Raw genomic sequence first — 57,671 nt, forward strand, 5'->3', positions numbered from 1 at the left:
GCACTGGCGACGGCAGAGACATTCGTGACCGTCACCTTTGCCCCCGGCACAACCGGACCCGAGAAATCCGCCAGTGCCTGCAGGGCTTCCTGAGCGTTGCTGATCCTGTAAGGCTTCAGGCTTTCCAGGCTCTCGATATGCAGGAAGTTGCCGTTTTCCGGCAGCGTCTCATCGTATTCATCCCGGAACCAGCGCCGCCCGTGAGTGATTACTTTGTCCACCGCGTCTTTGGGAGGCGGCAGGCCGGGCACCATGTAATCCATTGCGAAGCCATCGTAAAACGACTGGATATCCGCTGGATCTGTAATGCCCCTGCAGTCGATCTCAAACGTATTGCTGATACTGAAATAGGTAAAGCCGGTGACCTGGGTGTTGGGCCCACAGATACTTTCCACCATCTGGCAGGTGTCGATGGGGTCCTGCATGATCTGGCAGCCTTCGAACACGATCTTCGATTGCACGGTGACGCCGGACTTTTCCAGCTCCTGGCGCACCATTTTTGTACTGGGGCTGCCGCTACCGATCAGCAGAAAGCCGGGCCCCGAGTGTACGTCGATAACCAGCGTATCGATCCGGCTGTACTTGCTCAGTGCCGAGGCAAGTTGAGCGAGCGATTCCACCCCAACCAGTTTTGCGTTGGGGTAATAGGCGCGGGCCAGAATCGGGGCAAACTCGCTGATCCCGGCATCGCTGCCGTCGTACAGCATCAAGGTTTTGATCGATGGCCCTTTGGCGGCGGAAGATCCGCCGCCGCTGGCCGCCTTGGTGTCTGCCACCGGGGTCTGTGTCAGCGTATCTGCATTGAGCAGCCGCCCCACATCGGTGACGGGATGTCTTGGAGGCATCGGGAATTCCTCCTTATTCCGCCGGTTCTGCTTCGTACAGGCGGTTGAGGTCGACAATGGTCTCCAGGCGGTCCTCGAGCTTCGCTTCGGCGATCGCCGCCTGTACCAGCCGTTCGCGATCGTTGGCCAGGGTTTCCTTGTTCGCGGCTGCGCGCTGGATGGACATCGCGTACTCGTCCAGCGCATCGGCCTGGCCGAGCAGGGCTTCGACAATAACGCTGTCGGTGCGCATGGTGATGCGCGAATCATTCAGCAGCACGCCGTCCACCGGGTTGCTGGCATCCTCCTGGTGCAATGGCCCGGTCTTGAACCGGTAGTAACTGGTGGGGGTCGGAACGGGGAACTCTCCGTTGCCGTCGAGCGTCGCCGGCGCGATCTCGATGCGGGTACCGTGGTCGACCAGGTTAACCCGCTCCAGGGTGGGCACCATCACGTCTTCCCGGTCGGCAATAAAGCCGGCCATTTTCAGTATGGCGCGCGCCACTTGCGGGATCTTCTGCTCGACAACGAATTCCTGCAGAAAACCCAGCAGCCCGGAAATCGGCACTTCCCGCCAGGAGTCGCGGCGGCCATTGGTAAAGGCCACCCGTACATCCTTCAGGTGCAGTTTGGTGATGTATTCCTGGTTGAGTTCGCGGAAGACGAAATTGAGTACGCGACGCATATTGGCGTTGCTGATGGTGCGCTCGATAATGGTTTCCGATCCGGCCTCCTCTTCGCGCTCGGAGCTGCTGGTCACCGACATCTCGCGCTTGCTCGAAGCCTCCGCGGCATGCTCCTTGACGGATTCGGCGGCCTGCTTGGCAAACTGCTCGCGTCCACTGGAATACTCGCCGCTACCGCCGCCGGAGACACTGGCGCTGCCGAAGCCCCAGCTCGCGGAAACTTCAGCTTCCACGTGCCACTCCTCGGTCTTGGATTTGGTTTGCTTGTCGGTGGTCTCGTTCTGGATCTTGTCGGCGAAGCGCTCGCGCGCAGACTGCTCGTGGGAGTCGATGATGCTGGAAGATTCCTGCCGGCTTTCCTTGGTGCTCTGCCAGGTGCGCATGGAGATGTGTGTGGTCTCGCCGGGCAGCAGGGTGAAAGTCTTCACGGTTTTGCCCATGCCGTAATCACCGAGGAAGGAGCTGACGCCGTAGCGCTCCACCAGGAATATCTTCGGTTTCTCCGAGGACTCGATCGGGTGCGGGGTATAGGTCAGGTTGCCCGCCCAGCCCACTGACGGCACCATCACAATACCGGCATCAATGTTTTCCTTGAAGATATTCGGATCGACGGCTTCATTTAACGCGGCGATTGTCTCCATCTTCTGGCTGGCACCTGCGGGGGAATTCGCCTTGCTTAGCGGCGCACGCGCGGGCTTCACATCTGCCGGCATCCGGCTAACCCGGGTGCTGATACGCTGAATACTCTCACTGAGGAAGTTCTGCACCTTGGTGTCATTGGGCAACAGGTTTTTCTTCACTTTCGGATCAATGCCGAGAGAGTCCTTGTAGGAAGTGCCAGCCGACCTGGCCAGTGCGGTGAAATCCTTGTTGCCGAGGCCCAGATCCAACTCCATGATCCGTCGGCCGGTATGCGCACCGGGCAATGGAACCTGGTAATTAATTTTGGCCGGTTGCCCCGCCTCACTGAATTGAATTGCCTTGGGTTCGTTAGTAGGGTCTGGCATCGCTAAATTCCTTTTTATTTGGATAACGGTGTTTGTAATTTCCGGCTTCAAATTCCTTGTTAAAAGCCAGTCTGGATCGGGCCTGCACTCTGCATTTAAATTTTGAGAGCAACCAAATAGAAGCCCGAGAGAGAACCAAAGGATCTATCGGGACTATCTCCAGGGCGCGGCGAGAATATCAGTGGAAGATTTTTTATCGCAACAGGCAGAAAATGCTTATTGCGACAGCAAAAATCTCAATCGCTAAAAATTAATTGACGGTCTTTGGCAACTACTTGAAATAGAAGCCAAATATAAAAATATGCGGATTGAAAACACGCGGTTACGCACGCTTACAAGTCATTACAGAAAACTGGCTGCCGGTGACGACTATCGCTAATAGAATTCGCAGGAAAATGGGATCAGGAATATTCGCAGAGAGATTGACGTGACAGATCTTTGCGATCCGTCAAACAATCAATGCGGACTGATCCGAAGAAATCGCGGAACTCCCGGTATTGTGAAGTGTACCCCGTGAACAGGGCACGAGCCGAAGTACCCGCGCCCCAATCCCGGATCTTTCCGGGGCCGATGCCTATTCGACAACCGGTCGCTGCAGTTCCGAACTCTGAAACTGCAGCTCCGCCAGGCGCTTGTACAGTGGCGATATCTCAATAAGCTCGGCGTGCCTGCCCTGCGCAACCACCTGCCCCTGATCCAGCACGGCAATATTGTCGGCGTGCAGAATCGTCGCCAGCCGGTGGGCGATAATGATGGTCGTGCGGCCCTGCATCAGCGCTTCGAGCGCCTGCTGCACGTGGTATTCGCTCTCGGCATCCAGCGCGCTGGTGGCCTCGTCCAGCAGCAGGATTTTCGGATCTTTCAAAATGGCGCGCGCAATGGCGATGCGCTGCTTCTGCCCGCCCGACAGGCGCGTGCCCTGTTCGCCCAGGTGGCTGTTGTAGCCGTCCGGGAGCTGTTCGATAAATTCGTGGGCATGGGCGGCCTTGGCCGCGGCAATCACCTCGGCATCGCTCGCGTCGGGCCGGCCGTAGCGGATGTTGTACCAGACATCGGCGGTGAACAGCGCCGGTTGCTGCGGTACCACGGCGATCTGCCGGCGCAGGGTGCCGGTGTCCATTTCGCGGATATCCACACCATCCAGTGTGATGCGCCCGCCCAGCGGATCGTAAAAGCGCTGCAGCAGTTCCAGCAATGTGGATTTACCCGCACCGGACGGGCCCACAAGCGCCAGGCTCCTGCCGGCGGCCACATCCAGGCTCAGCTTGCGGACGGCGGGCTGGTCCGGGCGGGAGGGGTAACTGAACTCCACCGCCTCGAAGGCCACTTGGCCCCTGGCCCCATTGGCATCGCTCGCGGGCTGGCCGGATTCGGCAGTACCGCTGCTGACCGGAATCTCCGCTTCGACATTAAGCAGGTCCATCAACCGTTCGGTGGCGCCGGTAGCGCGCTGCAGTTCGCCGTACACTTCGGAAATGGTGGCCACAGCGGAGCCCATCATGAAGGCGTAAAACACGAAGGCGGCCAGGTCACCGCTACTCATGTGCCCGGCGATCATGTCGTTGCCGCCCACCCACAGCAGGCAGCCCACGGCGCCGAACATCAGCATGATCACCACCGCCACCAGCAGTGAGCGCTGGCGCACGCGGCGCTTGGCGACGTCGAACGCGGCTTCCACTTCGCGCCCAAACGCCTGCTGTTCATCGTGTTCGCGGGTATAGCTCTGCACGGTTTTGATGTGCTGGATAATCTCACCGGCGTAACTGCCCACATCGGCAATCGAGTCCTGGCTGGCCTTGGACAGCTTCCGCACGCGGCGGCCATAGAGCACGATCGGCAGCAGCACCAGCGGCACGCCCACCAGCACCATCAGGCTCAGTTTTAGATTGGTGAACAGCAGCAGCACCAGCGCGCCGACAAACATCAGCGAACTGCGCAGGGCCATGGAAAAGGAAGTGCCGATAATATGTTGCAGCAGGGTGGTATCGGTGGTGAGGCGGGACATGATCTCACCGCTGCGGTTGGTCTCGAAATAACTGGGATGCAGCGTCACGATATGGTCGAACACTGCCTTGCGCAGATCCGCCACCACGCGCTCCCCCAGCCACGACACCAAATAGTGGCGCGCGTAGGTACCCAGTGCCATCAGCACCGCCAGCAGCATCAGCACCAGAACCGCGTGGGCGAGAGCCGCACTGGAATCGCCGGTGAGGCCGTTGTCCACCAGCAGGCGCACACCCTGGCCGATGGACAGGGTGATGCCCGCGGTAAACACCAGCGCGATGCCGGCAGCAATCAGGGTTTTCTTGTAGGGCCGCACAAACTGCCACAGCGCCACCATCATCTCGCGGGCGGTCATGCTGGAGGCGTTTTTCGGGCGCGGGGTTTCCACGGGTGTGCTGGCGACGGGCTCGGCGGTATTCGACATAAACGTCTACTTATCAATGCGGGCGGCAAGAATATATGGGGTCAGGCGCGCGCTTTGACAAGCGTAGCAACCTGTTCCGCCCGGTGGCAGTTCAGTCGCCCCGTGGCGGTGCTGGCCTACAGCCGCAGTAGATCACTGGCTCCGCGAGCCCTTACAATTGCGCTATTCCATCGATTATGCCGGCGAGCGCCCGGCCAGGTAGTTCGTAAAGATGACCGATTCGCAACCCAACAACCCGCTCCACGGCATCACGCTGGCCACCATCGTGGAGGAGCTGGAGGCGCACTACGGTTGGGACGGCCTGGCGGAGCGGATCGACATCAACTGCTTCAAGAGCAACCCGTCGGTGAAGTCCAGCCTCAAGTTCCTGCGCAAGACGCCCTGGGCACGCAGCAAGGTGGAGGACCTGTATATCGCGACCTTCAGTAAGCCGAACCCCTGGGGCGGGCGCTGACCTGCCACCCCGCCGCCTGCCCCTCAACCTGGATATCGACTGAAGGGCGCTGCCGCGCATCTCAATAACCCGCGATTCCCAGGCCATCTTCCCGCAAGGGCAATATCCGCTACAGCGCCGCTTATTGGTTCAGGAGCCGATGAACTGCGGACTGTGGCCATCCTGGCTCCACACTCCTTGACTTCACCCTCCTTGGCTCCACTCCCCTTTGAAAATGAACAAATTTTAACCATACCCACAAATAGTTGGCTCCGTCATGGAATGACAACTTGATGGATTCGCGGCCAGACATATAATGCGAAGCGTTCTTATTTAGATTGGGGATTCAACACAATGATACGCGGACTGATGACTGCAGCGATCCTGACCCTTGCGGCCACCGCCTCTAACGCCATGGCAGAGGTAAAAGAGTTCAAGATCGTGATCAAGGACCACATGTTCGAGCCCGCCAAGCTGGTGGTGCCTGCCGGCGAGAAAGTGAAGCTGCTGGTGATCAACCAGGACGCGACCCCTGAAGAGTTTGAAAGCTACGACCTGTACCGGGAAAAAGTTGTGGCCGGGAACAGCCAGATAGTGATTTTCCTGGACCCAATGGATCCGGGCGAATACAGCTACTTCGGTGAATTTCACGAAGCCACCGCCCAAGGCAAAATCATCGCCCAATAACTTTTCCGTCAGGTAACCCATGTTCAGTTCAGCCATTATCGTTTTCCGCGAAGTCCTCGAGGCCGCACTGGTCATCACCATTGTGCTGGCGGCCACCCAGGGGGTACTGAAGCGGCACCTGTGGATTAGTGGTGGCGTGGCCGCGGGCCTGGCCGGTGCGGTGCTTATCGCCAACCTTGCCGAGCAGGTATCCATGGCCTTCGAGGGCACTGGCCAGGAGCTGTTTAACGCGGCCATTCTGTTCAGCGCGGTAGCGATGCTGGCATGGCACAACATGTGGATGTCCCGCCACGCCAAAACCCTGGTTGCCCATCTGAAACAGGTGGGCAGCAGCGTATCGAGTGGCGAGCTGCCGATGTATTTCCTGTCCACTGCCGTGGGACTGGCGGTTCTGCGCGAAGGCTCGGAAGTGGTGCTGTTCATGCACGGTATCGCCGCCGGTGGCAGCGACAATGGCTCCCTGTTCACCGGCGGGCTGCTGGGGCTGGCCGCAGGCTGCGCCATGGGCGCATTGCTGTATTTCGGTCTGCTACGGATTCCTACCGGGCAGCTGTTCCGGATTACCGGCTGGCTGATCCTGTTCCTTGCCGCAGGCATGGCTGCCAGCGCTGCGGGATACCTGGTGCAGGCCGGCGTGATCGCGGGCAGCAAACCGCTCTGGAACAGCTCGGGCCTGCTTTCCCAGCATTCGGTGGCCGGACAGATACTGCATGTTCTGATCGGGTACCAGGATCGTCCGACGGCGGTTCACCTCAGCTTCTACCTGGCAACACTGGTCTTGATCGGTGCCGGTATGCAGCTGTCGAAAAAGAAAGAGCCGGCACAGGCTTGATCCACGATTCCTAATAGATATTTGACGCCTACTTTTAAGGAACAGTCTTTGATGAATACTTCCAGATTTTTTCCACTGGCCGCGCTCGCCATGGCGCTGTCCTCCGCACCGGCTTTTGCGGGCATCGACAAGGTTTACAGCCCACAGGTTGAGCTTGGTGAGCTGGAACTGGAAATGCGCGGCGTCCACGGGCTCAACTCTTCCGATGCGCATGAAGTCAATTTCGGCATCGGCTACGGCGTAACGCAGAACTGGTTTGTCGAGGGTTACCTGATCGGGGAAAAGGAAGACGGCAACTTCGAGATTGAAGAAGCCGAAATCGAGAGCAAGTTCCAGCTGAGCGAAACCGGTGAATACTGGGCCGACTTCGGTGCGCTGGTCGAGCTGGAAAAGAAACTCGAGGAAGACGTCTGGGAAATCAAGGCGGGCCCAATCATTCAAAAGCGCGTGGGCAAGATCGTAGCTACCGCCAACATCCTGCTGGAACAGCAGTTTGGCGATGACAAGACAGAGGACGAGGTCGAGCCGCTGGGTTCATTCCAGCTGCGATACCGTATGGGCCCGAGCCTGGAGCCGGCGGTAGAGTACTACGCCGATGAATACACCCAGGCTGCCGGCCCGGTGCTGCTGGGCAACAACCGCTTCGGCAACAGCACGATGAAATGGGAACTGGGCGTGATGTTCGCCCTGAACGACGAGACCGAAGATGCCACCCTGCGCTGGCAGGCCGAGTTCGAGTTCTGATCTCTCTCCGCCGCAACCAGTGAAAAAGCCGCCCCCGGGGCGGCTTTTTTGTGCCCATTGAATGCGCAGTCCGCCGAACTGGTTGAACCGCCAAAAACAACAAAGCCACCGGGTCAAGTGGCTTTGTTGTTTTTAATTGCGATTACCGAAACATCAGCTCCGGATTCACCATGGACTTCATCTCCAGCACATTGCCATTGGGATCCTTGATGAAGAAGGTTTCCTGTTCGTACTCGTCGCCCACAAAGCGGCGATAGGGTTTATCCAGGTACTCCAGGCCGGCGGCCTCAATGCGGCGCTTCAGTGCCTGAAATTCGTCATCGGGCAGGTGTATCCCGAAATGCGGCACAGCCACTGCGCCCATATCCACATCATGGCGCACTGTGGGCAGCTGTTCTTCGCTCTGGTGCAAGGTCAATTCGTTGCCCCAGAAGTCGATATCCACCCATCGCCCTTCTTCGCTGTTACCGGTTTTGCAGCCCAGCACTTCACAATAGAAGGTCATCGCCTTGGTCAGATCCCCGGCGGGGATGGCGAGATGTAGACAATTAGACTTCATGTTGCCTCCAGCAATTCACTATTCTTGAAATAATCACGTTAATACTAAGATTTTTGCGCAATATTAATCCTCAAAAATCGCTGTTTTACAGCAAGAACCCATCAAAATATAACGTTTGCCGCGACTATTCGTTCGACCGAGGAATTACGTGCCAGACCCTATCACCCTGAAACGTTCGCTGTCCCTGCCGGTAACCAGCCTCTACGGCATCGGCACGATTATCGGTGCCGGTATCTACGTGCTGATCGGCAAGGTGGGTGCGGTGGCGGGACTGGTTCTGCCCTATGCATTCCTGCTGGCCGGAATCATTGCCGCACTGACCGCCCTGTCCTACGCGGAGCTGTCTTCACGCTTCCCCCACAGTGCCGGGTCTGCCGCCTATATCCACAATGCTTGGCAGCGGCGCTGGCTGGCCCAGCTGGTGGGCACCCTGGTTGCGCTCACCGGCATTGTCTCGGCCGCGACGATCGCCAACGGTTTCGTCGGCTACCTCCAACTCTTTATCCAAATGCCGGCCTACCTCGCGATCATCCTCCTGGTTGCGCTGCTGACACTGATTGCACTGTGGGGCATTAACGAGTCGGCATTGACGGTGACCATCGTGACGCTGATCGAAGTGGGCGGCTTGCTGTATGTCATCCATGTCAGCCGCCAGGCACCCGCAGTGCAGGAGTGGACACAGATATTCGCAGTTCCCGAAATAGATGCCTGGGCGGGTGTGCTGGTGGGCAGCTTTTTGGCCTTTTATGCGTTTATCGGTTTCGAGGACATGGTGAATCTTGCCGAGGAGGTCAGGAACCCGCGCAGGACGCTGCCGCGGGCGATACTGATCGCCATTGCCGTATCGACGCTGCTCTATATGGTCGTCGCCGCGCTGGCAGTGCGCACGTTGCCAGTCCCTGAACTCGCGCAGAGTGCTGTCCCCCTGGCGAGCATGGTCACCAGTGCCGGCTATTCGACCACTTTTATCGGCATTATCAGTATGTTTGCAGTAGTGAATGGCGCGCTGGTGCAGATCATTATGGCGTCCCGGCTGCTGTACGGTATGGCGAAGAAAAACCTGGCTCCGCAGATTTTCGCCGGCGTCAGTGCGAGAACCCAGACCCCGGTCGTCGCCACGCTATTGGTTGGAGGAATTATCCTGATGTTCGCCCTGTGGCTGCCGCTCACCGTGCTGGCGAAGATCACGGCTTTTATCATGCTGGTGATATTCTCGCTGGTTAACCTTTCCCTGCTGACCATCAAGGTGCGCGGTGGCGAGACGGAGGCCGGCGTGATCAGCTATCCGATCGTCTTTCCGGCACTGGCTTTACTGTTGTGCGTTGCGCTCATTGCCTTTCAGCTGCTCGCTTAGGGACGAATACAATTTTTCCATCAACAGCGACCTGGTGATGTAGGTTCACTACTCAATCACCTTCCGCAAGGACTTCTCAATCTGGCCACCGCAATAGCCATTGCCATATCTTTCCCTTTGTGCGGCAAGAAATTTTTTGATCGCCGGGCGGGCTTCGACTCTCTGGCATAGGACGGCAATGTGTGGGGCGTTTTCCTGCAGGTCTTCTTTCAATTGCGGGAATGAATACACCATGGTGCCGAACAGCGCAGTGGTGGCAATATCGGCAACCGAGAGGGTGGTGCCAAGCAGGAACCCCTTGTCGCCCTTGAGTCCGTGTTCCAGCCCCGTCCTTTCAAAGATCTTCATCCAGTCCGACAGGCGGCCGTAGCGGAATGTTTCCCAGTCGGGCTTGCTCCACATCGACATGCCGTTGAAGTTGGTAATTTCCATCAGCACGTCGTTGCAGTCCAGAATGGTTTTCAGGGCCAGTGTATGGGTCTCCGCGCGCTTGGGCAGGTAGTCATACTCTCGCCCCAGGTGCATCAGGATGGCCGGCATCTGGGCAAAATAGGTTTTGCTCTTGCACTCGTATAAATATGGCGGCGCCATACCCGGATTCTTTATCTTCAGGCTTCTTTCCGGATAAATTTCCGTCGCATCGCACTTCCGGTATTGGGCGCCAACCTCCTCCAGCAGCAGCTCTATAAATATGCTGCGGAAGGGTAAATCCCAGTAATAGAGTTTGTAGTCCATTCGGGCTTCCTCCAGGTGCGGCCACGGGAAAAGTGCGCCGGGAAAACGTTCGCGCTCAGCGCAAGCGCCGCGGAAACTCGAAGCTTAGCATCTGGCCCCGGTGACAGCGCTTGACCCAACTTAAACAGGATTCGTTAACGCTGTCGCTAAAAACGGGTCGTCTTAATCAGCAGTGGCTACTCTATGCATTGGCACCGAATCACCCTCGCTCCAGCCCAGGGTGACGCCGTCCGGCTTGATTTCAAGCGTCGATGGAAAGGAATTTCTTCGGGGAAACCAGAACATTTTCGAGTACAGCATGATCCGGCCGTCGTCCAGCGCATAGGGTTCAACCGGTACTCCAGCAAAGCTGCCCTTTAGGCTTCCATCGTCTTCCCACAGACGCAGATCCATATCGAGCATATCTGCCCAGCGCCAGATATAGTGCCCGTCCATGGGAATATTCCGATCGGGAGATAGCGCGGCGCCCAGCTCTTCCGCCATGCGCTCCGGGGTTAGCCCATCGAGAAGACCGAGGGTATCTGCAATAGTGGTGACATAGGCCCAGGAGTAGCTCATACCGCGATTGCTCAGCACGATAATATCCAGCTTTTGCTCTGGCAGTTTCCAGATCTCCGTGCCGGCAATACCGTTGTGGCCGATGACTTTTCCACCCGGATAGTTGTGGATTTCGAAATTGAATCCATAGGGGGCTGTCTCGCCACTATTCAGCCGCACCGCTGTCCACATCTGCTCGCGATTTTTGCTGCTCAACAGCCGGTCGCTATTCAGCGCCGCATTCCAGTGAATCACATCCGTCAATGTGGCAAAGATATTTCCGGCGCCGCCAAAGTTTTTATGGTCCAGCTGGAGAAAACTGTCGCGGTTAAAGTCTCGACGCAGAATGCCATGGGATACTGCGTAACCGGTAATCTGGTTCGGCATCACCCTGGCATAGTCATAGATGTAGGCCCCGCTCATTCCGGCTGGCTGGAAAAGCGCATCGTGCATCAACTGGGGGAAGGGTTTGCCGCTGGCCCTTGAGGCAATAATGGCCAGTAGCTCGGGGTTGGTATCGCCGTAATGAAACTCGTCCCCGGGCGCAAAGTCTGGCTTGAGCTTCGCTGCCTGCATCAGGTAATCGCTGATCTGCAACGGCTTCCCCAGGTCAGGATTGCAGATGACACAGGCATCGCGATCATCTTCATAGCCATTGAGGCCACTGGTCTGTGTGAGCAGGTGTCGGACCTTGATTGCGCCCCAGCTTTCCGGAAGCTCCGGCAAGTACTTGCGAATACTGTCATCCAGCGCCAGCTTCCCCTGCTGCTCCAGAACCAGTATCAGTGCTGCCGTAAACTGCTTGCTGACGGAAGCCAGCCAAAAGACGGTGTCTTCGGAAACCGGCACACCGTATTCGACGCTGGCCAGGCCATAGTAGGATTCCTTGAGCAGCTTGCCGTTGTGGATGACCGCCACGGCGACGCCGGGAGTCTGGGTCTGCTCCATTAACTGCGCAATATTTTTATCGATCGCCGCAGAAGTGGAATCGTTCCAGCGCAATTCGTTGGCATGGGCCACCGCGACTGCGCCAACCGTCAGAGCAACGGTGGCGAGTAATCGAAAAACAGCATTGACCATAACTTCCCTCCTGATTCCCTCAAGATGAGAACAGCCATTCAATGACTTTCCACCCGAATGGCATTTCCGGTTTCGACATCAACGAAAATTTCATTGGATAACCGCTGTGCGTCCGATTCCGACACGGCTTTTCTTGCAAAACATGATTCAAGCGCCACAACACCTTCGCATTGCTGCCACACAACCAATGGAGAGAACCAGAATAAACCAATGGCGAAATCAATATCCACAGATCTATCCCTGAGCCAGTTGAATTCAATTTAGAGCGCGAATACTGCGCCAATCTTTTCGCTGAGCGACGCTTTGGCACCCTCGTCGCTAGTTCATGCCACTGCCATTGGATATATTCGATGTGAGGTATGCAGTCTGACACACGTGCTTTTCTTTTGGTGTCGGGCGCTGTAACACGAAGTTCAGCCAACAATAAGGAGATTGACCATGCCCAAATTTGTGATCGAACGGGAAATCCCCGGTGCAGGAGACCTGAGCAAAGACGACCTGCAGGGCATCTCGCAGAAATCCTGCGAAGTGCTAAAGGAACTGGGCCCATCAGTGCAGTGGGTGCAGAGCTACGTCACCGCGGACAAGGTTTACTGCATTTACATCGCTCCCGATAAAGAGGCGGTGCTCAAGCACGCCGAAATGGGCGGCTTCCCGGCGAATTCGGTCGCGGAGGTAAAGACCGTGATGGATCCGACTACTGCCGAGTAACCCCGTCACTCAGTGAGCGCGGCCTGCCGTATTTCCGGCGGGCTACCCTCGGGGGCTGACCAGCCATTCTCCCCCGTTCTCCTCTGCTCGATTATCAGTCAACTTGCTCGACACTGCGCCAGTTAAACCCTATAGTGCGCCCCCCGCTGTACATCTCCGCTACGGCGACGTTGGTAGACCAACGACCTTATTTCCCAGCCCGCAGGAATACGCCCTTGATCACCACCGCAAACATCACCATGCAGTTCGGTGCCCAGCCGCTGTTTGAAAATATCTCCGCCAAGTTCGGCAACGGCAACCGCTACGGCCTGATCGGGGCCAACGGCTGCGGCAAGTCGACGTTCATGAAGATCCTGAGCGGCGCGCTGGCGCCTACAGCGGGCAATGTGTCGATTGAGCCGGGCTGCACCGTAGGCACCTTGAGCCAGGACCAGTTTGCCTTCGAGGAGTACAGCGTGGTCGACGCGGTGATCATGGGCGATACGCGGCTGTGGGAGGTGAAGCAGGAGCGCGACCGTATCTACTCGCTGCCGGAAATGAGCGAAGAGGACGGCATGCGCGTGGCCGAGCTGGAAGTGCAGTTCGCCGAGCTGGATGGTTACAGCGCAGAGAGCCGCGCGGGCGAGATCCTGCTGGAAGCCGGCATCGAGGAATCCCTGCACTTCGGCCCGATGAAGCAGGTCGCCCCGGGCTGGAAGCTTCGCGTGCTGCTGGCGCAGGCGCTGTTTGCAGATCCGGACATCCTGCTGCTGGACGAGCCGACCAACAACCTGGATATCCACACTATCCACTGGCTGGCGGAAATCCTGAACCAGCGCAAAAGCACCATGATCATCATTTCCCACGATCGCCACTTCCTGAATTCCGTGTGCACCCATATGGCGGATATCGATTACGGCGAGCTGCGTGTCTTCCCGGGCAACTACGAAGACTTCGTGGCCGCATCCACGCTGATTCAGGAACAGCTCCACGCGGAAAACGCCAAGAAGAGCGCGGAGCTGGAAGAGCTGCAGAGTTTCGTCAACCGCTTCTCTGCCAATGCGTCCAAGGCCAAGCAGGCCAGCTCCCGCGCCAAGAAGATGGAAAAGATCAAACTCGACGAGATCAAGCCGTCCAGCCGGGTGAAGCCCTATATCACCTTCCAGCAGTGCAAGAAACTGCACCGCCAGGCACTGACACTGGAAAACCTGTCCCACGGTTTCGAGGGCGAGCCGCTGTTCGAGGGTGGCGAAATGCTGCTGGAGGCCGGCGCGCGCCTGGCAGTGATCGGTGAAAACGGGGTGGGCAAGACCACCTTCCTGCGCTGCCTGGTGGAACAGATCCAGGCCAACAGCGGCACTGTCAAATGGGCGGAAAACGCAATGGTCGGCTACTGCCCGCAGGACAGCAGCGCGGACTTCGAAGGTGACCTGACCATCTTCGAATGGATGTCCCAGTGGCGCACGCCCAAGCACGATGACCTCGCGGTGCGCGGCATTCTGGGTCGGCTGCTGTTTACCGCGGACGATGCCAACAAGAAAGCCAAAGTCTGCTCCGGTGGTGAAAAGAACCGCCTGCTGTTCGGCAAGCTGATGATGATGGACACCAATGTGCTGATCATGGACGAGCCGACCAACCACCTGGATATGGAATCCATCGAGGCACTGAACAAGGCGCTGGCCAAATACGAGGGCACGCTGATCTTCGTCAGCCACGACCGCCAGTTTGTCTCGTCCCTGGCCACCCGGGTGGTCGAGATCAAGGATCAGGCGCTGATCGATTTCCAGGGCACTTACGAGGAGTACCTGGCGAACAAGGCAGCGGCGGAATCACAGGCCGCCTGACCGGGTGTTTAACCCGGTCAGGCGATAATTGCGGTTGGGAAAAATTGCTTTGAATATCGGGGCCAGGCTCTCTGGCCCCACGGTATTTGCCGCTCTGTTCAAACCCTGGCGCATAAGCCGGAAATCTATTTGAACAATTTATAGACAAACCGCTACTTTTTCTATAGAGTGGGCGCCAGCTAGAAAGAAAGTCTATTATTTAAAACCTACATTTCGCTGTTTTATTCGTAACACCTCGTCCTGCAGTTTCTAAGTTCCAGTCTAAATTTCCAAGCACCACCCGCCCCACAAAGGCACTACCAGTTTTAAATTTCAGGATATTTTTATGTCTAATACAGTGACCGGAACCGTAAAGTGGTTCGACGAAGGTAAAGGTTTTGGTTTTATTGCTCAGCAATCTGGACCGGACGTTTTTGCTCACTTCAGCGAAATCGCCAGCTCAGGCTTCAAGACTTTGGTTGAAGGCCAGGCCGTTGAATTTACCGTGACTCAAGGTAAAAAAGGCCCGCAAGCTTCCAATATCGTAGTTGTTTAACACAACTACGATTTATAAAAAGGCAGGCCTTTCCGGCCTGTTTTTTTTTGGCTCGAAAGCCGGTCAGGCCAACCTCTCGACGTCATTGCGCATCTCCCTATTAACCTTCCTGTAAACCTTCCTCCCTACCGCCCTCTACACCTTCAGCTGCCGCCAATGCGCCGGTACAAGCCGCAACAACTTCGGCAATAGCACCCAAACACCAGAGAATCTCGCCCGCTGCGAGCATATTCCGCGGCACCACCGGCAAGTTTTCGAGACCACTGCCCGCAGCCTGACTTGGCGAAAACACGCATTTAATAGGTCAGTATTGCTCAGCAAAAGCGATTCCCGCCCCTTCCGAGCACAGCATTCCCCGGTTGATTCATTTGTTGGCACATTGTCAGCATTCGCCCCGCCTAAAGCCCTGTCATCGAATCGAAATAAATTGGAAAACGGGTCGCGAATCCGGTAAATTCCGCGCTCATTTTTTGACCAGATCTTGATCGCAACCATCGAAAACGCTGACCACCGCGCGGGATGTGTTGCACGCGGCGGATTGACCCTGAGGTACCCGATGACGCTGACCAAGTCCCTGTCCCTACTGGCCGCCGGCCTGGTATCTGGGGCGGCCCACGCCGAGATGCTCTGGCAAGACAACAGCCTGACGCTGCTGCACGGTAACGACTACAGGGTCGATTACAGCCTGGACACCGACGATGCCAGCCGCGATGTGGTGACCTTCGAGCACGCCAGTGGCCACAGCTGGGGCGACCTGTTTATGTTCGCCGATTACCTGACGTCCGATGCGGGCTCCACAGAGCTGTATACCGAAATCTCCCCGCGCCTGAGCCTGGGCAAACTGAGCGGCCGCGAGCTGTCCTGGGGACCGGTCAAGGACGTGCTGCTGGTATCCACACTGGAGCTCGGCAATATGGACGACCCTGACCACCTGACCGCGACCGGTTCGCACTTCAGCAACAAGCTGGCGGGTGTGGGTTTCGACCTGGCGGTTCCGGGCTTCAACTATGTGCAGGCCAACCTTTACCATCGCGACAACGACGACAAGGCCGATAACGAGCAGCTGACCCTGGTGTGGGCGCTGCCGTTTGCGCTCGGCGAGCAGGAATTTCTTTACGACGGCTTTATCGATTGGACCAGTGCATCGACCGATGCGCATCCGAGCATGAATTTTGCATCCCAATTGAAATGGGATGTCGGCGCCCAGTGGGGCAAGCCGAAGGCCCTATACGCAGGCATCGAGTACGTGCATTGGAACGATAAGTTCGGTATCAAGGACGGCTCCTACGGGATCGACACCAATGAACGCAACGTGAACCTGCTGCTCAAGTATCATTTTTAAGCCTTAAATTCGAGACCAGTAAAGAACATGACAGAAGTCCATGTACCCGCGGCCGACAAGCCGGCCGTTGCCCAGCCCGTCGGAAGTGCCCCGCTGCTAGAGCGGCTCTTCAAACTGACGGAGCGCGATACCACTGTGCGCCGCGAAGTAATCGCCGGGGTCACAACCTTCCTGACAATGGCTTACATCATCTTCGTGAACCCGAACATCATGGCCGCGGCCGGGATGGACAAGGGGGCGGTGTTCACGGCGACCTGCCTGGCCGCAGCCTTCGGCTGCCTCATTATGGGGCTCTATGCCAACTACCCGTTCGCGCTGGCGCCGGGCATGGGGCTGAATGCGTTTTTTAGCTTTGTTGTTGTTGGCGAAATGGGGTACAGCTGGCAGGTGGCCCTGGGAGCGGTGTTTATCTCCGGCATGGTGTTCCTGTTCCTCAGTATCTTCAAGATACGGGAGTGGATCATCGACAGTATTCCCATGTCGCTGCGGCAGGCGCTGGCGGCGGGCGTGGGCCTGTTCCTCGCCATTATCGCGCTGAAGAGCGCGGGTATCGTTGTGGCCAGCCCGGCCACCCTGGTGACCCTCGGTGACCTGACTTCCAGCAGTGCCGCGCTGGCGGCGCTGGGCTTTTTCCTGATTGCCGCGCTGGCCTACCGCCGTATGCTCGGTGCAGTGATGGTCGGCATCCTCGTCGTCACCGTGATTGCACTAATAATGGGCAAGGTGCACTACGCCGGCCTGGTCTCCGCACCGCCGAGCATGATGCCGACCTTTATGCAGCTGGATATCGCCGGCGCTTTTGACGTAGGCATGATCAGCGTGATCTTCGCCTTCCTGTTCGTCGACCTGTTCGACACCGCCGGCACCCTGCTGAGCACTGCGGACCGCGCCAGACTGCTGGACGAAAAAGGCCAGCTGCCCGGCATGGGCAAGGCACTGATGGCCGACAGCTCCGCCTCGGCGGTCGGCTCCCTGCTCGGCTCCTCGACCACCACCACCTTTGTGGAGAGCACCGCAGGCGTTGCCGCCGGCGGCCGCACCGGCCTGACGGCCGTGGTGTGTGCGGGTCTGTTCCTGCTGGCCCTGTTTTTCTCGCCGCTGGTGGGCATGGTGCCGGCCTACGCGACTGCCGGCGCACTGCTGTATGTCGCCGTGTTGATGACTTCCGGGCTGTCGTCCATCGATTGGGATGACATCACCGAAGCCGCGCCCGCGGTGGTGGCAGCGGTGATGATGCCGCTGTCCTTCTCCATCGCCAATGGCATTGCACTGGGCTTCATCGCCTATGCAGTGATCAAGACCCTGAGCGGCCGCAGCAAGGATGTCAGCATCAGCGTGTACCTGCTGGCGGCCCTGTTCATTGCCAAATTCATCTTTTTCTGAGGGCTTCTTCCAATGAGTAGTAACGTGAAAAAGCACTTTATCAGCGCGCAACAACTCCTGACGGATTCCTACGCGCTCGCAGAGCAAATTTTCCAGAGCGGTTTTCGCCCCAACTACATCGTCGGCGTCTGGCGTGGCGGTGCGCCGGTGGGTATCGCGGTACAGGAGCTGCTGCACGTGATGGGCGTGGACGCGGACCACATTGCGATCCGTACGTCCTCCTATACCGGCATCGGCGAGCGCGACAAGAACGTGCGCGTACACGGCCTCACTTACCTGATCAAGCGCCTCGAGTCCCACGACAACCTGCTGATCGTCGACGACGTGCACGATTCCGGCCTCAGCATCGACCAGACCATCAAGGACCTGCACAAGGCCTGTAAGAAAAACACACCGGCCATCCGCGTGGCCACGCCGTACTACAAGCCGCATAACAACAAGACCGAGCGCGAGCCGGATTACTACCTCCACAAAACCAGCCAGTGGCTGGTGTTTCCGCACGAGATCGACGGCCTGTCCCGCGAGGAAATTCTCGAGCACAAGCCGGAGCTGGCGCCGTACATCGAGCGGATAAGGACTGTAGAACCTGTCGCTGAGCCAGCCTGATCGTTCCAACTGCCCGGGTGCGGCCACAGGCCGTGCCCGGTGTTCGCCCACCAACGTCACGCCCCTTTACCGCTTAACCCAATTACAGCGTTTCTCCATTCCACAGCGTGCGCTAATTGGTTTATCTCCCCGTGGCAGAGGCGTATCCTTGCCGCCCACAGGCAAAATGAAAACGCCGGGGCCGACTGCTTATAAAACCGACGCCCCGGCCATTGGCAGGCAAGCCAGGCGATATGAACCACTCCGACATCCACATTCCCGGTTATACCGTGCACGGCCAGATCGGCCACGGCGGTATGGCTTCGGTCTACCTGGCCACCCAGGAATCCCTGAACAGGAAGGTAGCCATCAAGGTGCTGCGCAACAGTGCCGAGCAAGGTATCAATGAGCGTTTCGTCAAAGAGGCGCACTTCATCGCCAGCCTTTCCAATCCGCATGTCATCACCATTTACGATATCTCCTCGCTGGCGAACGGCGATCACTACATCGCCATGGAGTATGTCGACGGCGGTGACCTGACCGATAACCAGCACCGGTTTCAGCAGCCTGATGCAGCCCTGCGGCTCATCCGGCAGATCGCCGACGGACTGGCGGTGGTGCACGATAAGGGCATCATCCATCGCGACGTCAAACCGGCCAATATCCTGTTCCGCAAGGATGGCACCGCGGTACTGACCGATTTCGGTATCGCCAAGGATGTGGACAACAACTCCGACCTGACCCAGGCCGGCTTTAGCCTGGGCAGCCCGTCCTACAGCAGCCCGGAGCAGGCGCAGGGGCAACCGCTGGATATCACCACGGATATCTATGGCCTGGGCGTGATCCTGCTGGAACTGTTGCTCGGGCATAATCCCTTCAAGGGCGATAGCCATACCTCCACCGCGATCAATCATATCCAGCAACCGGTTCCGGTTTTGCCCGCCGAATTGCACTATCTGTCCCCGTTGCTCGCGCGCATGCTGGCGAAGCAGCCGGCCGCGCGCTTCCAGTCCTGCCGGGAACTGGTGGAAGCCATCGAGCCATTGCTCAAGCCCACCGCGATAGGGAAAGTCAGTGACAAAACGGGAGGGATCGTCTCGCGGTTTGGCGCGATCCGGCTGGGCGGTAAGACCTATCCTCTGCTGCTGCCCGCGCTGGGCATTGTGGCCGCAGTCGCCCTGGTTTTCGCGCTGACCTATGAAAGCAAGACCGACCGACAAATCCGCCAGCTGCTGGAACAGGCGGAACTGAGTCTGGACCAGGGCCGCTATATTTCCCCGGAGCACGACAACGCCCGCTATTACTATCGCCAGGTTCTGCTGCTGGACAACGAAAACAATAAGGCGAATCAGGGCCTGGAGACTGTCACGACAAGGTTGATCGAGGACTACGTTGCCCAGGGTGCCGAAGCGCTGGAAAGCGGCCGTCTGAATCGCCCCAAGGGTGACAACGCACTCCACTATTACCGCAAGGCGCTGGCACTGGATCCGGAAAACCCGCAGGCCAATGCGGGCATGAAGCAGTTGGCGGCGGAGTTTGCTCGCCGCGCCCGCGCCAGCCTGCTCGAGGACGATCTCAAACGGGCCGATTACAACGTAAAGCGCGGCCTGCGTATCCAACCGGAGAGTAAGGAGCTGCTCGCCTTGCGCACTGAGATCGACGAGAAAATGCCGGCGGCAAAAAAGCTGATTCGCAACGTGTTCGGCAAAATCCGGGAAACCATCGACGGCAAGGGTTGAGTCGACGCGGGCAGGATTGCCGCGCTGGTTTGATCAATCGGGCCCGTCTCCGCTGAGCTTACTGCTGCGCAGGCGAGTTGGGCACCAATAAATTCGACAAATGTAAAAAGACCGAAAACTTCCCAATATAACACCCGTGGAATTTTTCGGTCTTATATTTTTTGACTACTGGCTCGCCTGGGATCTTCTACTCTCCAACTCCCTATTAACTTTGTCCGGATCGGCCTTCTGGGATATCGAGAAGGTCATGTTTTTACTTCTGGCCATAGCCAAAACCTGCTTGGTTCTGAGGTATTTCCCTACCGCCATCCCGAGCATAAAACCGCAGCCAGCATTCTCGTCTTTACCTTTAATGACCGTCTGTACAATTTTTTCGTAAGCGGCGTTGCTCTTTTCCAGCATTGCATCCCACTCGCCATTCGCCCTCTTCTCGGCAATTATTTTCTGGTTCTCCTCACTGAACCCCTGAAGACCTTCCGAGAGCGCCTGTTCAAAATCAAAACCCATATCGCGCGTTGCATAGGCGCAATTCCCAGATGAGAGATGATCTATCTGCGCGATAGCCTGTATATACTCAGCCAAAGTCGGCGCGTAGACCTTATCGTGTGTGGTTTCTGCCTTTACTGGCATTACCATGAGCAGGGAAATCACCGCGAACAGAGTACTTCTGGTTGTTATATTCATCTTGCCCCCAAGCAGGAAATTTCGGTTTTTTGCATAGAGAATGGGATCATGTAACTCGAGGATACCTGAAAGCAGTTGCAATTGCGCAATAGTGCCATGCCCCTCAGTACGCCTGTTCCGCATTAACGCGCTGGTACATTACGGTAAGAGGCAACCTCGCCGGTCGACTTTACCGGCAAGAAATATCACGAATGGGCGGGTATCCAATTTACGACGGTCGGCGATTTACGACTGATAATATCGGCGTTTTATGGCGTCGAGAAAATAGCAACTTCGACTGAATGCGGGACTAATTCCATTGATTACTCAGGCGCCGAGATTCAATTGATGAGAATCCCGCCATACATGAGGGCATCACCGCCCATTAATTTCTGGTCAGTTCAAAGCGGTTGAGAAAGCCGTCGAGCAGGTAGGCAAACAGCATCAGCACCAGTAGCGCGACGGTGACGGATGTCAGACGGTAGGCGGTACCGTAGAGGATATCCTTGTGCGGCTGCATATATTGGCCGAACAGGATGCCGACCGTGGTCAGTGCCCCGAACCCCATGCCGGAGCCTGCGCGTTCCACCAGGTGCAGTTTTGCCGTCATCAGCACGGTAATGAAGAGTGCCAATACGACCAGAAGCAGGTGACTGATCAGGTCGTACAGCAGCAGCTGCACGCCGATAGCGAGTACACAGCCATAGGCAACGCCCTGGCAGCGTTTCCACGCGGCGATCAGTGTGCCCTGGTAGGTCATCGGGAAGAGCACCAGCATTGTCGCCACCTGGGCCGACAGGGAGTCTTTCAGATCCAGGGTCTGGAAAACCATAAACGACAACGTGGCCAGTATGGCGCCCATCAGCGTGCGGTGATTGATCTGCGATGCTGTCAGGTTCTGCCGCGGCGGTGGCGCGACAGTTTCGGTTTCCGGAATCAGCCAGTACAACACTGCGGCGGCCACTACCGAGAAGAGCGATGCCAGCCCGATAGTGGCCACCATATCCATGATGTTGGTAGAGACATAGCTGGAAAAGTGCAGCAACGTCGATAACGTCACCAACCCCGCCGCACCCAACAGGAAATAGGGTGTGCTCGCCATCAGGCGGAAATGCCAGCAGAAAACCGCAAACACGGCCAGGGTCATCAGCGGCGGATACGGCGCAAAGAAGGTGTACAGGAGCCACACCTCCACCACGTTGAGCACCGCGCTCCCCAAAAACTGCGCGGCGATCAGGCGGTCGAACCTGGGCAGCATGCCCAGTAGCAGCATGGGGAAAACCGTAAAGAAAATGCCGAACGGCCAGCCCAATAACTTACACAGGAAAAAACCACTGCAACTGCCGAAAGCAATACGCAGCAGACGTCTTTTTTCCAGCTCTGTGAGATTGGTAGACATGGCGATTAGTAGACTCTGGGATTAATAGACAAAGTGCAGCAGGCTGACGATGCGCATCTGGACTTTACCAATCCAGCGCAGCAGTCCGCTGTCGGTGCCCGCCAACATGACGGTGGCGCGTGATCCGGTAACCAGTGACGGCGGCAGCTTGTCATTGAGCTCTACATAGACCCGGACCCGCTGCGCATCGCGCACCCAGCGGTCGCTCTCGTCCGGCGCGGCGAGTTTGCCGTTAGGAGAGAGCTGGCCTTTTGCCACCCCCAGGTCGCGGCTGCGCAACGTCGCGGAAAATACCCTGCCCGGCAGCGCATCAAATACCACCCAGGCCGGCGCATTGTCGGTAATATCGGACAGGGTTTTCTCGCGAAAATCGGCGGTGATGCGCTCATTGCCAACGACAACCAGTGACATCAACGACTGTTTGGCCTGTGCCTGGATGCCGGAAACCAGCTGCAGGTTGGAAACAACACCATCTTCGGGCGCGCGCACTTCAGTGCGCGACAGTGCCAGCCTGGCGGAATCCAGTTGATTCTGGGCCTGACGTACCAGCAGGTTTTTATCGCCCTCGAAACCCAGTTGCACCTGGATCGCCCGGCGCTTCTCCCTGGTGGCAACCAGTTGCGCCGCCGCGGTGTCCACAGCGGTGGCAGCCTTATCGAGAGTCTGCTGACTGACCACCTTGGTGGCACGCAGGGATTGCAAGCGCTTGAACTCGCGCTTTTTCTCGATGTTATCGGCTTCGGATCCTTTCACCGCCGCATCGGCCTGTGCCAGCTGGGCGCGCAGGTTGTCGTTGGTCTGCTGGGCGGCGCCCAGCGCCAGTTCGGCTTTCTGTACCGCCAGTTCATAGTCGCTGGGGTCAATGCGGAACAGCAGCTGCCCGGCTTCGACCTTCTGGTTGTTGGTCACATCCACTTCCACCACTTCGCCCGCCACGCGGGGAGCAATGGTGAGGACCGGACGCTGTACCATGGCATGCGGGGTCATGGGGATGACCATATCGGCCATCAACACATAGGCAAGCACAAGCAGGAACAGCGCGCCGGCACGACGCATCCAACGATTGAAATGCTTGTCTGCTGTCATTTTCTTTCCTCTTCGAGTACCGCTTGCGCGTTACTGATGATGATTTCCAATACGTCGTGCAGCATCTTGCGCTGCTCGCTACTGACGCCCTTCAGCAGCAATTTGCGGCCATCCCGGGCAACGACTTCCATTTTGCCGAGCAACTCCCTGCCCGCATCGGTTAACCAGACGGTGCGGCAGCGGCCGTCTTCGGGATTGGTGCGCCGCTCGATCAGGCCAGCCTCTTCCAGCTGGCCGAGCGTGCGCACCAGCGAGGGCTGTTCGACACCGACGTTGGCCGCCAGCACGGTCTGGGTGCAACCCTCGCCTACCTTGTCCAGTACCAGCAAAGCCACCCAGCGGGTCTGGGTCAGCCCCAGCTCGGCCATATAGTGGTCGACGACGGTGCGCCAGATATGTCCGGCGCGATTCATCAACCAGCCCAGATTGCTCTCCATAAGGCACCTCTATTAATTAGCATGCTAAGCAATATAGCACATAGTTAGCATGCTAACGAAATAGAAAGGAGACTAGCCGGTCAGATAGGCGCGCGCAACCACTGGCCGGCGCGGTTCGCGCAACACGGGCGGGAAGATAAAAGATGGGAAGAGAGGAGCCTTTCCGGGAGTCGACCAATATCTGGCTATGGGAATGGCCTACCCGTGGGCCTCCGCCAGACACTGCCAGAACGTCTGCACAATGCGCGACGGCTTCGGTGATACCCGCTGGATCGCGACAAACTCGCAGCGGTACTGATAGCGCTGCGGGCATACCGCACGAATCTCCCCGCGCTTGACGAAGGTTTCCGCGTAGTGGTCCGGCAGGTAGCCGATATAGCGGCCGGACTGCAGGCAGTGAACGATGGCTTCCTGGTCGTTGACGGTGATATCCCGCTCCAGACCCAGGCGGTTGCCGACTTCCATGTTCGGCGAGTGGTAGCCGAGACCGGCGTATTTGCAGCTGCGGATGGCATCATCGTCGATGGAGATATCGGCGGTGCCGAACAGCGGGTGGCGATAGCCGCAGTAGAGATACATCTGCTCGTCAAATAGGCGTTGATAGTCGAGGCTGGGCGAGGCCCGGTGGGCCGGGATCACCCCCAGCTGGAAACGGCCCTCCATCACCCCACGCTCCACTTCGTTGATCGGCTCGATGTGGATATCCAGACTCACCTCCGGCGCCAGGTCATCGAAACGCCGCAGCGCCTCATCGATATGCGCGGCCGGGTTGGTGACCATCTTGTCGAACAGGGCAATGGAGATATGGCCGGTCATGCGCTTGTGCACATCCGCCACCTCGCCGCGGAAGGCATCCAGTGAACCCAGCAGGCGCAGCGTGGCCTGGTAGATCTGCCGCCCCTCGTCAGTCAGCGCAAAGCCGCCGCGGCCGCGCCGGCACAGGGTCACTCCCAGGCGCACTTCGAGGTCCTTGATATGCCGGCTGATGGTGGAGCGGCCCACGTTCAGCTCCAGCTCCGCCGCCGAGAAGCCGCCGGCCTCGGCCACGGCGCGGAAAACCCGCAACAGCCGCAGATCGATATCGCTCAACTGCCCCAGCAGGGCTGCCTGTTTACGCGCCACTCTCTAACCCCAACTCATTCCTGACTCCGAGGCCCGCAACAGGAGCCTTAGTTGCATCTATATGAAACTAAAGATCGATAAATTGCAATTTATGAAACATTGAGCCTGATCCAGAATTCGGGGCATCCATTACCAATCTGAGTCGGAGAATAAAAATGAGCGACAAGTTTGCCGGCCTGACGCAGGCCCAGCTGGACGCCCACTGGATGGCCTACACCGCCAACCGCCAGTTCAAACGGGACCCCCGCATCATCACCGGTGCCGAGGGCTGCTACTACACCAGCGCCGATGGCCGCCGCATTTTCGACGGCCTGTCCGGCCTGTGGACCTGCGGCGCGGGCCACAACCGCAGCGAGATTGCCGACGCGGTCAGCGAACAGCTGCGCACACTCGACTACTCCCCGGCGTTCCAGTTCGGCCACCCCAAGGCATTCGAGCTGGCCGAGCGCATCACCCAGTTCATGCCGGAAGGCCTGAACCGCGTCTTCTTTACCGGCTCCGGCTCCGAATCCGCCGAGACCTCCCTGAAGATCGCCCGCGCCTACTGGCGCAAGAAGGGCATGCCCAGCAAGACCAAGCTGATCGGCCGCGCCAAGGGTTACCACGGGGTGAACTTCGGCGGCATCAGCGTCGGCGGCATCGGCGCCAACCGCGCCCTGTACGGCACTGCGGTGGACGCCGATCACCTGGCGCACACGGTGCTGCCGGAGAACCGCTTCAGCAAGGGCATGCCGGAAGAGGGTGCACACCTGGCCGACGAACTGCTGGAACTGGTGGCGCTGCACGATGCCTCCAATATCGCCGCTGTTATCGTCGAGCCGATGGCGGGCTCCGCCGGCGTGCTGCCGCCCCCCGTGGGCTACCTGAAACGCCTGCGCGAGATCTGCGACCAGCACAACATCCTGCTGATTTTCGACGAGGTCATCACCGCGTTTGGCCGTATGGGCGCCGCCACCGGTGCCGAGGCCTTCGGCGTGACACCGGATATCCTCAATACCGCCAAGCAGCTGACCAATGGCGCCGTGCCGATGGGCGCGGTGATCGCCAAGCAGGAGATCTACGACACCTTCATGGAACAGGGCGGCCACGATTACCTGCTGGAACTGCCCCACGGTTACACCTATTCCGCCCACCCGGTCGCCTGCGCCGCAGCGCTGGCCTCACTGGATATTCTCGAAAAGGAAAACCTGTTCGCCCGCGCCGGCGAACTGGCCACAGTACTGGAAGAGAGTGTGCACCAGCTGAAGGGCTTACCCCTGGTGACCGACATCCGCAACTGCGGCGTGGCCGCCGGCCTCACCATCGAGGCGGCGCCGGGCGAGCCACTGCTGCGCCCCTACCAGATCGCCATGAAGATGTGGGAGAAGGGCTTCTATGTGCGCTATGGTGGCGACACCGTACAGCTGGGCATGCCGTTTGTGGCGCAGCCCGAAGAGATCGACCGGCTCGTTAATGCGCTGGGCGACTGCATCAAATTGGTCGCGGACAGCCAGTAATCACCACGGATCCCGGCCTGCGCCGGGATAGCAAAATAAAAGATTTAATTATTCAAAGAATAGAGAGGTTTACTCATGAGCATTGTGGGTCATTTTATTAACGGCCAGACCACCGAAGCGGCAGAGCGCACCCAGGACGTATTCAATCCGGCCACCGGCGAAGTTACCAAGCAGGTGGCAATCGCTGCGAAAGACACCGTCGAGGAAGCCATTGCCGCGGCCCAGGCCGCCTACCCCGCCTGGCGCAACACGCCGCCGGCCAAGCGCGCCAAGATCATGTTCCGCTACAAGCAGCTGCTGGAAGACAACGCCGAGCAGATCTGCGCAATGATCGGTGAAGAGCACGGCAAGATTTCCCACGACGCCATGGGCGAACTGACCCGCGGTATCGAGAATGTAGACTTTGCCTGCTACGCACCGCAGATGCTGAAGGGCGAGCACAGCCGCAACGTGGGCCCGAACATCGACTCCTGGAGCGAGATGCAGCCGCTGGGCGTCGTGGCCGGCATTACGCCGTTCAACTTCCCGGCCATGGTGCCGCTGTGGATGTACCCGCTGGCCATCGTCTGCGGCAATACTTTTGTGCTGAAACCGTCCGAACGCGACCCGTCGGCGGCGCTGTTCCTGGCGCAGCTGATGCAGGAGGCCGGCCTGCCGGACGGCGTACTGAACCTGGTCAACGGCGATAAAGTGGCCGTGGATACCCTGCTGACCGATGCCCGCGTACAGGCGGTGAGCTTTGTCGGCTCCACACCGATTGCCGAGTACGTCTACGCCACCGCTTCCGCCCACGGCAAACGCTGCCAGGCCCTCGGCGGTGCCAAGAACCACGCCATCATCATGCCCGACGCCGATATGGACAACGCTGTGTCCGCACTGACCGGTGCCGCCTTCGGCTCCTCCGGCGAGCGCTGCATGGCCCTGTCAGTAGCCGTGTGTGTCGGCGACGAAGCGGCCGATACCTTCATCGAGAAGATGAGTGGCGAAATGCAGAAGCTGAAAGTGGGCGCTTACACCGACAGCAGCAACGACTTCGGCCCGGTGATCACCGAGGCACACAGAAACAAGGTGAATGGCTATATCGCCAGCGCCGCGGAACAGGGCGCAACCATCGTGGTGGACGGCCGCAATCCGGCGGTGGAAGGCTACGAGAACGGCTTCTTCGTCGGCGGCACCCTGATCGACAATGTGAAGCCGGGCATGACCTGCTACGAAGAAGAAATCTTCGGCCCGGTGCTGCTGGTGGTGCGCGCGAACAGCATGGAAGAAGCCATGCAGATGATCAACGATCACGAGTACGGCAACGGTACCTGCATCTTCACTCGCGACGGCGAGGCGGCGCGCTATTTCAGCGACAACATCCTTGTCGGCATGGTGGGTATCAACGTACCGCTGCCGGTACCGGTGGCCTACCACAGCTTCGGCGGTTGGAAGCGTTCCCTGTTCGGCAGCCTGTCCGCTTACGGCCCGGACGGTGTGCGCTTCTACACCAACCGCAAGACCGTCACCCAGCGCTGGCCGTCCAGCGGCGTGCGCGAGGGTGCGCAGTTCTCCTTCCCGAGTAACTGATCGCCCCTGGATCCGCCCGGCAACGGGCGGATCCAGGTTCGTACGCCTGTCAGCCTCCTCTACTTCCCGGATTTGTCCGTGCTGCCTGAATTTCGGCCAAAGTGCCGCCATCTGCCAAAACGCTTTTCGACACCGCGATAACCTGCGCCAGAACTGCGATGAGTTGCCCGCCTGCTGCGTTCAATCGTGATATAAGTAGCGGTTTGCTGTAATTCGTACCAAATCCCTTGGGGGGGAAATAATGATTAGAACTGGAAAGTTTGCCGCGACACTACTGTGTAGCGCGGTACTGGCCGCCTGTGGCCAGGGGCATGAAGAAAAATCCACCAAAACCGAAGCCAGCCCGGCGGTAACCAAGACCGCGGCGGTGCGCGAAGACGTCGCCTCCCTGAGCGAGAGCTACGCCAAGTTGCGCAAGCAGCAGGTTGCCGATGTGGATTACACTCTGTCGGTAAACCTGGACAAGACCGGCAAGAGCTTCAGCGGAAAAGTGGACGTGCACGCCAAGCTGAACGGCGCGCCGAAGGAAGCTCTGACCCTGGACTTCATCGACGGCACCGTCGACAGTGTCTCGGTGAACGGCAAAGAAATTCCGGTGGACTACAACGATAAGTTCATCACCATTGCACCGGAACACCTGAAGGACGGCGACAACACCATCTCCATCGCCTACCAGCACCCGTATTCCATCGACGGCTCCGGCCTGTACCGCTTCGAAGATCCGGCGGACGGCAAGGTGTACATGTACACCGATTTCGAGCCCTACGATTCCAACCAGCTGTTCCCGAACTTCGACCAGCCGAACCTGAAGGCCACCTACACCCTGACCGTGAAGGCGCCGAAAGACTGGCAGGTAGTGTCTTCCGCCCGAGAAGATTCCAAGAAGGAGCTGGACGACCAGTACAACGAGTGGACCTTCCCGACCACCAAGAAATTCTCCACTTACGTGTTCTCCCTGCACGCAGGCCCGTACAAGGTGTGGGAAGACAACAGCGGTGATATTCCGCTGCGCGTGATGGCCCGCCAGAGCCTGGCGCCGTATGTGAAGGTCGACGACTGGTTCAAGTTCACCCACAAGTCCTTCGACTTCTTCCAGAAGTACTTCGACGTCAAATACCCGTTCGGCAAGTATGACCAGGTCATCGTGCCCGACTTCAATGCCGGTGCGATGGAGAACGTTGGCGCGGTCACTTTCAGCGAACGCTATGTCTCCCGCGGTGACAAGACCGAAGCCCAGCGCATGCGCCTGAACAACGTTATCGCCCACGAAATGGCACACATGTGGTTCGGCGACCTGGTTACCATGAACTGGTGGAACGACCTGTGGTTGAACGAGAGCTTCGCCACGTACATGGCAAACCTGTCCATGGCCGAGAACAGTGAGTTCAAGGACACCTGGGAAAACTTCTACCTGGGCACCAAGCAGTGGGCCTACCGGTCCGACCAGCTGCCCACCACCCACGCGATCCAGCTGCCGGTGAAAAACACTGACGAGGCTTTTGCCAACTTTGACGGCATCACCTACGGCAAGGGCGGTTCCATCCTGAAGCAGCTGCCCTACTACCTGGGTAAAGAAGAATTCCGCCAGGGCGTGAGCCAATACCTGAAAGACCTTTCCTACAGCAACTCCACCCTGGACGACTTCATGGGTCACCTGGGCAAGGCCGCGGGCAAGAACCTGGACCAGTGGCAGCAGGAATGGCTGTACAAGGCCGGCCTGAACACCATCGCCGCCAGCTTCCAGTGTGAAAATGACAAGGTCACCAAGCTGACCCTGACCCAGACCGCACCGGAAGAGTACCCGACCCTGCGCGAACAGCAGATCCAGCTGGGCCTGTTCAACATGCAGGACGGCAAGATGGTGCGCACCGACGCCCTGCCGGTACTGTACAAAGGCGCAACCACCGAAGTGAAAGACGCAGTAGGCAAAGCCTGCCCGCAGATCCTCTATCCGAACGAGGGCGACTGGGGCTTCGCCAAGGTAACTCTGGATCCGGTGTCTGTTGACAACATGTCCAAGCACATCAACGACATCGAAGAGCCGTTCACCCGCCTGATGCTGTGGCAGAGCATGTACGACAGTGTCTATGACGCAAAACTGCCGCTGGACCAGTATGTACACTTCGTGCTCGACAACATGGGCGCCGAGCAAAACATCAACGTCATCCGCATGGGCGCCCGCTACCTGGGTAACGCCTACGGCTACCTGAACCAGGTGGAAATCGACGATGCCAAGCGCGACGAGCTGCAGACTGCGATCGAGCAGTTTGCCTGGCAAGAGCTGCAGGCGGCCAAGCCCGGTAGCGATGCACAGAAAGTCTGGTTCGATACCTTCACCGGTGTTGCCCACAGCGACGAAGCCCTGGCCAACGCCGAGAAGCTGCTGAACGGCGAGCTCGCCATCGACGGCCTGAAACTCGACCCGGACATGCGCTGGGACCTGGTCGTACTGCAGAACCGCAACCTGTATGGCGACTACCAGAAAGCCATCGACAGTGAACTGGCCAAGGATAACTCCGACCGCGCGCAGAACTTCGCAATTTCCGCCGAAGCCGTACGCCCGCAACAGGAAGCCAAGGCCAAGTGGCTGGGCAACATCCTCAAGCAGAACGAGGACTTCAAGCTGAGCCAGCTGAAAGCCGCGGCCTACTATATGTTCCCGTCAGAGCAGTCCAAGTTCTACCAGAACAACCTGCAGAGCATTCTTGCCGCGATGGACACTGTCAATGCGAGCAACAGCCCGGAATACATCGGCACTTATTCCAGCCTGTTCCCGCTGAGCTGCAGCCAGCAAGGTATCGACCAGATCAGCAAGGTCCTCGACAGCGGCAAGTCGCTGAACCCGCTGCTGGAGAAAGCGCTGAAAAACCGTCGCTTCGAAAACCAGCGCTGCGTCGCCATGAGCAAGCTGCTTTCGGAGAAAAAAGAGGGCTGATCCCCTCACCAGGATAGCGCCCCGGCCACCGTGCCGGGCGCAACCCGGAAAGGCCCTGCGGGGCCTTTTTTATTGCCCCACGAAAGTGTAATACCCAGAGTTCATCGGATTCAGCTGCTGCGTAGCGAAGAGAAAAATATCTGGGAATAAGGGCTGCGCCGGCCCGTTTATCGCAGCACACCATGCGTCCGATGAACAGGCGTGGTATAACCTGTGCCACGAATAAAAACACCAGCCCCCTCAAATAAAACTGTCACCTGGAGGGCAGGATATAACTGGACTGGTGTCCGCCTTCAGTTCGGAGATCCCAATGAAAATCCATCAGAAATTCGCCACCACACTCCTGTGTACCGCGCTGCTCGCCAGTTGCGGCCAGGAAAATCCACCGGTACAGAAAGCCAGCGAAGCGCCCGATGCGCCTGCCGCGCCGCAACAGCCGTCGCAACCGGCTGAAGCTGCCAAACCGGTACAGATCGTCGAGCGCGCCAACAAGCCGCAGCTCACCGCCGAATACGCAGCCATGCGCAAGCAGCAGATCGCCAACGTGGATTACCAGATCTCCGTGGCGCTGAGTGGAGATTCAGAAAACTATTCCGGCACCGTGGTCGCCGAGACCACCATCGACAAACCGCTGCAGCAGCCGCTCACCGTCGACTTCAGCGAAGGTACCGTGAAGAAGGTCCGGGTCGACGGTCAGGAGATTCCATACGACTACAACGGCAACTTCATCACCATCCAGCCGGATCAGTTGAAAGTTGGCGTCAATGCCATCACCGTCGACTTTGAGCACCCCTATTCCAGCGACGGCTCGGGTCTGCACCATTTCAAAGACCCGCAGGATGGCAACGTCTACCTCTACACCCATTTCGAGCCCTACAAGGCCAACCGCTTCGCCCCGCTGTTCGACCAGCCTGACCTAAAGGCCAGCTATACCGTCGATGTCACCGCTCCGGGCGACTGGCAGGTGGTCACCACCACCCGGGAAGACAAGGTCGACGAACTGTCAGATGGACGCAAGCACTGGCACTTCCCGGCAACCAAGAAATTCTCCACCTACATCTTCCCCCTGCACGCGGGTCCTTTTGTCGTGTGGGAAAGCGATGCCGACGGTATTCCGCTGCGCCTGATGGCCCGCAAGAGCCTGGCCGAGAACGTCAAGCCGGACGACTGGTTCAGCGCAACGCAGCAGGCTTTCGCCTTCTACCAGAAGTATTTCGACATTCCCTACCAGTTCGGTAAATACGACCAGTTGATCGTGCCGGACTTCACCATCGGCGCCATGGAAAACGTTGGAGCGGTAACGTTTAACGAAGCCTATGTGTCCCGAGGCGAAAAAACCCAGGCCCAGCGCCAGCGCCTCGCCAATACCATCGCCCACGAAATGGCACATATGTGGTTTGGCGACCTGGTCACCATGAAATGGTGGAACGGCCTGTGGCTGAAAGAGAGCTTCGCCACCTACATGGCCAGTCTCGCGCTGTCGCACAACCCCGACTTCAAGGATGTGTGGCAGAACTTCTATCTGGGTTCCAAGCGCTGGGCTTACGATTCCGATTCCCTGGTCACCACGCATCCGATCGAACTGCCGGTCGCCAACACCGATGAAGCATTCTCCAACTTTGACGGCATTACCTATGGTAAGGGCGGCTCCGTGCTGGAGCAGCTGCCCTACTACCTGGGCAAGGAAGCCTTCCGCCAGGGTGTGAGCAGCTACCTGAAGGATTTCTCGTTCGGCAATGCGGAATTGAAAGACTTTATGGGGCACCTGGGTAGAGCCGCCAATAAAAACCTGGACGAGTGGACCCAGGCCTGGCTGTACAAGGCCGGCGTGAACACCATCTCCGCCACCTACCAGTGCAAAAACGATAAAGTCACCTACCTGAACCTGCACCAGACCGCGCCGAAGGAATTCCCGGTGCTGCGCGAACAGAAGGTACAACTGGGGCTCTACCGCATGCAGGACGACCGCATGACCCGCGTCCAGGCCCTGCCGGTAGTCTACAGTGGTGAACACACTGAAGTGAAAGAAGCTGTGGGTGCACCCTGCCCGCAGATCCTGTTCCCGAACGATGAAGACTGGGGCTACGTCAAAGTCGCGCTGGACGACAAGTCCGTCGAACAGGTTACCCAGCATATCAACGATATCGAGAGCTCCTTTACGCGGCTGATGCTATGGCAGAGCCAGTTCGACAGCGTCATTGATGGCAAGCTGCCACTGAACCAGTGGGTTGAGTTCGCCGTCGATAATGCCGGCGCGGAAACCGATATCAATATCATCCGCCTGATCAGCACCCACCTCCAGAATGCCGCCGCTTATCTGCACCGCATTGACCTGCCCACCGAAGTACGCGAACAACGGTTGCAGGCGATCGAGTCTTTCGTCTGGCGCCAGCTCAACAGCGCGCCTGCCGGTAGTGACGCCCAGCAGACCTGGTTCGACACTTTCACTGCGGTCGCCCATTCGAGCAAGGCCCTGAAAAGTGCCGAGCAACTGCTCACAGGCAGTCTGGAAATCGACGGCCTGCAGATGGACCAGGACAAGCGCTGGGAACTGGTGATACTGCTCAACCGTCGCCAGCACGGTGATTACGACAAGTTGTTGCAGGATGAAATGAAGCGGGACAACTCCGCTCGCGGCCAGAATGCCGCCATCAGTGCGCAGGCCATTCGCCCCACCAAAGAGGCGAAGACCGAGTGGCTGGACAACATCCTCAACAAGCGCGATCAGTACAAGCTCAGCCAGATCAAGGCGGCTGCGCACGCCCTGTTCCCGGCAGAACAGCTGAACCTGTATCGGGATGTCAGCGCGAAGATCTTCACCGCCGTACCCACGGTTAATGCGACAGACGACACGCTGTACAACAAGGCCTATGCGCTGGTCTTCCCGATTGTGTGCGACAAGACAGGAATTGCTCAGTACAGCGACGTCCTGGAGCAAAACCCGGACCTGATTCCGGCGCTGGGACGGGTGCTGAAAAACCGCAAGCAGCAGAGTGAGCGCTGTCTGGCGATGCCGACCACCTATCTGGAATAAATAGGATCCGGCAATAGTCCCGGATTACGTCCGGGACTATTGCCGCTTCAGCGCAGCGCCCCTTCACCCGTTATTTCCAAGCGTTACAGATGCATAGCAGATAGAGGTACAGTGATGAACGAAAATAGAAACGCAAATCCGGCATCCGAATATCAATATGCAGGTTTCTGGATCCGCTTCGGCGCCTCCCTGCTGGATACGCTGATCCTGCTGATTTTCACGCTGCCGCTGCTGGCAGCGATCTATGGCGATTATTACTGGTCGAGTGCAAGCCTCATCAAGGGGCCGGCCGATGTCCTGATCTCGTACGTGTTTCCCTTTGTGGCAACAATCCTGTTCTGGATTTACAAATCGGCAACCCCGGGGAAAATGGCGGTAAAAGCACGGATCGTTGATGCCAGAACCGGCAAGGCACCTACGGTGCAACAATCTGTCATCCGCTATATAGGCTATATCGTCTCAACCATTCCGCTGTGCCTGGGATTCCTGTGGATTGCCTGGGATTCCAAAAAGCAGGGCTGGCACGACAAAATGGCGGGTACAGTGGTTATCCGCCCCAAAGATGGCGGTGTTGAAAACGTCGAGTTCTCTGAAACTTAAAAAGCCGAGCTGGCATGGTTGGCCCTGACCTTTCACCACTTGATCACCCCTATCGCGTATTGGTAATGACGCGCTGAACAAAGGCGCTAATCCGATTAGATCAGTCCATTGTAAAGAGGCCCGCGAAGGCCTCTTTTGTTTTCTCCAGCCGATAAATTTTCGCCCTGCACAAATCGATTAATTATTGCGCAGCACGTATTACACGACATTTCACAGACTCGCTGAACCCCCGACAGCATGTTATAAAATACGCCACACACCGGGCTTGATACCGGGCAACCTGACTTCCTCCCGAGAGCCTATTTTGGGGAGCTGTTACAGGGGAGGGATATCCGTTGCTCGCAGAATCCATCTACTGGAAAGTTGCCGGTGTGTTATCTGGGTTCTTGGAAAAGTTAAACAAAATAGAGAATATACAATGAGTCAAAATCCTTATGCCGCACCGAACTCTGAGGTGGCTAGCCATACTGACAGTGAGGGAATGTCTGAGTTCAGCAGGTTCAGTGCCTGGGGAGTCTTTGGACTGTCCCTGATAACCCTTGGTATCTACCCGATTTACTGGCTGTATACTCGCGCCAACATCATCAACCAGCACCACGAAAACAAGATTTCCATGGTATGGCTTAACCTGCTGGTAATCTCCTTCATCATCGCCTTCTTCGGAGGTTTTCTCGGGCAAAGTGCCGCAGTTGCGACACTTCTTCTGGCGACAAACATTGTCTACATGGTTAGCTACCTGGCGTCCCTGTTCAAGGTAAGAAATCGGCTGCAGGACATGATGAACGAGCGTTTTGGAGCCAAGTATTCTGTAGGCCCGGTATTGACCTTTTTCTTCTCGGCAATTTACCTGCAGTACAAGATCAACCAGTGCATTGACGATGCCAATCAGGGCGCCGAGTAATTTCTAAGCGCATTGCACAGGGAAGTGCCTTGATGACCTGAAAATTATATTGATCTAATCTTTCATGTCCTCTCAATCCAGATTTTGTTGATTGCGATTGGATTAGTTGCACTCCCAAAATAAATTAACCTGATAAAGGAATATAAAAACAATGAGCCAGGACAATATCTATTCAGCACCGCAAGCAGAAGTCACCCGGAACTCAGAACCGAAAAAAAGAAGCAAACTGCTGATTGCTTTCAGTATCTTGCTCGTCGTGATCAACGGGTTCCTGACAGTTCCGTTGATCAGGATTCCGGAAGCGCTCCCACAGGCAAGCGCGCAGGGTTACGTGATTGGTCAGTTGAGTTCTGTCATCCTGATTCCCTTCTTGATTGTCGGCCTGTTCCAGATCGGCAAGGGTTTCAGGAACCCAGCGTCTCGCGTCAAGGTTTTTTTCTGGGCCAGCGTAGTAATACTGCTCTCCAAATTCGGCAATTTACTGACACTGCTTCAGAGTCAGTAAATAGGGTTGGAAGGTTGCTAATCGGGTGGGTCTCGACAATTCCGGGCCCACCAGCGAAAAGCCCTGCCCCCCGAACCTTCTCCGCCTGCCTCTAAAAAAGCAGTAACACACGATCAAATATCGAACAACTTCGCGACTTTAAGATCAATTTTTTGGCACAAACGGGATTTTGTGCTTACGCTGAATACGAGAGGACATAATAAGAAACCACCGGGAGGGATTCCCATGCGTTCAATCATAGCCTGCCTGATTCTGATTTTTTCCCCCTTTGCCACCGTCTGTGCCAACTCCTTGCCCGACTTCCCGTTTGTCGTCGCTACGGGTACGGCCAAAGAAGATGTTAAGCCAGACAATGCGACTGTACATATCAACGTAACCGCGTTCAGTGATTCTTCCGAAACGGCGTTACAGCAGGTCAATACCGCCACCGACAAGATCGTCGCACTGACACAGAAATTGAAGATTCCAAAGGAAAAGCTAGAGGCGCACGATCTGGAAAAGTCCACCAAACGCAGACGGGATGAAGATCACCGCGCACTTGAAATACTCGGTTATGAAATTGAGCGAACTTTCCAGATCCATCTGGAGGGCCTTGACCAGTATGCCGAGTTGATGAACGGACTTGTGGCCATCGACAATATTTCAAGCATGGGTACCCAGTTTGATGTCCAGCAACGCAAAGCCATCGAAGAGCGACTGACCAGAAAGGCCAGTGAAAATGCAAGACACAGGGCTGAACTAATGGCCGACAGCCTGGGGGTCAAGGTCAAGTCGGTTTACGCCGTCTCGCAGGATTCCGGGTTCGATTACATGTTCCGCGGAATCGGTGCCGATTCCCCGCGCTATGCAATGCTGGCCAGCCCGGGACCTGCTGGCAACGTGGCCATGTTCGTACCGGAAAGCATTCAGGTCGCCCAGCAAATCAATGTCGTATTCCGCCTGACGCAATGACGCAGCCCTGACCCGGGCGTCGTGCAAGCGGCGCCCATGACCATTTCGAAACGTTATCCTCCGCCTGATCACCCGCCGGGGTAATAACTGGAACCTTGTCCGGTTTTCCTATGTCTGACGGCAGTCGCTATGCCGAACAATCGATTCTAACCTTGGACAATGCGAAAGCTGCATACCTGCTCTTCCACAGGGAGAATCCCATGCTCAATGTCAGCGTCTATTCCGTCTGCCGCCTGATCGTGCTGGCACGGGAATTCCACGCCCAGGAAGCCGTCAGCATACCGGAGGAACCCGACAGCCCCAGTGGTGACTGGTCGGTACAGATGCTTGCCAGTCACGAGGACGACGACAGCTTCCGGGAATTTAAATCCATCGTCGACGACATGGAGCCGGATCAACAGCAGGAAGTAGTGGCGCTGTTGTGGCTGGGACGAGGCGACTACAGCGAGGAAGAGTGGCGGGAAGCACTGACCCTGGCGAAAGATAGCTGGAATCTACGCACCGCCGAATACCTGATCGGCCACCCGTTATTGAGCGACTACCTGGAGGCGGGATTGGAGGTGTTTGGCAGCAGTTGCGACGAGTGAGCCTTCCGCCGTGCTGCTATAGATTTAGGGGACTTTTGATTCGCGGACAGCGGTTTCACTCGGTGAAGAAGACGCGGAACGATGCTCTCACTGCTTCTTATCGGAATCTTCCTCAGTGGAATCTTCTTTGTGGCGGAGTTGAACGATGATACTGGTTCCCGGTTTTACCGGCAGCCGCGGCAAAACAATCTCCGGAAACTCCCCGGTCAGCGCATTTAAGAATGCCACTATATCGCTGATATCCGTCTCCGAAAGATCCTCGTTCAGCTGCACCTTGGCCATGACACGAACTGTCTCATTGAGGCTGTTGATGGAACCGTTGTGGAAATAGGGTGCCGTCAGGGCGATATTGCGCAGTGTAGGCACGCGAAACATATGCTTGTCCTGCTCTTTCTTGGTCACTTCATACCTGCCCAGGTCATCCATCAGGTGATATTTCTTCACTTCCGGGCTATCGGTATAAGACGGAAACTTCGCATAGAAGCCGGTTCCCAAAGGGTTGTGCGGCCCGTCAAAAACAGGGCCACTGTGGCAGGCGATACAGCCATTGTCGGTGAAGGCCTTCATGCCACGAACCTGCTGCTCGGTCATCGCGCCCTTATCCCCCTTTAGATAGCGATCATAGGGGCTGTTTGGTGTGATCAGGGTGCGCTCGAAGGCGGCCACTGCCTTGGCGGCATTGTCCGCATTCATACTGTCCTTGCCAAAGGCCTTTTCAAAATAGGGGGCGTAGCCGGGGATTGAGCGGATGCGATCCATGGCCTCATCTAACGTGGTCATACCCATTTCCACCTGGTTCACCATGGGCCCCTGCGCCTGCTCTTCAAGTGTGGCAGCCCTGCCGTCCCAGAACTGTACGGAGTGAAATGCAGCATTCCAGACGGTGGGGGCGCTGCGGCCGCCGGTCCTGCCGTGGACTCCCATCGAAACCTGACGACTGTCGTCGCCGCCCTCCATCAGGTTGTGGCAGGAATTACAGGAAACCGTCCCGGTGGAGGAAAAACGCGGATCGAAGAACAGCATTTTGCCCAGTTCGACTTTCGCCGGCGTGGAGGGGTTGTCCTCGGGTTCAGGAGCTTTCGTTGGCAGTATCTGCGACTGCTCGGCAGAGGCATTGCAGATTGTGGTGATAAGAATGGCAAACAACAGGCACTGACTTGCTTTCATAGCAGCTCCATCTCGTATTTCAGAACTCCCTGCACGGTCAAATATAGGTGAAGAACTCGGCGGTATTACCAATTTCCCGGTATCGGGCGCCGTTTAAAGCGACTAGACGCCGCCAGAAGGAATTCGTTGTCGGTGCAGGATGCCACACGCATATATCCTGTACGCCGTAGCGCTGTCCTAACTCTGCTTTCGGTTCTCTACCGGCGAGCCGCGGCGATCGCCTCGGCCCGGAAGGATCGGGTACACTGCGCGCACTCTGACAGCGACACCGACCTATGCGCCTGATCCTGAGCCGCAAGGGCTTTGACTCCTCGGCTGGCGGCTGCCCCAGCCCAATCTTTCCCGACGGGAGCCTGTATGCACTGCCGATCCCAGACGAAAAGTCCTGTATCCACTATGGCGATTTGCATCATGCGGGATACAGCGTTGGCAAATTGGTCGAGGATCTGACCCAAGGGAAGGTCTACGCGGACCAGGGTGCGCACCTGGATCCAGATATGCACGCCGGCGCTCTGCCCCGGCTGCCAGGCTGGCGACCACTGCTGGGCCAGACCGGTGCAGCACAGGGGCACCTGCGCAAGCAGGGAGTGCAGGAGGGGGACCTGTTTCTGTTCTTCGGCCTGTTTCGACCAGTGGAGCAGGCGGCCGGCTGTTGGCGCTTCGTCAGGGGCGCACCGGCACGGCATATTATCTGGGGCTGGCTGTCGATCGGCGAAATTCGCAAAGTAGATCTGCTGACAGATGAGGACCTGCCCTGGGCCCGCTACCACCCGCATTTCCAGATTGGCGCCGACGCGGGTAACACCCTGTATATTGCCGGCAATCGACGATCGCTGCCAGATAATGCAGGTTCGCTGCCCGGTGCAGGTATCTTTCCTTCCGTACAGCGCCAACTCGTATTGACCGATCCGGGCGCATCCCGCCCCACACTCTGGCAACTGCCGCGCTTCTTTCACCCCGCCGAAGTCCGCAGTCCCCTGAGTTATCACAGCAAAATGTCACGCTGGGAACTGCCGGACGACCACAGCGAGTATTGCCAATTGCAGTGTGCTGCGCGCGGACAGGAGTTTGTCTGGAATCTGGATGAATATCCTGAAAGCTTCCCGTGGCTGATCGAGCTGATTACCGGGTATGGTCGCGCAACGGGAGCTACTGATTGAGTGTGCTTCCGGCGCTCTGCCGGCACATTGTGGGAGTGGATAGGTAGTTGGCCGGGCCCCTGAGGAAAGCCCGGCCAGAAAAGAGTTTATCTCAGTGTTTTCTCGCCTCGGCGCTCTGGTCCCGTATTGCCTTGAATTCCGAGCCCTGTTTCCACTCCGGCCAGCGGGTGGAGTCGCCCAGATCACTGATAATCATACGGATCGCAGAGATATCCTGAACGGCGCCGGTGAGATCCCAGTTCGGATCCCAGCTGTCGCAGGTCTTGTGATAGCAGTTGCCCACATAGTCGGCGATCCATTGCTCTCCGGCCTCCCGGCCACCATCGACCAGGTCCGCACCGCCGGCGATCCCCATAATCAACAATACCGGTACCCCTTTACGCGCCATGGAGAAATGGTCCGCGCGATAAAACAAACCGTTCTGGGGCAGCGATTCAGGCGTGACCACGCGCCCCTGGCTGCGGGCCACGCGGGCCAGGTCATCTTCCAGTTCACTCTGTCCCTTACCGACCAGAATCACGTCCCGCGCGGCACCGGCAGTCTGGAGGATATCCAAAGTAAAGTTGGCAACCGTCTTTTCCAGCGGAAAAGTCGGGTTTGCCGCATATGCCTTGGAGCCGAGCAGGCCGCTCTCCTCGCCCGTCCACACGGCAAACAACACACTGCGCTCCAACGGCGCGCCGGCTTTCAGCACCCGCGCCAGCTCAATCACACCGGCCGTGCCCAGCGCATCGTCATTGGCACCCGGACGCACTGTGCGCCCCTGTTCATCCGGCTCGCCTTGGCCGTAGGCGTCCCAGTGGGCGGAGGCCATCAGGACTTCTTCGGGGCGTTTGCTACCGGGGAGCAGCGCCAATACATTGCGGCTCTCAAATTTATCAACACTGGTCGCCAGATCCGCATTGAAGGTGATCCCCTTCAACTCAAAGGCCTGGAACTCCGGTGAGCGGGCTGCGACGCGCAGCTCGTCCAGGTTTTGGCCTGCGCGCTTCAGCAGCTTCGCAGCGGCGTCATTATGTATCCATCCCTGTAGCTCAACAGGCTGGGTTTTCTCACCGCTTTGCGCCAGCGCGTAGTTTTCGCCCGGCGATGAAGCCGCCACACTCCAGGGGTATCCCGCTGCCTTGGTTTCGTGGATGACCAGTGCAGCAATGGCGCCGCGACGTGCCGCCTCCTCGAATTTATAGGACCAGCGCCCGTAATAGGTCATACGCCGATCGCCAAACTTGCCCGCCACCGGCTCATCCGGCTCAGCCGCAAAGTCGGGATCGTTGACCAGGAATAGGGCCACTTTGCCCTTGAGATCGATATCACCGAAGTCATCCCAATCCCGCTCCGGCGCATTGACACCAAAGCCGACAAATACAATCGGCGCATTATTGATTTTGATCTGGCCGACATCGCGTATGGTGCTGACTTCAATATCCTTACCCTGCGCCAATGGCAGGCGTTCTCCGCCTTCGTCGAGGAACATCTGGGCAGGCTGGCCGATCTTCGTATGGATCATCGGCACCACCTGGGTGAAGCTGCCGTTTTCACCACCGGGCTCCAGTCCCAGTGACTTGAACTGATCGACCAGGTAGGCAACGGTTTTCTCCTCCCCCGGTGTCCCCGGCGCCCGCCCCTCGAACTCGTCCGAGGCCAGGGTTTTGACAATACTGGAAAGGCGTTCTGGGTCAATCTGAGTGGCGTTATCGCTTTTTTCGGTTTTCGAACACGCGGCCACAGCCAGAATCGATAGCAATAGGCAAATTACTCTGTACATCGTTGCGAGTCTCGTTATTAGCAGATGGATCATTAAAGCCTTACTACCATACCACTTCTGTAATCTCGTGATACCAAGATCAATGGCGACAACACCACCGCCATTACTACAACTTTACTGCGACACTATTCCGTTACGCGGGATGAGGGGATACGCCCCCTACTCAAAGGCGCCCCTCACCACTTTCCTCCTGCCGGGCGACTGACAGATATCCCAGATAGCGATCGCGGATTTCCCGCACATAATTCACCGGTTCCCGTCCGCGCACATAGCCAAAGCGAGCATCGCGGTAATACTGCGGCTTTGACAGCAACAACATTGCGTCTTCCACATTGCCGAACCAGCGGTTTGGGTTCTTGCCGAGTTTTGTCGCCAGGGTGCGGGCATCGCGCACATGGCCGTGTCCGGCATTGTATGCCGCCAGGGTGAAGTAAATTTTCTGGTCGAAGGGCAGCTCGCGTGGGAAACGCTGCTCCAGCCAGCCGAGATAGGAAACACCAGCGCGAATACCGTTGTCCGGGACAAACAGGTTGCTGATACCCATCTGCTTTGCGGTGCGGGGCAGCACCTGCATCAGTCCGCGCGCGCCGGCGAAGGATTTTGCGCGCGGATTGAATTCACTTTCCTGATACATCTGCGCCACCACCATGCGCCAGTCCCGGTCGGCGCGATCGGCATACTTGCGCACTATTGGGTCATACGGTGAAAGCTGTGCCGTGGTGCGGAGGCGGTCGCGCTGATAGCGACGGATGCGCTTGGCCTGCTTGAAGTACTTGTTGTAAGTGACATTGAAAAACAGATCGCGGTGGTGTTTTTTCAGGAAAGCATTGAGCTGCTTCAGCAGTACCGGCTGGTCGGGACGCACTGCCCAGGCGATATCGCGCTTTCCGGGCAATTCGCCGACCACGGTGAAATCGTCCCGGTATGTGCTTTCAATGGCCACCAGATGGGAGTCGGCCACCGTGTAGGGGAAGTCGCCGCGCACCACTGCATCGATCAGCTGTTCGGTGGTAGCCCCCTCGACGGGGGCTATCTGAATCGGCTTGTCCTGACTGGTCGACAACTGCTGCAGGTGAGAATAGAAACTACTGAGGGGATTGACCGCAACCTGCTGGCCCGCCAGTAACTGCGCCGCCGGTAGCGTGGCCGGCTTCTGGTTGCCGGCGGCAATCACCTGCTCGGTGACCCGCAGATAGGGACGCGAAAACACCATGCCCTGCTGTTTGCGCGCATCGGTGACCGTCAGCGATGCCGCGACCAGGTCCCCCATGCCGGAGTTCAGGGCCTCGGCCAGATCCACATCCGGCCCCGGCACCACCATACTGAGGCGCAGATTGTGTTCATGGGCAAACTGGCGCAACAGGTCATAATCGAATCCCATGAGTTCCCCGCGCCACATGAAATAGGAGGCGGGGTGGTTACGGGTAAGCACGCGCAGGGTGCGGCTCTGTGCTATGTCTTTCCAGTCACGCCGCAAATTCTGGCGCTGCTGGTCCGCCTCCAGGCGCTCCGAGGTAAAGAATTCGTTCAGGGCCCGCTCCAGTTGCGATGCCTCACGGCGCACAGCCCAGGCAATGGCGCGCTGAGATTGCAGTACGGAGCTGGCTTCCAGTTGCGGGTAGTCCGGCAACATTGCTTCGGCAAGGTTGCTGTCGACGACCGTTGCCGGGTAGGTGCCGTCGACGACGGCGCCGAGCAGTGTTTCATTGTCGATCGGCTGATCCAAGTAGGTAATTGCGAAGCGCTGTTCCCCACTATTGTCGGCAGCGAGGGTCTGCGCAAAAGCACTGCCGCGACGCACTGCCACCCGCAGCGGTTCACTGCTTGTGGGTGTGGCACTATCGGTTCGGGTAATCAACAGTTCGTGCACATACTGCAGCGCACGGGTAAATGCCACCTGCTCGGCGCGTCCTGCGGTGCGGGAAAAGTTGGTGGCAATCACATCGCCGCGGCCGTCAAGCAACGCCGGGATCAGGTCGGCGAAGCTCTCCACATAAATCCACTGCGGCTCCAGCCCGCGACTGCGGGCGAACTTCTCCGCGAGTTGGTGCCATTCGCTGCTGGGCAGGCCGTCGCGCGGCAGGGCATCATCCTCCCGCCCGCGTGGTGCAAGCAGTCGCAGGGTGCCGTGTTTGCGAATCGCGGTTAAGTCTCCGCGCTCGGTGTAGTTGGCAAAGGCCGGCGGTTCCGGCTCCGCCTCCGGCGGCGCTGCAACTTCAACAGAATCCGTACTTGGTAACGTATCGACTTCATGCGGTACATCAGTCTGCCGTTCGCAGCCGACAAGGGCGGTAACTGCGATGAGGACTAGGCCGAAACTCCGGACTAGCGGGCGGATTGTGGAAAAGCCGGACATCTTCATCAATTGTTCCATTTGATCGGGAATTCCTGGGAAATTGCCGCCCCATTGTTACCAGATGCAGAGCAAATGTGAAATCTGCACGCATTCTGATCAATTTCAAAACCAGCCAGCTAACGTCATTGAGCGGATGTGGCACTGCCTGCCATTGCTGTTATATAAATATTTATCTCGACAGCGGGCGATACCACTGCACCATCTATCCACCAAGCAACAAAAACTAGAATGAAAGCCATAAAAATTCTGATAGCGACCCTGATATGTGCGCTGCCATCTTCGGCCGCGCTGGCTGACCTGATGGAAAATGAACTGGTACCCAAGGAAGAAGCGCAATTTGCACGGGACTTTCTCGAGCAGCTGCGCACCGGTCATTACGACGGCATTGCCCCTCACTTGGATCCCGAGCTGGCCAAGCAGGTCAATAACGATCTACTCGACCAGTTCGTAGAAACATTTCCCGAGGGCGAATATATCTCGACGGAATTGATCGGCTCACACGTACGCACAGTCAATGATGTCTGGAATGGCAATTTCGTGTTCGAATACCATTTTTCCGGTGGCTGGGCTGTAGCCGATCTCAATCTGACAAAGCAGGGAGATAATCGCCGCGTCGTCGGTTTTCACATAATGCCGACCAACTCCTCGCAGAAGGCAATCAATAAATTTTCCCTGAAAGATAAATCAGCCACTCATTATGTGATTTTGATTCTGGCTGTGCTGGTTCCGCTATTTATCCTGGTCACTCTGGCATTCTGTATTCGCACACCGATTCCCAAGTGGAAGTGGCTGTGGGTGCTATTTATACTCGGCGGCATCGGCACCGTGACCCTGAACTGGTCAACCGGTGAAGTAGCCACGCAGACCCTTCACTACCTGCTATTTGGCGCCAGCGCTTTTGCCTCGAGTGAATACGCGCCCTGGATGATATCTGTCGGGATACCGGTAGGCGCGGTCATCTTCTGGGTCAGACGCAAGCAGTGGATAGAAGATCACAAGGCAGCAAAGAATAGAGAAACTGCCTGACAAACCTCATCTGGAGCGCCCATGGGCTTTTACGAAAATCGCTGCCTGCCGCACTTGATCAACTGTGCCTGTGGTCTCAAGGCCTTTAAAAAACAGCGTCAACTGGTGGTTCCCCAGGCTCGCGGACGGGTACTGGAAATCGGGTTTGGCTCGGGTCTGAACCTGCCCTATTACGATATTGAAAAAGTGGAATTTGTCTGGGGTCTGGAGCCCTCCGCAGGCATGCGTCGGCGGGCCCGGCACAACGTCAGCCGCTCTCCCATTGACGTGCGCTGGCTGGATCTGCCAAGTGAAGAAATTCCGCTCGATGACAACAGCGTCGATACTGTGCTGCTGACCTATACGCTGTGCACCATTCCCGACTGGCACAAGGCGCTCGAGGAAATGCGCCGTGTGCTCAGGCCCGGTGGCGAACTGATCTTCAGCGAGCATGGACTGGCACCGGATAGCGGCGTCAGGAAGTGGCAGGAACGACTCAATCCGTACTGGAGTGCGGCCTTCGGCGGCTGTAACCTGAACCGGCCCGTCGACGACTTTATCGAGCGGGGCGGCTTCCGCGTCCGCGAACTGGATACCGGCTATATCCTGTCGATGAAATTTGCCGGCTTCAATTACTGGGGTGTTGCCAGTTAATACACCCCCAACGTAAAAAGCCCCGACCTTTTGGCCAGGGCTTTTTTGTTACTGCACAGTACAGTTAGCTTATCAACCTTCTTTCTGTGCCAGCTGCGTCGGCGCCTTGTCCTTGGATTTCGGCTTGGATTGCATTTCCTTCAACATCGCCTTCATCTGGTCGTATTCGTCCTGGCTGGAGAGTTCCAGCAGCAGCGGTTGCGCAACCTGGGCGAAATATTCCGCATCTTTCTGCTTGTACAGTTCCTGCGCCAGCCACTGGGCGATATGCACCTGGCGCGGGGCACGCAGGTAGGCCTGCTCCAGCATATCCACGTATTTATCGCGCGGGTAGCCCAGCATCTGCATGCTCATAGCCAGGCCGTACCAGTTCGAGGCCACGTCGGAATCGTTGTTGACCAGGTATACGAACTTGTCGCGCGCTTTCTTCAGCTCGGCGCGGTCGCGCTCCTGCTTCGGCGTGTTGATCTGGCGAGTCAGGCCGAGCCAGGCATCGACGGTCTGGTACCAGAATTTGTTGCGATCGCTCGGCGGAACGCTGGCCAGCAGCTCCTCGGCGTGATCGAAGTTACCCACGCGGGTCTCGGCGTCCGCCTGTACCGCAGCCAGTTGCGGGGTCGCTACGCCTTCGGCGTGTGCATACTGCACCAGCGCGTGCAGGCCATCGAGGTTGTAGCCGGACTGCACCAGGAAATGACCGATATCGGCGATAGCGAGACGCTTGGACAGCTGCTGCACGTCGGGCGTAATTTCCTTGAAATCGGTCGGCAGTTTCCCGCTAACCAGATTGAATTCACCTTTCTGGAACAGCGCCTCGTACTGCTTCTCTACGTCCGCCAGTTTGACGTTGAGGGTACGCTCCAGTGCTTTCACCGGATCCTCACCGCTGTTGTACGCCTTCACATATTTCTTGAACTGCTCGACCTTGCCGCTCTGCATGATCAGCCAGTTGGTCAGCATCCAGCCGCTGGCATAAACGTTACCCTTGTCGGCATCCGGCGTGTTCTGCGTCGTAGCGCGCAACAGCTTCTCAAGCGGCATGGGGCTCGCGTAAAGCAGGGTCATGGCGCGCTCTGCGGGAATAGCACCCAGCTGATAGCGGCCATCCTGAGTAAACGTCATGGTCGACATAAACTCGGCGAAACCTTCGCTGTACCAGTAGGGATAGTGCGTGGTGTTGCCGTTATAGCTCAGGAAGTGCGTGTATTCGTGAAACAGGAACTCGCGCGCCTTCAGCTGGCGGCTGCCGCTACGGCCATCGAGATTTACCAGCGCATAGCTGCCTTCGGCAGTGGTGTCGAACAGGCCATTGGTCATCTCGGCCAGCTCTTCACCCACCAGTCCGGCATAGCTCTGCCGGTCGGCGGCGGCATAAATGGTCAGCCGCTCGCTGTCCTTCTTGGCGCCCAGCAGGCTGACTGCCACCGCGCGGAAGCGTTCGAGGTCCTCGGACAGGGTTTTTACCGCCGCGGGGTCACCGTTGGTGATAATGCGGAAATTCTTGCTGTCGACCTGATACCAGGTCTCCTCGCCCAGGTTCTGCTGCGCACTGCATGCAGACAGCACCAAACTGGAAAAAATTGCCAACAAAGCGAGTGTGCGAGGAAACATAGTTCTAACCACCGAGTTGTTTCTTCTTTGCCCTCCGTGGCGGAACATGAAAGACCACACACTACCTGTTTTTATTGATCAAAAAAAGAACAATTTTAGACCAGAACCGAGAAACCATCGCATTTTTTGTGACTAAAAGATCTGTGTCAGTCGCAAGTGGCGCGAGCAAAGCCCGGCTGCGGTAGCCGCCAGATCGCGCGATTTGCATCTCAAATTTGTCTTTTCACGCTGTTCCCGGCGGATGCCGATCCTATATTGGCCGAATGACCACATCTTATTGATTGGTCATAACTATAAAAACAGCGATGAGAGAAGACCATGATTACCAACTGACTCCTGGCGCTGCTCAGCGGCGCCCTGCTGGCGGACCACTGCTGAGCCGCACCGCAACTCATAGTCGACCTGGACATCACCAGCTTTGACGGCACCCAGCTGGACGCCAACCTCTATGTGCCCGACTCACCGCCACCGGCCGACGGCTACCCGACGGTGCTCTTTACCAACAGGTGGGTGCTGGACAAGAACCAGTACCTGGCCCAGGCGGAAATGCTGGCCACCGATACCGAGGGCGTCCTCTACCAGAAGCCACAGGAAACCCACTACACCATCGAGGTGACCTCTATCGCAGCAGCCGCGTCTCCAGATTGACGATGCCGCACCTGTAGCAGGGCTTTCTAATCGCTTGGTTGGGCCGGGATCCGGGCTGCGGCCTGCCGATTTCCGTGTCGGGCGCTTCGGCAATTCCGTGCCCAAGCCGGTACAATGCACAGGATTTTTTCTGCCGAACGACGAGAGCTTATGAGAAAGATAATCCTGCGCTGTCTGTTGGCCGCCCCGCTGTTCACGCTGGCTGCCTGCGGTCCTGCCGAGAAGACCGCCGAAAAACCCGCCAGTAAATCGCAAGCCGAACAACCGGCGGCGGAAAAACCTGCCGCCAAGCCCGCGACCGAAAGCAAGCCTGTGGCCTCCATTGCCGCCGACAAGGCCCCCGCCGGTCGCCTGCCCCAGGATGTGCGCCCCAAGGCCTACCGCGTCGACCTGGTGCTGGATCCCCGCCGCGACGACTTCACCGGCAAGGTGGAAATCGATATCCAGAAGGACAAACCCTCCGACCGTATCTGGATTCACGGCAAGAACCTGAATATGAAGTCCATCAGCGCCGTATTGCCCGACGGCAAGGTTGTGCCGGCCAAGTACCGCGAGGTACTCGACAGCGGCGTGGCCCAGGTGCTGTTCGACGAAGCCCTGCCCGCCGGGCCATTCACGCTGAAAATGGAATACAGCGCCGCCTACGACCGCAACCTGGCCGGCCTGTTCAAGGTCGAGGAAAAGGGCGATGCCTACGTACTGGCCAAGTCCGAATCCATCCAGGCACGCAAGTACCTGCCGAGCTTCGACGAACCCGGCATGAAGGCACCTTTTGATATCAGCCTCACGGTTCCCAAAGGCGATGTCGCCATCAGTAATGGCCCCGAAGTGAAACGCGAGCCGGTCGGCAACGACATGGAAAAGATCACCTTCGCCACCACCCGCCCGCTGTCCACCTACCTGCTGTCCCTGTCCGCAGGCCCGTTTGATGTGGTCGAGCGCCCGGCCATTCCGCCGAACAAGTACCGCTCCGAGCCCATCCCGCTGCGCGGCTTCGCGCGCAAGGGCCGCGGTGCCGACTTGAGCTATATCCTCGATGTCACACCGCGCCTGGTGCAGATTTTCGAGGAGCAGCTACAGCGCCCCTATCCGTACAAGAAACTGGATATCGTGGCCGCACCCCAGTGGCCGAGTGGCGCCACCGAGCTGGCCGCCGCCATTACTTACCGCGAGGAACGTATCCTGGTCGGCGACAACCCGGCACCGGGTGCCCGTCTGGCACTGCTGGGTGTGCATTCCCACGAGATGTCACACATGTGGTTCGGCGACCTGGTAACACCGCCCTGGTGGGACGACCTGTGGCTGAAAGAGGGCTTCGCCACCTGGGGCACCCCCCTGGCGCTGACCACCTATGAGCCCAACGGCGGCCACGACCTGAACGCCGCCGCCGGCGCCATCAGCGCCATGCGCCTGGACTCCCTGGCGAGCACCCGTGCGATTCGCGAGCCGGTGACCGACAACAACAATATCCGCAACGCCTACGACGCCATCACCTACTCCAAGAGCCTGGGCGTCATCCATATGGTGGACCAGTACTTCGGCCCGGACGTGTTCCGCCCGGCGGTTGGCCGCTATATCGAGACCTTTGCCGACGGCGTGGCCAACTCCCCCGCCTTCTATCAGGTGATCGGCGAGGAAACCAATACACCGGAACTGACCGAGACCTTCCGCAGCTTCGTCGAGCAGAAGGGCGTGCCGCTGCTGGACGTGACCGTTAACTGTGACAAGAAAGACGCGGCCAGCATCAAGGTGCGCCAGAGCCGCTACAAGCCGCTCGGTTCACCGATCAAGGACACCGACCAGAAGTGGAGCATTCCGTTCTGCTTCAGCTCCGACAGCAGCGTGCAGCAGTGCCAGATACTGACCGCGCGCGAGCAGGAGATCCCGATTTCCGGCGGCGAGTGCCCGCAGTGGCTTCTGCCCAATGCCCAGGGCAGCGGCTACTACCGCTGGACCCTGCCGGAGGCCAAGTGGCAGGCACTGACAGAGCGCTTCGCGATGTTCGAACCGACCGAACAGCTGTCCATCATCGACAGCGCCTTCGCCGGTTTCGAGGCGGGCAAACTGCCATCGGCACAGCTGTTGAAAGTAGTGGAGCAGTCCGCGCACGCCGACAAGCGCCAGGTAGTGCAGGCGCCGCTGCGCTACCTGACGAAATACCGCCAGAACTACGTGGCACCGAAAGACGAGCCCGCGTTCCTGGCCTTCGCCCAGTCGCTGTACCAGCCGGTACTGGATAAAACCGCCGGCAGCGACGACAACGAAGACAAGCTGCTGCACAGCGAGCTTCTGAGCTTTATGGCAGTAACCGCCGGCGATCCGGACGCGCGCAAAAAGCTGGCCAACAAGGCCATCGCCTTTACCGGCTTTAAAGGCAAGCGTGACGAAAAAGCACTGGATTCAGACCTGTATGAAGCCGCACTGACGGTGGCTGTGCAGGATGCCGGTGACGACTTCCTGCAGCACCTGATCAAAGTGCGCAAGGAAATCGACGATCCGCGCTTCGACAGCGCCAGCGCCTATGCCATCGGCAGCACTCGCAACCCCGCGCAGCTGGATACCGTGCACGCGCTGGCCCTGAGCGAAGACGTCGGCCCGCGCGAAGCCTTCGGCCTGATCCGGAGTGCCGTGGCGGAGCAGGGAGTACAGGACCAGAACTGGCAGTGGCTGCAGCAGAACTTCCCGGCCGTACTGAAGAAGATCCCGGATCAGTGGCGCCGCCAGACCCCGGCCTTTGCCAGCCATTTCTGCAACAAGGAAAAACTGGGCGAACTGCAGCAGCTGTTCAAGCAGTACGGCGACCAGGCCCCGGGCTACCAGCGCAGCCTGTCCCAGACTGAAGAGCAGATCAATCTGTGTATTGCACTGCGTGACAAGGGCGAGGCGCTGATCGGCGCAATGCCGAAGTAACTTCCAGAACTGGATGCCGGCCTGCGCCGGCATGACGAATTCTTATTGATCGTCATCCCGGCGCAGGCCGGGATCCAGCTTCAGTCCACGACTATCCCGCCCGCTCGCAGTACCTCGAGCATCGGTTGCAATCCTTCCCGATAGTTGCGCCACTTACCGATTGACGATGTATACACCGGCTGCCTTACCTGGCTCGCGCTCGCCGTCGCGGTTCCCTGTTTTTCCTGCTGGTGAAAATCCAGTACATCCCTATTCCAGGGCAGATCACAGAAATCAAATAGGCGGCGACTTTGCTCCTCAAGGTCCTGCACCAGCTGTTCGTAATGCAGATCAAAAATCCGACCGGGCATTACCCGGTGCCAGTGCTCCATCAGTTCGCGATAGCCGAGGTAGTAATGGGCGAGTTCGCACTGGTCGTAGGAAAACGGATAGGCACTGCGAAACTGGGTTTTCAGGATCGCGTAGCAGGTATCCGCAGGGTGGCGGCGCAAGTGCACGATCTTTGCTGCGGGCAGGGCCTGGTGGATCAGGCCCGCATAGAGAAAATTCATCGGGTTTTTATCGATGATGACTGTATCACTGTCACCTCCGACGCGGCTGCGCAGTTCCGATTCATAGCGACGGCCCAGTTCCTTGAAGTCCACCTTCGCTGCGCGGCGTACAAATGCATCCCTCGCCACAGTGTCACTTTCTCCTCGCGGCACCAACTCCATCAAAAGCCGGGCAAAAGTGCCGGGCTCACCGGCGGAAAATACCCGGTCTCCACAGCAGAGCAGGCGATCCACGAGCGTGGTTCCCGTCCGCGGCATTCCCAGGACAAAAATAATCCCCCTGCCCGCGTCTGGTAGCGCGGCCGGCATATTGCGTTCACGCGGCTGGAAATACTCCGCATCGAATACTGCGCGGATCTCACGCAGTCGATGCGCTTCCTGGCTGGCATCGTAAGTGATCAGGCTGCGACGCAGTTTGCAGGCGGTGTTCAGTGCCGACAGGCTTTGTTCAAACTGCCCCAGATCTTCGTATTCCTTCGCCAGGGCGAAATGCAGCTGACTCGCACCGGCAGCGGGAATCCCATCACGGGTAATACACCGCTCCAATTCGGCGATGTGATTTTGTTCCGCTGTCTGCCGACGCAGGTCTGAACGGTTTTTGAAAGCCTCGAAATCATCCGGATTTAACGCGAGAAGCCTGTCGTAGAGCTGCTCGGCGCGCTGCATGTCTCCCATGGCCCGGTTGGCAGCAGCGCAGTTAAACAATAATTGATCGTTTTCCGGCTGTAGCGTCAGTGCGCTTTCGTAGAGCCGCAGGGATTCCCGGTGCGCATCGCAAAGCGAATAGAGATAGGCGGCTCGAGACAGTGGCTCCACATGCGCAATGTCGATAAAAGCTATCTCATCCAGAGTGCTGCGGGCATCGCCGTGGTGTCCAGCGCGCACCAGTAATTCACAAAGGTGCAGGGTGACGCTGACCCACTGCCGCGATTCTGAGTCGGCCCGGGAACGCGCCAGGTAAAGGTGCTGGACTGCTTCCCCAAGCTTGCCCTGCGCCGTGCAGCAATCTGCCCACAGGCGCCAGCCGTTGATCAGTTTCGGATCGACGGCAACTGCTTGTCTTACCTGATCTATGGCCGCGGGAAAATCCTTGCGCTGGTACAGCGCGAGCGCGGAGCGATAGTGTTGTTCGGATTCGGTCACGAAGAAATCACGGCTTTTATAGTTTCCCGCTAGCATATCACTATTGCTCCACTCTGCATCGGGCTAACAACGGACATAAAAAAGCCGGCCACGGGGCCGGCGTATAAGCTTCTGTCGACGCGTCTAAAAGCTGTAACTACCTGACAGGCCAATGGTCCTGGGCAGGCTGATATAGTCTTTGGAGGCGTTGCCGAGGAAACCTTCACTGGGGTCGGTTCCCATATGGCGCTCGGTGATCAGGCCGGTTACACCATCCTCATTGAACAGGTTTTTGACAAACAGGGACGCTACCCACTTATCCGTCACCAGTGAGGTATTTGCGCCCCAGAGCTGGAAGGCATCGATTTTCGCTGCCGTCAGTCCGCTGCCTATCGCGTTCTCGGAGTCGGACTGGTAATAGCCGTTGATGCGGGAAACCCAGTCGATACCGTCGGTGAGCGCGGTGCTGTAGTCCATCGCTACCGAGAAGGTATTCTCGGCGGTGCTGGGCAGGCGTTCACCTTTCTCGGCAATAGTGACACCCGTTGGAGTCACGAAGTCCGCAGTCAACTCGGCATCGACGAAGGTATAACCCAAGTTGTAGTGCAGGCTATCGCTCAAGTTGCCTTCGACTTCAAACTCCACACCCTGCACACGGGCGGAATCGCCGTTCATCGCCGCGAAAAATCCCCATACGGGTGTAGCCGTATTCAACTGCGGATCTTTCCAGTCCGTATAGAACGCTGAGACCGTGTAGCGCAGTGTGTCAGTTGAACCTTTAAGACCAAGCTCGTAGTTCAATACCGAGTCTGAATCGTAACGGAGGTAACCCGGATCTTCGGCAAAACTACCTATGGTAGGCACCGCATTGGATCCCCCTCGACGATAGCCTTCGGAAACCGTAGCGTAGCTCATCAGGGTGTCGGAAATATCCCAGGAGAGGTTGCCCTTAAACAGAGTATCGCTCTCTTTGGTTTCAAAAGAGGCATCGGCATTCCCGTAATAATTAACCCAGATGGGTAGAGACAGCTGCGACTCGTTAACCAGTTCGTTCTGGAAACTGCGCATTCCCAACGTCATACGCAGTGATTGGGTAAAGTTGAGAGTCGCCTCACCGAATACCGCCTTATCGATAAAATTCTGGTTGCGGCGGAAGTAAAAATCCTGGTCCTGCACGACGGCGGCCCAGCTAACAAGTTCCTCTGCCTTGCTGAGCCCCGGGGTATAGTCAGCAGGAATTGTAGCAGTCCACGCCGCCCAGCCCGGCATGGTACTGTTCTGGCCGGCATTGGAATCCTGATCCATGTAATACAGGCCGACAACCCAGTCCACTTTGGCATCGACGGCATTGGATACCAGGCGGAATTCCTGCACCAGCGCGGAATCGTCGTAGAAACGCTCGGCCCGCGCCACGGGTCGGGGTGAACCGTAGTATAGATTTTCAAACCAATCCATGGTCGCGTAGAAGCCGGAGTTGTCACTGATACCGGTGCCACTGTGGCTGTAGTCGGAGGTGCTGGAGGTCAGGGTGGCAAAGCCCATATCCACCTCGACTTCCAGTGACGTCATGTCGACCTTGCGCTCGGAGGGCTCCAGAATCACCGCGCCGTTTTCGTAATCGTCGTAGGACTGTTCGGTGCCGCTAACCCAGTTGGTACCGCGGGTGACTTGGCGGCGGCCGCCAATATCGTCTTCCTGCTGCTGGTAGGAAAGCTGGATACTGGCGTTATCTGTCGGCTGCAGCAGCACCGAGGCGCGGGCATAGGTGATATCGACAGTATCTGCGTCTTCGACACTGGTAAATACCGGTCCGCCATTGGCAATATCGCCGCCCTGCGCCAGTGGTGCGCCGTTGGCGTCAAGCTTGTAGACGTTGGCGTAGTCGACAATACCGTCGTTATCAATCTTGCCGATATTTGCACGGAAGGCCGCCTTTTCCCCGAGCGGCAGGTTAACCAGCGCATCGGTATTGAGGTTGTAACCACTCGATCCCTCGGTTTGGCTGAAGCTGGTGCCGACCTTGCCCTCGAACTCATTCAGGCGCGGCTTGTTCATAATGTAGCGCACGGTACCCGCAAGGGACCCGGAGCCATACAGCGTGCCCTGCGGGCCGCGCAGGACTTCCACCCGTTCGATGTCTTTCAGTACGAAGTTTGCATAGAGCGGCGTGTCGTCTACATAGGTGGCCACGGTGCCCACTGCGGAGAGGGGTACATCACCGTTGGCACCGGTATCAATATTCATACCGCGAATCACCACACCGTTTACAGTACCTGAATTGCGATAGCCGCGATCGACAACCGTGAGGCCTGCGACACTGCGCATCATTTCCGCCGCATCGGTGACCTGTGCTGCTTCCAGCTCATCGCCGGAAACCGCCGAGATATTGTAGGGAATATCCTGCACGCTCTCCGCGCGTCGCGTCGCCGTAACGATGATTTCCTCCAGCACGCCATCCTGTGCGGAGGTGGCCTGTGCCATAACCAGCTGTGGTACCGCAAGCAATGTGCCGGCCGACACCGCCGTCACTGCGGCGGCCAGAGTTTTTTTACTAAACCCCTGCTTGTTTTGCTCTTTCATGGTTCCCTTACCCTTTCTATTTTTTTCCGGCCGTACCGCGCCGTTTAGCATCGTTGATAGTGAATATGCTACCCATCAACTGGCAATTACCTAGCGCCAGTTTGCACACATCGACTGGTCCAGTTTTTCCGTGCGGCCATTTATTCCGGCACTTTCAGCGGACCCAGTTGCTCGTATGCCGGCGACACCGCTCCCGGCTCATATTGGGGATAGTGCACGCGCGTATCGCGGAAACTCTTCAGCGTTTGCCCGAGCCCCTTCATGCCGCGCTCGCGAACCTGCGCCACCTTATTCAGGTCGATTTCGAACGCAATCACTTCCTCTTCCACGCTGGCCTCGTGGATCACCTCGCCCTCGGGCCCGACGATGATCGATCGCCCCACCCCCTGGGTGCCGGCGGAATTCACATCGACGATATAGCACTGGTTTGTCACCGCACTGGCGCGCACGATGGCCAGCTCGTCCTGGCGGTCGATGGTGTCGGTCTTGGTGGGATGGATAATGACTTCCGCCCCCAGCCAGGTGAGCGCGCGCGTGGTTTCCGGAAACCAGATGTCGTAGCAGATGGAGACACCGAAACGGCCCACTTCGGGGATATCGAATACCAGGAACTGGTCGCCGCCGGTTACGCCTTTCTCGTAGGGCAGGAATGGATAGATCTTGCGATAGCGTCCAACCACCTCGCCTTGGGGGTTGATCACGGGCGTGGTATTGAACACGGCGCTGCCGCACTTTTCATACATGGATCCCGGTACCAGCCAGATTCCCAGCTCCCGCGCACTGCGACAGAAGGCCGTCTCTTCCGGCGAGGGTAGTTCCCGCGCGTGCTGGGTGCCGACACCGCGCAGCGCCAGTTCGCTCAGCACGATCATCTTCACCCACGGATAGCGCAGCTTGGTTTTCTGGATGCGCTCCAGCAGCAGTTCCAGGTTGTCGGCTTCGGCCAGTTTCAGCTGCAGCGCCGCCACACCAAAGTGATTGCTCTTGTTATTCATCGCCAGACTTCTTTCCTGATCGTCGATGCCGCCGGTTCAGCGACTTTTTTATCTGGCGTTATCTTGGCGGAAGCAATCCGCTTTCAATAGGTCCAGTTTTCAACCCGACATGAGTCCACAGTGACACCCGGGCACCAGATTACTGTGCTTGGCACCATGCACGAAGCCGAACTGGCCCTATTTTCTATCGCGTAATCGGTTAGCGTTGCGCCACGTAGAGGAATTACACTGGCGGCAAAGGCCGCACAGAAGCCGACAATAACAAGGGCAACGCCCGCTGGAGTGAGCATGAGCGAAAATGCAGAAAGTCTGGTAAGTCAGCCATATGACACTGGAAGCAGTGCGGGAAAAGGTTTCCTGAAACTCGAAAAGGCTGCGCCGCAGAGTTGGGCGGCCAGCCTGCTGCTCGCCTTTCTGTCCTCCGCCGGCCTCTACTACGTGAATATTTTTCCGGTCATCGTGAATTCGTTGATGGCCGGCGCGGGGCTGTCCGCTTCACAGGCGGGAGACATCACTTTTGCCAACACCATCGGCGCAGTGATCGGAGCCTTCTGCGTATCGCTGACGATCCGGCGCATTCCGCGCTGGAAGGCGGCGGCGACGGCACTGCTGCTCTGCTCCATTGGCATGGATATGCTGACCATTTACCTGGCGAACCTGGATTTGTTGATTCCACTGCGCCTCGTTCACGGCATGCTCGGCGGCGCGCTGGTGGGGCTGGGTTTCGCGGTCATCGCGCGCAGCGGTATTGCCGGGCGCGCCTACAGCATGGTGCTGCTGGTCCAGTACACGGGCGGCATGCTAGGCGTCGGCTTGCTACCGGGCCTCGTCGTCCAGTACGGAACCTATGTGCCTTTCTATGCCCTGATTACCTTCAGTACCGTAACCCTGTGCATGCTGCCATTCCTCGCTGACTACCCGCTGCCGACAGAAGAAGAGCACTTTGCGACCAGAGCGGCGGTCAGTGCCAAAGTGCCCATGGGACCGATGCTGATCACGCTGCTCGCACTTTTCTGTTTCCAGTTCGCCAACATGGCATTGTTCGCGTTTATATTTGACCTGGGTAAATCCTTTGGCCTACAGCTGTCGTTTATCAGCCAGACACTGGTATGGGCCAACCTGATCGCTATCGGCGGTGCGGCCATCGCTGCCTACACAGGCCAGCGGTTTCCGCTGGCGCTGCCACTGGCAGTCGCCCTGCTGCTCACTCTCGTCGGGCTCGCGCTATTTATTTTCAGCGACCTGAAGCCGGCCTTCATTATCGCCAACGTGGTCACCGGTATGACCTGGGCCTTCTGTGTCCCCTACCTGCTGACGATGGCTTCCAAGTTCGATACGGCCGGGCAGATGGGCGCCTTCGGCGGATTCGCGTCGAAGATGGGACTGGCCTGCGGTCCGCTGGTGGCCGGACACTTTATTTCCGGTGGCGGAAACTACACGCAGCTGATCTGGATCGCGACCGGCGTACTCGCGGTGTGCCTCGCCGCCTTGCCGTCAGCGGCCAGACTCGACCGGGAACTGGCGCAGCCAGCCAGTTAACGCAAAGCATTTGCGCCCCGGCATGACTGCGCGGCGCTGAAAGGGCAAAAAAAGGGGAGCAAAGGCTCCCCAATCAACGCCAAACTGAGGGTGTACTCAGAAGAATCCCAATGGATTGGTGTCGTAGCTGACAAGCAGGTTTTTGGTCTGCTGGTAGTGTTCCAGTGCTTGCTTGTGGGTCTCGCGACCGATTCCGGATTTTTTGTAGCCGCCAAAGGCGGCGTGGGCCGGATACTGGTGGTAGCAGTTGGTCCAGACACGGCCGGCCTGGATATTGCGCCCCATGCGGAAGGCCAGGT

At 57.8% G+C, this 57,671-nt stretch carries 47 protein-coding genes (1 of these 47 running past the window's edge); 27 read left to right on the forward strand and 20 right to left on the reverse strand.

What is annotated here, in order from left to right; all coding sequences use genetic code 11:
- From IG168_RS04950 to IG168_RS04960, 3 genes are all read right to left on the reverse strand, one after another.
- Positions 1-845: hypothetical protein (locus IG168_RS04950; RefSeq protein WP_193162384.1), on the reverse strand; the 845-nt coding region annotated here is incomplete at its 3' end.
- Positions 846-858: 13 nt separating this feature from the next.
- Complete coding sequence (locus IG168_RS04955; RefSeq protein WP_193162386.1) at positions 859-2,517, reverse strand: hypothetical protein; 1,659 nt, start codon at positions 2,515-2,517, stop codon at positions 859-861.
- A 574-nt stretch (positions 2,518-3,091) separates the two neighbouring features.
- Positions 3,092-4,945, reverse strand: coding sequence for an ABC transporter transmembrane domain-containing protein (locus tag IG168_RS04960; protein WP_193162397.1), 1,854 nt, complete (start codon positions 4,943-4,945; stop codon positions 3,092-3,094).
- A gap of 211 nt (positions 4,946-5,156) precedes the next feature.
- On the opposite strand from IG168_RS04960, the gene IG168_RS04965 reads away from it, so the two are divergent.
- The 4 genes from IG168_RS04965 (at position 5,157) to IG168_RS04980 (ending at position 7,641) form a co-directional block, all read left to right on the forward strand.
- Positions 5,157-5,399, forward strand: a complete 243-nt coding sequence (locus IG168_RS04965) for a VF530 family protein (RefSeq protein ID WP_193162399.1) — start codon at positions 5,157-5,159, stop codon at positions 5,397-5,399.
- A gap of 333 nt (positions 5,400-5,732) precedes the next feature.
- The gene (locus IG168_RS04970) at positions 5,733-6,065 is read left to right on the forward strand and encodes a cupredoxin domain-containing protein (protein ID WP_226876545.1); all 333 of its coding nucleotides are present in this window, start codon (positions 5,733-5,735) and stop codon (positions 6,063-6,065) included.
- 19 nt (positions 6,066-6,084) lie between these two features.
- Complete coding sequence (locus IG168_RS04975; RefSeq protein ID WP_193162401.1) at positions 6,085-6,897, forward strand: FTR1 family iron permease; 813 nt, start codon at positions 6,085-6,087, stop codon at positions 6,895-6,897.
- 51 nt (positions 6,898-6,948) lie between these two features.
- Complete coding sequence (locus IG168_RS04980) at positions 6,949-7,641, forward strand: hypothetical protein (RefSeq protein WP_193162403.1); 693 nt, start codon at positions 6,949-6,951, stop codon at positions 7,639-7,641.
- Between the two features lie 142 nt (positions 7,642-7,783).
- Here IG168_RS04980 and IG168_RS04985 read toward each other — a convergent pair whose 3' ends face one another.
- Positions 7,784-8,200, reverse strand: coding sequence for a VOC family protein (locus tag IG168_RS04985; protein ID WP_193162405.1), 417 nt, complete (start codon positions 8,198-8,200; stop codon positions 7,784-7,786).
- 148 nt (positions 8,201-8,348) lie between these two features.
- Between IG168_RS04985 and IG168_RS04990 the strand changes: the two genes are divergently transcribed.
- Positions 8,349-9,554: an APC family permease gene (locus tag IG168_RS04990; RefSeq protein ID WP_319024665.1), complete on the forward strand. Its 1,206-nt coding sequence runs from the start codon at positions 8,349-8,351 to the stop codon at positions 9,552-9,554.
- A 48-nt stretch (positions 9,555-9,602) separates the two neighbouring features.
- Here IG168_RS04990 and IG168_RS04995 read toward each other — a convergent pair whose 3' ends face one another.
- The 3 genes from IG168_RS04995 to IG168_RS05005 all read right to left on the reverse strand — a co-directional run bounded on the left by IG168_RS04995 (position 9,603) and on the right by IG168_RS05005 (position 12,136).
- Positions 9,603-10,289, reverse strand: coding sequence for a glutathione S-transferase (locus IG168_RS04995; protein WP_193162407.1), 687 nt, complete (start codon positions 10,287-10,289; stop codon positions 9,603-9,605).
- A gap of 162 nt (positions 10,290-10,451) precedes the next feature.
- Complete coding sequence (locus IG168_RS05000; RefSeq protein WP_193162409.1) at positions 10,452-11,906, reverse strand: serine hydrolase domain-containing protein; 1,455 nt, start codon at positions 11,904-11,906, stop codon at positions 10,452-10,454.
- Between the two features lie 38 nt (positions 11,907-11,944).
- Positions 11,945-12,136 carry a hypothetical protein gene (locus IG168_RS05005; protein WP_193162411.1) on the reverse strand — a complete coding sequence of 64 codons (192 nt, stop codon included), beginning with the start codon at positions 12,134-12,136 and terminating at the stop codon, positions 11,945-11,947.
- Between the two features lie 208 nt (positions 12,137-12,344).
- On the opposite strand from IG168_RS05005, the gene IG168_RS05010 reads away from it, so the two are divergent.
- The 7 genes from IG168_RS05010 to IG168_RS05040 all read left to right on the forward strand — a co-directional run bounded on the left by IG168_RS05010 (position 12,345) and on the right by IG168_RS05040 (position 20,024).
- Complete coding sequence (locus IG168_RS05010; protein ID WP_193162413.1) at positions 12,345-12,617, forward strand: DUF4242 domain-containing protein; 273 nt, start codon at positions 12,345-12,347, stop codon at positions 12,615-12,617.
- A 215-nt stretch (positions 12,618-12,832) separates the two neighbouring features.
- Positions 12,833-14,440 (forward strand): ABC-F family ATPase, encoded by a 1,608-nt coding sequence (locus IG168_RS05015; protein ID WP_193162415.1) that lies wholly within the window; start codon positions 12,833-12,835, stop codon positions 14,438-14,440.
- A gap of 325 nt (positions 14,441-14,765) precedes the next feature.
- Positions 14,766-14,975 carry a cold-shock protein gene (locus tag IG168_RS05020; protein WP_193162417.1) on the forward strand — a complete coding sequence of 70 codons (210 nt, stop codon included), beginning with the start codon at positions 14,766-14,768 and terminating at the stop codon, positions 14,973-14,975.
- Between the two features lie 556 nt (positions 14,976-15,531).
- The gene (locus IG168_RS05025) at positions 15,532-16,317 is read left to right on the forward strand and encodes an outer membrane protein OmpK (protein ID WP_193162419.1); all 786 of its coding nucleotides are present in this window, start codon (positions 15,532-15,534) and stop codon (positions 16,315-16,317) included.
- 27 nt (positions 16,318-16,344) lie between these two features.
- Positions 16,345-17,700 carry an NCS2 family permease gene (locus tag IG168_RS05030; RefSeq protein ID WP_193162421.1) on the forward strand — a complete coding sequence of 452 codons (1,356 nt, stop codon included), beginning with the start codon at positions 16,345-16,347 and terminating at the stop codon, positions 17,698-17,700.
- A gap of 12 nt (positions 17,701-17,712) precedes the next feature.
- Positions 17,713-18,306 (forward strand): phosphoribosyltransferase, encoded by a 594-nt coding sequence (locus IG168_RS05035; protein WP_226876547.1) that lies wholly within the window; start codon positions 17,713-17,715, stop codon positions 18,304-18,306.
- Between the two features lie 233 nt (positions 18,307-18,539).
- Positions 18,540-20,024 (forward strand): serine/threonine-protein kinase, encoded by a 1,485-nt coding sequence (locus IG168_RS05040; protein ID WP_193162423.1) that lies wholly within the window; start codon positions 18,540-18,542, stop codon positions 20,022-20,024.
- A 165-nt stretch (positions 20,025-20,189) separates the two neighbouring features.
- Here the strand turns inward: IG168_RS05040 and IG168_RS05045 are convergent, their stop codons facing one another.
- The 5 genes from IG168_RS05045 to IG168_RS05065 form a co-directional block, all read right to left on the reverse strand.
- Positions 20,190-20,708, reverse strand: a complete 519-nt coding sequence (locus tag IG168_RS05045; RefSeq protein WP_193162425.1) for a hypothetical protein — start codon at positions 20,706-20,708, stop codon at positions 20,190-20,192.
- 364 nt (positions 20,709-21,072) lie between these two features.
- Entirely contained in the window at positions 21,073-22,086 is a 1,014-nt protein-coding gene (locus tag IG168_RS05050) for a DUF2955 domain-containing protein (RefSeq protein ID WP_193162427.1), read from the reverse strand.
- Between the two features lie 21 nt (positions 22,087-22,107).
- Positions 22,108-23,172, reverse strand: a complete 1,065-nt coding sequence (locus IG168_RS05055; RefSeq protein WP_193162430.1) for an HlyD family secretion protein — start codon at positions 23,170-23,172, stop codon at positions 22,108-22,110.
- The gene (gene slyA / locus IG168_RS05060; protein ID WP_193162440.1) at positions 23,169-23,609 is read right to left on the reverse strand and encodes a transcriptional regulator SlyA; all 441 of its coding nucleotides are present in this window, start codon (positions 23,607-23,609) and stop codon (positions 23,169-23,171) included. The genes IG168_RS05055 and slyA overlap by 4 nt, the downstream gene beginning before the upstream one ends.
- 198 nt (positions 23,610-23,807) lie before the next feature.
- Positions 23,808-24,731, reverse strand: coding sequence for a LysR family transcriptional regulator (locus IG168_RS05065; protein WP_193162442.1), 924 nt, complete (start codon positions 24,729-24,731; stop codon positions 23,808-23,810).
- Between the two features lie 155 nt (positions 24,732-24,886).
- On the opposite strand from IG168_RS05065, the gene IG168_RS05070 reads away from it, so the two are divergent.
- From IG168_RS05070 to IG168_RS05110, 9 genes are all read left to right on the forward strand, one after another.
- Entirely contained in the window at positions 24,887-26,227 is a 1,341-nt protein-coding gene (locus IG168_RS05070) for an aspartate aminotransferase family protein (protein ID WP_193162444.1), read from the forward strand.
- A 75-nt stretch (positions 26,228-26,302) separates the two neighbouring features.
- A complete protein-coding gene (locus tag IG168_RS05075; protein WP_193162446.1) occupies positions 26,303-27,796 on the forward strand; it encodes a CoA-acylating methylmalonate-semialdehyde dehydrogenase in 1,494 nt (497 codons plus the stop codon).
- Positions 27,797-28,037: 241 nt separating this feature from the next.
- Entirely contained in the window at positions 28,038-30,731 is a 2,694-nt protein-coding gene (gene pepN / locus IG168_RS05080; protein WP_193162448.1) for an aminopeptidase N, read from the forward strand.
- A gap of 310 nt (positions 30,732-31,041) precedes the next feature.
- Complete coding sequence (gene pepN, locus IG168_RS05085) at positions 31,042-33,765, forward strand: aminopeptidase N (protein WP_193162450.1); 2,724 nt, start codon at positions 31,042-31,044, stop codon at positions 33,763-33,765.
- Between the two features lie 114 nt (positions 33,766-33,879).
- Positions 33,880-34,365, forward strand: coding sequence for an RDD family protein (locus IG168_RS05090; RefSeq protein ID WP_193162452.1), 486 nt, complete (start codon positions 33,880-33,882; stop codon positions 34,363-34,365).
- A gap of 481 nt (positions 34,366-34,846) precedes the next feature.
- Entirely contained in the window at positions 34,847-35,266 is a 420-nt protein-coding gene (locus tag IG168_RS05095) for a DUF4234 domain-containing protein (RefSeq protein ID WP_193162454.1), read from the forward strand.
- 151 nt (positions 35,267-35,417) lie between these two features.
- The gene (locus IG168_RS05100; RefSeq protein WP_193162456.1) at positions 35,418-35,771 is read left to right on the forward strand and encodes a hypothetical protein; all 354 of its coding nucleotides are present in this window, start codon (positions 35,418-35,420) and stop codon (positions 35,769-35,771) included.
- 225 nt (positions 35,772-35,996) lie between these two features.
- Positions 35,997-36,722, forward strand: coding sequence for an SIMPL domain-containing protein (locus IG168_RS05105; protein WP_193162458.1), 726 nt, complete (start codon positions 35,997-35,999; stop codon positions 36,720-36,722).
- A gap of 200 nt (positions 36,723-36,922) precedes the next feature.
- The gene (locus IG168_RS05110) at positions 36,923-37,309 is read left to right on the forward strand and encodes a DUF3775 domain-containing protein (protein ID WP_193162460.1); all 387 of its coding nucleotides are present in this window, start codon (positions 36,923-36,925) and stop codon (positions 37,307-37,309) included.
- A gap of 87 nt (positions 37,310-37,396) precedes the next feature.
- Here the strand turns inward: IG168_RS05110 and IG168_RS05115 are convergent, their stop codons facing one another.
- A complete protein-coding gene (locus IG168_RS05115) occupies positions 37,397-38,476 on the reverse strand; it encodes a cytochrome-c peroxidase (RefSeq protein ID WP_193162462.1) in 1,080 nt (359 codons plus the stop codon).
- A gap of 275 nt (positions 38,477-38,751) precedes the next feature.
- On the opposite strand from IG168_RS05115, the gene IG168_RS05120 reads away from it, so the two are divergent.
- Complete coding sequence (locus IG168_RS05120; RefSeq protein ID WP_193162465.1) at positions 38,752-39,636, forward strand: Nmad3 family putative nucleotide modification protein; 885 nt, start codon at positions 38,752-38,754, stop codon at positions 39,634-39,636.
- Between the two features lie 91 nt (positions 39,637-39,727).
- Here IG168_RS05120 and IG168_RS05125 read toward each other — a convergent pair whose 3' ends face one another.
- The gene (locus tag IG168_RS05125; RefSeq protein ID WP_193162467.1) at positions 39,728-41,401 is read right to left on the reverse strand and encodes a M28 family metallopeptidase; all 1,674 of its coding nucleotides are present in this window, start codon (positions 41,399-41,401) and stop codon (positions 39,728-39,730) included.
- 163 nt (positions 41,402-41,564) lie between these two features.
- A complete protein-coding gene (locus IG168_RS05130; protein WP_193162469.1) occupies positions 41,565-43,775 on the reverse strand; it encodes an MltF family protein in 2,211 nt (736 codons plus the stop codon).
- Between the two features lie 210 nt (positions 43,776-43,985).
- Here IG168_RS05130 and IG168_RS05135 point away from each other — a divergent pair, with 210 nt between their 5' ends.
- On the forward strand, positions 43,986-44,783 hold the full coding sequence (locus tag IG168_RS05135; protein ID WP_193162471.1) for a hypothetical protein: 798 nt from the start codon (positions 43,986-43,988) through the stop codon (positions 44,781-44,783).
- 21 nt (positions 44,784-44,804) lie between these two features.
- Positions 44,805-45,416, forward strand: a complete 612-nt coding sequence (locus IG168_RS05140) for a class I SAM-dependent methyltransferase (protein ID WP_193162473.1) — start codon at positions 44,805-44,807, stop codon at positions 45,414-45,416.
- Between the two features lie 72 nt (positions 45,417-45,488).
- Here the strand turns inward: IG168_RS05140 and IG168_RS05145 are convergent, their stop codons facing one another.
- Positions 45,489-47,027: a hypothetical protein gene (locus IG168_RS05145; protein WP_193162476.1), complete on the reverse strand. Its 1,539-nt coding sequence runs from the start codon at positions 47,025-47,027 to the stop codon at positions 45,489-45,491.
- Positions 47,028-47,477: 450 nt separating this feature from the next.
- Here IG168_RS05145 and IG168_RS05150 point away from each other — a divergent pair, with 450 nt between their 5' ends.
- Together IG168_RS05150 and IG168_RS05155 are read left to right on the forward strand one after the other, a co-directional pair.
- A complete protein-coding gene (locus IG168_RS05150) occupies positions 47,478-47,675 on the forward strand; it encodes a hypothetical protein (protein ID WP_193162478.1) in 198 nt (65 codons plus the stop codon).
- A gap of 150 nt (positions 47,676-47,825) precedes the next feature.
- Complete coding sequence (locus IG168_RS05155; RefSeq protein ID WP_193162480.1) at positions 47,826-50,585, forward strand: M1 family metallopeptidase; 2,760 nt, start codon at positions 47,826-47,828, stop codon at positions 50,583-50,585.
- 80 nt (positions 50,586-50,665) lie between these two features.
- Here IG168_RS05155 and IG168_RS05160 read toward each other — a convergent pair whose 3' ends face one another.
- The 3 genes from IG168_RS05160 to IG168_RS05170 all read right to left on the reverse strand — a co-directional run bounded on the left by IG168_RS05160 (position 50,666) and on the right by IG168_RS05170 (position 55,833).
- Positions 50,666-52,279 (reverse strand): tetratricopeptide repeat-containing sulfotransferase family protein, encoded by a 1,614-nt coding sequence (locus tag IG168_RS05160; RefSeq protein WP_193162482.1) that lies wholly within the window; start codon positions 52,277-52,279, stop codon positions 50,666-50,668.
- A 123-nt stretch (positions 52,280-52,402) separates the two neighbouring features.
- The gene (locus IG168_RS05165) at positions 52,403-54,838 is read right to left on the reverse strand and encodes a TonB-dependent receptor (RefSeq protein WP_193162484.1); all 2,436 of its coding nucleotides are present in this window, start codon (positions 54,836-54,838) and stop codon (positions 52,403-52,405) included.
- Between the two features lie 140 nt (positions 54,839-54,978).
- Complete coding sequence (locus IG168_RS05170) at positions 54,979-55,833, reverse strand: carbon-nitrogen hydrolase family protein (protein WP_193162486.1); 855 nt, start codon at positions 55,831-55,833, stop codon at positions 54,979-54,981.
- Between the two features lie 288 nt (positions 55,834-56,121).
- On the opposite strand from IG168_RS05170, the gene IG168_RS05175 reads away from it, so the two are divergent.
- Complete coding sequence (locus tag IG168_RS05175; protein WP_193162488.1) at positions 56,122-57,372, forward strand: MFS transporter; 1,251 nt, start codon at positions 56,122-56,124, stop codon at positions 57,370-57,372.
- Positions 57,373-57,468: 96 nt separating this feature from the next.
- Here the strand turns inward: IG168_RS05175 and exaC are convergent, their stop codons facing one another.
- On the reverse strand, positions 57,469-57,671 hold the 3' end of the coding sequence (exaC, locus tag IG168_RS05180; protein ID WP_193162490.1) for an acetaldehyde dehydrogenase ExaC. Its footprint extends 1,318 nt past the window's final position; only the last 203 of its 1,521 coding nucleotides appear in the window; its start codon lies beyond the right edge, outside the window; its stop codon occupies positions 57,469-57,471.

Origin of the sequence: Microbulbifer hainanensis, from assembly GCF_014904735.1 — a bacterium.
Classification (GTDB): domain Bacteria; phylum Pseudomonadota; class Gammaproteobacteria; order Pseudomonadales; family Cellvibrionaceae; genus Microbulbifer; species Microbulbifer hainanensis.

What these genes read in the sequence shown, in the direction of transcription:
- IG168_RS05105 (WP_193162458.1), top strand. Translation starts at nt 35,997, where the DNA reads ATGCGTTCAATCATAGCCTGCCTGATTCTGATTTTTTCCCCCTTTGCC.
- IG168_RS04985 (WP_193162405.1), bottom strand. Translation starts at nt 8,200, where the DNA reads ATGAAGTCTAATTGTCTACATCTCGCCATCCCCGCCGGGGATCTGACC.
- slyA (WP_193162440.1), bottom strand. Translation starts at nt 23,609, where the DNA reads ATGGAGAGCAATCTGGGCTGGTTGATGAATCGCGCCGGACATATCTGG.
- IG168_RS05075 (WP_193162446.1), top strand. Translation starts at nt 26,303, where the DNA reads ATGAGCATTGTGGGTCATTTTATTAACGGCCAGACCACCGAAGCGGCA.
- IG168_RS05140 (WP_193162473.1), top strand. Translation starts at nt 44,805, where the DNA reads ATGGGCTTTTACGAAAATCGCTGCCTGCCGCACTTGATCAACTGTGCC.
- IG168_RS05155 (WP_193162480.1), top strand. Translation starts at nt 47,826, where the DNA reads ATGAGAAAGATAATCCTGCGCTGTCTGTTGGCCGCCCCGCTGTTCACG.
- IG168_RS05010 (WP_193162413.1), top strand. Translation starts at nt 12,345, where the DNA reads ATGCCCAAATTTGTGATCGAACGGGAAATCCCCGGTGCAGGAGACCTG.
- IG168_RS05020 (WP_193162417.1), top strand. Translation starts at nt 14,766, where the DNA reads ATGTCTAATACAGTGACCGGAACCGTAAAGTGGTTCGACGAAGGTAAA.
- IG168_RS05040 (WP_193162423.1), top strand. Translation starts at nt 18,540, where the DNA reads ATGAACCACTCCGACATCCACATTCCCGGTTATACCGTGCACGGCCAG.
- IG168_RS05120 (WP_193162465.1), top strand. Translation starts at nt 38,752, where the DNA reads ATGCGCCTGATCCTGAGCCGCAAGGGCTTTGACTCCTCGGCTGGCGGC.
- IG168_RS04965 (WP_193162399.1), top strand. Translation starts at nt 5,157, where the DNA reads ATGACCGATTCGCAACCCAACAACCCGCTCCACGGCATCACGCTGGCC.
- IG168_RS05000 (WP_193162409.1), bottom strand. Translation starts at nt 11,906, where the DNA reads ATGGTCAATGCTGTTTTTCGATTACTCGCCACCGTTGCTCTGACGGTT.
- IG168_RS05145 (WP_193162476.1), bottom strand. Translation starts at nt 47,027, where the DNA reads ATGTTTCCTCGCACACTCGCTTTGTTGGCAATTTTTTCCAGTTTGGTG.
- IG168_RS05115 (WP_193162462.1), bottom strand. Translation starts at nt 38,476, where the DNA reads ATGAAAGCAAGTCAGTGCCTGTTGTTTGCCATTCTTATCACCACAATC.
- pepN (WP_193162450.1), top strand. Translation starts at nt 31,042, where the DNA reads ATGAAAATCCATCAGAAATTCGCCACCACACTCCTGTGTACCGCGCTG.
- pepN (WP_193162448.1), top strand. Translation starts at nt 28,038, where the DNA reads ATGATTAGAACTGGAAAGTTTGCCGCGACACTACTGTGTAGCGCGGTA.
- IG168_RS05095 (WP_193162454.1), top strand. Translation starts at nt 34,847, where the DNA reads ATGTCTGAGTTCAGCAGGTTCAGTGCCTGGGGAGTCTTTGGACTGTCC.
- IG168_RS04975 (WP_193162401.1), top strand. Translation starts at nt 6,085, where the DNA reads ATGTTCAGTTCAGCCATTATCGTTTTCCGCGAAGTCCTCGAGGCCGCA.
- IG168_RS05045 (WP_193162425.1), bottom strand. Translation starts at nt 20,708, where the DNA reads ATGAATATAACAACCAGAAGTACTCTGTTCGCGGTGATTTCCCTGCTC.
- IG168_RS05030 (WP_193162421.1), top strand. Translation starts at nt 16,345, where the DNA reads ATGACAGAAGTCCATGTACCCGCGGCCGACAAGCCGGCCGTTGCCCAG.
- IG168_RS04980 (WP_193162403.1), top strand. Translation starts at nt 6,949, where the DNA reads ATGAATACTTCCAGATTTTTTCCACTGGCCGCGCTCGCCATGGCGCTG.
- IG168_RS05170 (WP_193162486.1), bottom strand. Translation starts at nt 55,833, where the DNA reads ATGAATAACAAGAGCAATCACTTTGGTGTGGCGGCGCTGCAGCTGAAA.
- IG168_RS05165 (WP_193162484.1), bottom strand. Translation starts at nt 54,838, where the DNA reads ATGAAAGAGCAAAACAAGCAGGGGTTTAGTAAAAAAACTCTGGCCGCC.
- IG168_RS05125 (WP_193162467.1), bottom strand. Translation starts at nt 41,401, where the DNA reads ATGTACAGAGTAATTTGCCTATTGCTATCGATTCTGGCTGTGGCCGCG.
- IG168_RS05130 (WP_193162469.1), bottom strand. Translation starts at nt 43,775, where the DNA reads ATGGAACAATTGATGAAGATGTCCGGCTTTTCCACAATCCGCCCGCTA.
- IG168_RS05100 (WP_193162456.1), top strand. Translation starts at nt 35,418, where the DNA reads ATGAGCCAGGACAATATCTATTCAGCACCGCAAGCAGAAGTCACCCGG.
- IG168_RS05070 (WP_193162444.1), top strand. Translation starts at nt 24,887, where the DNA reads ATGAGCGACAAGTTTGCCGGCCTGACGCAGGCCCAGCTGGACGCCCAC.
- IG168_RS04960 (WP_193162397.1), bottom strand. Translation starts at nt 4,945, where the DNA reads ATGTCGAATACCGCCGAGCCCGTCGCCAGCACACCCGTGGAAACCCCG.
- IG168_RS05050 (WP_193162427.1), bottom strand. Translation starts at nt 22,086, where the DNA reads ATGTCTACCAATCTCACAGAGCTGGAAAAAAGACGTCTGCTGCGTATT.
- IG168_RS05110 (WP_193162460.1), top strand. Translation starts at nt 36,923, where the DNA reads ATGCTCAATGTCAGCGTCTATTCCGTCTGCCGCCTGATCGTGCTGGCA.
- IG168_RS05090 (WP_193162452.1), top strand. Translation starts at nt 33,880, where the DNA reads ATGAACGAAAATAGAAACGCAAATCCGGCATCCGAATATCAATATGCA.
- IG168_RS05135 (WP_193162471.1), top strand. Translation starts at nt 43,986, where the DNA reads ATGAAAGCCATAAAAATTCTGATAGCGACCCTGATATGTGCGCTGCCA.
- IG168_RS04995 (WP_193162407.1), bottom strand. Translation starts at nt 10,289, where the DNA reads ATGGACTACAAACTCTATTACTGGGATTTACCCTTCCGCAGCATATTT.
- IG168_RS04970 (WP_226876545.1), top strand. Translation starts at nt 5,733, where the DNA reads ATGATACGCGGACTGATGACTGCAGCGATCCTGACCCTTGCGGCCACC.
- IG168_RS05025 (WP_193162419.1), top strand. Translation starts at nt 15,532, where the DNA reads ATGACGCTGACCAAGTCCCTGTCCCTACTGGCCGCCGGCCTGGTATCT.
- IG168_RS05035 (WP_226876547.1), top strand. Translation starts at nt 17,713, where the DNA reads ATGAGTAGTAACGTGAAAAAGCACTTTATCAGCGCGCAACAACTCCTG.
- IG168_RS05055 (WP_193162430.1), bottom strand. Translation starts at nt 23,172, where the DNA reads ATGACAGCAGACAAGCATTTCAATCGTTGGATGCGTCGTGCCGGCGCG.
- IG168_RS04955 (WP_193162386.1), bottom strand. Translation starts at nt 2,517, where the DNA reads ATGCCAGACCCTACTAACGAACCCAAGGCAATTCAATTCAGTGAGGCG.
- IG168_RS05175 (WP_193162488.1), top strand. Translation starts at nt 56,122, where the DNA reads ATGAGCGAAAATGCAGAAAGTCTGGTAAGTCAGCCATATGACACTGGA.